At 71.2% G+C, this 55,240-nt stretch carries 59 protein-coding genes (1 of these 59 cut by a window edge); 39 read left to right on the top strand and 20 right to left on the bottom strand.

Features of this window, described 5'->3' with window-relative positions; translation table 11 throughout:
• The 5 genes in view from E4V99_RS17400 to E4V99_RS17380 are tightly spaced (at most 49 nt apart) and all read left to right on the top strand, a layout consistent with a single transcriptional unit that may run on beyond the window.
• A protein-coding gene (locus E4V99_RS17400) for a DUF4397 domain-containing protein (protein WP_135118039.1) crosses the window boundary here: on the top strand, positions 1-805 show its 3' portion. Its footprint begins 20 nt before the window's first position; only the last 805 of its 825 coding nucleotides appear in the window; its start codon lies off the left edge, out of view; the stop codon is at positions 803-805.
• Positions 805-1,449 carry a class F sortase gene (locus E4V99_RS17395; protein WP_135118038.1) on the top strand — a complete coding sequence of 215 codons (645 nt, stop codon included), beginning with the start codon at positions 805-807 and terminating at the stop codon, positions 1,447-1,449. The genes E4V99_RS17400 and E4V99_RS17395 overlap by 1 nt, the downstream gene beginning before the upstream one ends.
• Positions 1,450-1,455: 6 nt before the next feature.
• The gene (locus E4V99_RS17390) at positions 1,456-2,040 is read left to right on the top strand and encodes a sigma-70 family RNA polymerase sigma factor (RefSeq protein ID WP_135118037.1); all 585 of its coding nucleotides are present in this window, start codon (positions 1,456-1,458) and stop codon (positions 2,038-2,040) included.
• Complete coding sequence (locus E4V99_RS17385; RefSeq protein WP_135118036.1) at positions 2,027-2,800, top strand: anti-sigma factor; 774 nt, start codon at positions 2,027-2,029, stop codon at positions 2,798-2,800. The genes E4V99_RS17390 and E4V99_RS17385 overlap by 14 nt, the downstream gene beginning before the upstream one ends.
• Before the next feature lie 49 nt (positions 2,801-2,849).
• Complete coding sequence (locus E4V99_RS17380; RefSeq protein ID WP_245233237.1) at positions 2,850-3,818, top strand: DMT family transporter; 969 nt, start codon at positions 2,850-2,852, stop codon at positions 3,816-3,818.
• On the opposite strand, the gene E4V99_RS17375 is transcribed toward E4V99_RS17380, so the two are convergent.
• Together E4V99_RS17375 and msrB are read right to left on the bottom strand one after the other, a co-directional pair.
• Positions 3,815-4,477, bottom strand: coding sequence for a nitroreductase family protein (locus E4V99_RS17375; protein WP_135118035.1), 663 nt, complete (start codon positions 4,475-4,477; stop codon positions 3,815-3,817). The genes E4V99_RS17380 and E4V99_RS17375 overlap by 4 nt on opposite strands.
• Positions 4,474-4,881 (bottom strand): peptide-methionine (R)-S-oxide reductase MsrB, encoded by a 408-nt coding sequence (gene msrB, locus E4V99_RS17370; protein ID WP_135068126.1) that lies wholly within the window; start codon positions 4,879-4,881, stop codon positions 4,474-4,476. The genes E4V99_RS17375 and msrB overlap by 4 nt, the downstream gene beginning before the upstream one ends.
• Positions 4,882-4,954: 73 nt before the next feature.
• On the opposite strand from msrB, the gene E4V99_RS17365 reads away from it, so the two are divergent.
• The 5 genes from E4V99_RS17365 (at position 4,955) to groL (ending at position 9,000) form a co-directional block, all read left to right on the top strand.
• Complete coding sequence (locus E4V99_RS17365; protein WP_245233236.1) at positions 4,955-5,944, top strand: DUF2332 domain-containing protein; 990 nt, start codon at positions 4,955-4,957, stop codon at positions 5,942-5,944.
• A gap of 9 nt (positions 5,945-5,953) precedes the next feature.
• The gene (locus E4V99_RS17360) at positions 5,954-6,199 is read left to right on the top strand and encodes a DUF3263 domain-containing protein (protein ID WP_135068122.1); all 246 of its coding nucleotides are present in this window, start codon (positions 5,954-5,956) and stop codon (positions 6,197-6,199) included.
• Between the two features lie 31 nt (positions 6,200-6,230).
• Positions 6,231-6,809, top strand: a complete 579-nt coding sequence (locus tag E4V99_RS17355) for a LytR C-terminal domain-containing protein (RefSeq protein WP_135118033.1) — start codon at positions 6,231-6,233, stop codon at positions 6,807-6,809.
• Between the two features lie 133 nt (positions 6,810-6,942).
• Entirely contained in the window at positions 6,943-7,143 is a 201-nt protein-coding gene (locus E4V99_RS17350; RefSeq protein ID WP_135068118.1) for a cold-shock protein, read from the top strand.
• A gap of 237 nt (positions 7,144-7,380) precedes the next feature.
• Complete coding sequence (gene groL / locus E4V99_RS17345) at positions 7,381-9,000, top strand: chaperonin GroEL (protein WP_135068115.1); 1,620 nt, start codon at positions 7,381-7,383, stop codon at positions 8,998-9,000.
• Positions 9,001-9,093: 93 nt separating this feature from the next.
• Here groL and E4V99_RS17340 read toward each other — a convergent pair whose 3' ends face one another.
• The 4 genes from E4V99_RS17340 to E4V99_RS17325 form a co-directional block, all read right to left on the bottom strand.
• A complete protein-coding gene (locus tag E4V99_RS17340; protein ID WP_135068113.1) occupies positions 9,094-9,381 on the bottom strand; it encodes a WXG100 family type VII secretion target in 288 nt (95 codons plus the stop codon).
• Positions 9,382-9,494: 113 nt separating this feature from the next.
• Entirely contained in the window at positions 9,495-11,123 is a 1,629-nt protein-coding gene (locus E4V99_RS17335) for a HAMP domain-containing sensor histidine kinase (protein WP_245233247.1), read from the bottom strand.
• A 143-nt stretch (positions 11,124-11,266) separates the two neighbouring features.
• On the bottom strand, positions 11,267-11,959 hold the full coding sequence (locus tag E4V99_RS17330) for a response regulator transcription factor (RefSeq protein ID WP_135068109.1): 693 nt from the start codon (positions 11,957-11,959) through the stop codon (positions 11,267-11,269).
• A gap of 114 nt (positions 11,960-12,073) precedes the next feature.
• Positions 12,074-13,222 carry an ROK family transcriptional regulator gene (locus E4V99_RS17325; RefSeq protein ID WP_135118031.1) on the bottom strand — a complete coding sequence of 383 codons (1,149 nt, stop codon included), beginning with the start codon at positions 13,220-13,222 and terminating at the stop codon, positions 12,074-12,076.
• 117 nt (positions 13,223-13,339) lie between these two features.
• On the opposite strand from E4V99_RS17325, the gene E4V99_RS17320 reads away from it, so the two are divergent.
• Genes E4V99_RS17320 through E4V99_RS17290 form a run of 7 tightly spaced genes read left to right on the top strand, consistent with a single transcriptional unit; the run spans position 13,340 to position 21,835 of the window.
• Positions 13,340-14,737 (top strand): extracellular solute-binding protein, encoded by a 1,398-nt coding sequence (locus E4V99_RS17320; RefSeq protein WP_135118030.1) that lies wholly within the window; start codon positions 13,340-13,342, stop codon positions 14,735-14,737.
• The gene (locus E4V99_RS17315; RefSeq protein ID WP_240742695.1) at positions 14,734-15,753 is read left to right on the top strand and encodes a sugar ABC transporter permease; all 1,020 of its coding nucleotides are present in this window, start codon (positions 14,734-14,736) and stop codon (positions 15,751-15,753) included. Before E4V99_RS17320 ends, E4V99_RS17315 begins: the two co-directional genes overlap by 4 nt.
• Complete coding sequence (locus tag E4V99_RS17310) at positions 15,750-16,670, top strand: carbohydrate ABC transporter permease (RefSeq protein ID WP_135068103.1); 921 nt, start codon at positions 15,750-15,752, stop codon at positions 16,668-16,670. The genes E4V99_RS17315 and E4V99_RS17310 overlap by 4 nt, the downstream gene beginning before the upstream one ends.
• Positions 16,671-16,703: 33 nt before the next feature.
• A complete protein-coding gene (locus E4V99_RS17305; protein WP_135118029.1) occupies positions 16,704-17,762 on the top strand; it encodes a zinc-binding alcohol dehydrogenase in 1,059 nt (352 codons plus the stop codon).
• Positions 17,759-18,850, top strand: a complete 1,092-nt coding sequence (locus E4V99_RS17300) for a Gfo/Idh/MocA family oxidoreductase (RefSeq protein WP_167758148.1) — start codon at positions 17,759-17,761, stop codon at positions 18,848-18,850. The genes E4V99_RS17305 and E4V99_RS17300 overlap by 4 nt, the downstream gene beginning before the upstream one ends.
• Positions 18,847-20,145, top strand: a complete 1,299-nt coding sequence (locus E4V99_RS17295; RefSeq protein ID WP_135118027.1) for a glycoside hydrolase family 36 protein — start codon at positions 18,847-18,849, stop codon at positions 20,143-20,145. The genes E4V99_RS17300 and E4V99_RS17295 overlap by 4 nt, the downstream gene beginning before the upstream one ends.
• The gene (locus E4V99_RS17290) at positions 20,138-21,835 is read left to right on the top strand and encodes an alpha-amylase family glycosyl hydrolase (RefSeq protein ID WP_135118026.1); all 1,698 of its coding nucleotides are present in this window, start codon (positions 20,138-20,140) and stop codon (positions 21,833-21,835) included. Before E4V99_RS17295 ends, E4V99_RS17290 begins: the two co-directional genes overlap by 8 nt.
• Before the next feature lie 18 nt (positions 21,836-21,853).
• Here E4V99_RS17290 and E4V99_RS17285 read toward each other — a convergent pair whose 3' ends face one another.
• From E4V99_RS17285 to E4V99_RS17275, 3 genes are all read right to left on the bottom strand, one after another.
• Positions 21,854-23,503, bottom strand: coding sequence for a DNA repair helicase XPB (locus E4V99_RS17285; protein ID WP_135118025.1), 1,650 nt, complete (start codon positions 23,501-23,503; stop codon positions 21,854-21,856).
• Between the two features lie 135 nt (positions 23,504-23,638).
• Positions 23,639-25,366 carry a helicase-associated domain-containing protein gene (locus E4V99_RS17280; protein ID WP_245233235.1) on the bottom strand — a complete coding sequence of 576 codons (1,728 nt, stop codon included), beginning with the start codon at positions 25,364-25,366 and terminating at the stop codon, positions 23,639-23,641.
• A 2-nt stretch (positions 25,367-25,368) separates the two neighbouring features.
• Positions 25,369-25,635 (bottom strand): multidrug ABC transporter ATPase, encoded by a 267-nt coding sequence (locus tag E4V99_RS17275; protein ID WP_135118023.1) that lies wholly within the window; start codon positions 25,633-25,635, stop codon positions 25,369-25,371.
• 116 nt (positions 25,636-25,751) lie between these two features.
• Between E4V99_RS17275 and E4V99_RS17270 the strand changes: the two genes are divergently transcribed.
• The gene (locus E4V99_RS17270; protein WP_135068087.1) at positions 25,752-26,135 is read left to right on the top strand and encodes a cold shock domain-containing protein; all 384 of its coding nucleotides are present in this window, start codon (positions 25,752-25,754) and stop codon (positions 26,133-26,135) included.
• Positions 26,119-26,850 carry a DUF3027 domain-containing protein gene (locus E4V99_RS17265; protein ID WP_135118022.1) on the top strand — a complete coding sequence of 244 codons (732 nt, stop codon included), beginning with the start codon at positions 26,119-26,121 and terminating at the stop codon, positions 26,848-26,850. The genes E4V99_RS17270 and E4V99_RS17265 overlap by 17 nt, the downstream gene beginning before the upstream one ends.
• A 54-nt stretch (positions 26,851-26,904) precedes the next feature.
• Here the strand turns inward: E4V99_RS17265 and serC are convergent, their stop codons facing one another.
• Entirely contained in the window at positions 26,905-28,017 is a 1,113-nt protein-coding gene (gene serC / locus E4V99_RS17260; RefSeq protein WP_135118021.1) for a phosphoserine transaminase, read from the bottom strand.
• A gap of 104 nt (positions 28,018-28,121) precedes the next feature.
• Here serC and E4V99_RS17255 point away from each other — a divergent pair, with 104 nt between their 5' ends.
• From E4V99_RS17255 to E4V99_RS17205, 11 genes are all read left to right on the top strand, one after another.
• Entirely contained in the window at positions 28,122-28,823 is a 702-nt protein-coding gene (locus tag E4V99_RS17255; RefSeq protein WP_135068081.1) for a metal-dependent transcriptional regulator, read from the top strand.
• A gap of 286 nt (positions 28,824-29,109) precedes the next feature.
• Positions 29,110-29,943, top strand: a complete 834-nt coding sequence (locus tag E4V99_RS17250; RefSeq protein WP_135068079.1) for a M23 family metallopeptidase — start codon at positions 29,110-29,112, stop codon at positions 29,941-29,943.
• A 319-nt stretch (positions 29,944-30,262) separates the two neighbouring features.
• A complete protein-coding gene (locus tag E4V99_RS17245; protein ID WP_135068078.1) occupies positions 30,263-30,760 on the top strand; it encodes an HNH endonuclease in 498 nt (165 codons plus the stop codon).
• 98 nt (positions 30,761-30,858) lie between these two features.
• Complete coding sequence (locus tag E4V99_RS17240; RefSeq protein ID WP_240742894.1) at positions 30,859-31,569, top strand: hypothetical protein; 711 nt, start codon at positions 30,859-30,861, stop codon at positions 31,567-31,569.
• Positions 31,570-33,159, top strand: coding sequence for a DNA polymerase Y family protein (locus tag E4V99_RS17235; protein ID WP_135118020.1), 1,590 nt, complete (start codon positions 31,570-31,572; stop codon positions 33,157-33,159).
• 81 nt (positions 33,160-33,240) lie between these two features.
• Positions 33,241-36,693, top strand: coding sequence for an error-prone DNA polymerase (locus E4V99_RS17230; RefSeq protein WP_135068074.1), 3,453 nt, complete (start codon positions 33,241-33,243; stop codon positions 36,691-36,693).
• Between the two features lie 52 nt (positions 36,694-36,745).
• On the top strand, positions 36,746-37,564 hold the full coding sequence (locus E4V99_RS17225) for a DUF2510 domain-containing protein (RefSeq protein WP_135068072.1): 819 nt from the start codon (positions 36,746-36,748) through the stop codon (positions 37,562-37,564).
• A gap of 17 nt (positions 37,565-37,581) precedes the next feature.
• Complete coding sequence (locus E4V99_RS17220; RefSeq protein ID WP_135068070.1) at positions 37,582-37,944, top strand: UBP-type zinc finger domain-containing protein; 363 nt, start codon at positions 37,582-37,584, stop codon at positions 37,942-37,944.
• A gap of 129 nt (positions 37,945-38,073) precedes the next feature.
• Positions 38,074-38,526: an Hsp20/alpha crystallin family protein gene (locus E4V99_RS17215; RefSeq protein WP_135068068.1), complete on the top strand. Its 453-nt coding sequence runs from the start codon at positions 38,074-38,076 to the stop codon at positions 38,524-38,526.
• A gap of 129 nt (positions 38,527-38,655) precedes the next feature.
• Positions 38,656-39,372, top strand: coding sequence for a sulfite exporter TauE/SafE family protein (locus E4V99_RS17210; RefSeq protein WP_135071356.1), 717 nt, complete (start codon positions 38,656-38,658; stop codon positions 39,370-39,372).
• Between the two features lie 119 nt (positions 39,373-39,491).
• Complete coding sequence (locus E4V99_RS17205; RefSeq protein WP_135068066.1) at positions 39,492-39,803, top strand: hypothetical protein; 312 nt, start codon at positions 39,492-39,494, stop codon at positions 39,801-39,803.
• A 195-nt stretch (positions 39,804-39,998) separates the two neighbouring features.
• Here E4V99_RS17205 and E4V99_RS17200 read toward each other — a convergent pair whose 3' ends face one another.
• Positions 39,999-40,220, bottom strand: a complete 222-nt coding sequence (locus tag E4V99_RS17200; protein ID WP_135118019.1) for a hypothetical protein — start codon at positions 40,218-40,220, stop codon at positions 39,999-40,001.
• Positions 40,221-40,316: 96 nt separating this feature from the next.
• On the opposite strand from E4V99_RS17200, the gene E4V99_RS17195 reads away from it, so the two are divergent.
• The 3 genes from E4V99_RS17195 to E4V99_RS17185 all read left to right on the top strand — a co-directional run bounded on the left by E4V99_RS17195 (position 40,317) and on the right by E4V99_RS17185 (position 42,408).
• A complete protein-coding gene (locus E4V99_RS17195; protein ID WP_135068062.1) occupies positions 40,317-40,520 on the top strand; it encodes a cold-shock protein in 204 nt (67 codons plus the stop codon).
• A 229-nt stretch (positions 40,521-40,749) separates the two neighbouring features.
• Positions 40,750-41,832 carry an acyl-CoA desaturase gene (locus tag E4V99_RS17190; RefSeq protein WP_240742893.1) on the top strand — a complete coding sequence of 361 codons (1,083 nt, stop codon included), beginning with the start codon at positions 40,750-40,752 and terminating at the stop codon, positions 41,830-41,832.
• Between the two features lie 135 nt (positions 41,833-41,967).
• Positions 41,968-42,408: a hypothetical protein gene (locus E4V99_RS17185; RefSeq protein WP_135118018.1), complete on the top strand. Its 441-nt coding sequence runs from the start codon at positions 41,968-41,970 to the stop codon at positions 42,406-42,408.
• Between the two features lie 15 nt (positions 42,409-42,423).
• Here the strand turns inward: E4V99_RS17185 and E4V99_RS17180 are convergent, their stop codons facing one another.
• Complete coding sequence (locus E4V99_RS17180; RefSeq protein ID WP_135118017.1) at positions 42,424-43,113, bottom strand: hypothetical protein; 690 nt, start codon at positions 43,111-43,113, stop codon at positions 42,424-42,426.
• 213 nt (positions 43,114-43,326) lie between these two features.
• On the opposite strand from E4V99_RS17180, the gene E4V99_RS17175 reads away from it, so the two are divergent.
• On the top strand, positions 43,327-43,611 hold the full coding sequence (locus E4V99_RS17175) for a hypothetical protein (RefSeq protein WP_135118016.1): 285 nt from the start codon (positions 43,327-43,329) through the stop codon (positions 43,609-43,611).
• Between the two features lie 139 nt (positions 43,612-43,750).
• Here E4V99_RS17175 and E4V99_RS17170 read toward each other — a convergent pair whose 3' ends face one another.
• The 3 genes from E4V99_RS17170 to E4V99_RS17160 form a co-directional block, all read right to left on the bottom strand.
• Positions 43,751-44,221, bottom strand: a complete 471-nt coding sequence (locus E4V99_RS17170; protein ID WP_135118015.1) for a hypothetical protein — start codon at positions 44,219-44,221, stop codon at positions 43,751-43,753.
• A gap of 147 nt (positions 44,222-44,368) precedes the next feature.
• Entirely contained in the window at positions 44,369-44,941 is a 573-nt protein-coding gene (locus E4V99_RS17165) for a CGNR zinc finger domain-containing protein (protein ID WP_167747790.1), read from the bottom strand.
• Positions 44,942-44,997: 56 nt separating this feature from the next.
• Complete coding sequence (locus tag E4V99_RS17160) at positions 44,998-45,654, bottom strand: LysE family translocator (protein WP_135118013.1); 657 nt, start codon at positions 45,652-45,654, stop codon at positions 44,998-45,000.
• 89 nt (positions 45,655-45,743) lie between these two features.
• Here E4V99_RS17160 and E4V99_RS17155 point away from each other — a divergent pair, with 89 nt between their 5' ends.
• On the top strand, positions 45,744-46,136 hold the full coding sequence (locus tag E4V99_RS17155; protein WP_135118012.1) for an ester cyclase: 393 nt from the start codon (positions 45,744-45,746) through the stop codon (positions 46,134-46,136).
• A gap of 7 nt (positions 46,137-46,143) precedes the next feature.
• On the opposite strand, the gene E4V99_RS17150 is transcribed toward E4V99_RS17155, so the two are convergent.
• Together E4V99_RS17150 and E4V99_RS17145 are read right to left on the bottom strand one after the other, a co-directional pair.
• Positions 46,144-46,602 (bottom strand): MarR family transcriptional regulator, encoded by a 459-nt coding sequence (locus E4V99_RS17150; protein WP_135068044.1) that lies wholly within the window; start codon positions 46,600-46,602, stop codon positions 46,144-46,146.
• The gene (locus E4V99_RS17145) at positions 46,599-47,477 is read right to left on the bottom strand and encodes a VOC family protein (protein WP_135068042.1); all 879 of its coding nucleotides are present in this window, start codon (positions 47,475-47,477) and stop codon (positions 46,599-46,601) included. The genes E4V99_RS17150 and E4V99_RS17145 overlap by 4 nt, the downstream gene beginning before the upstream one ends.
• A 243-nt stretch (positions 47,478-47,720) precedes the next feature.
• On the opposite strand from E4V99_RS17145, the gene E4V99_RS17140 reads away from it, so the two are divergent.
• Positions 47,721-49,118, top strand: a complete 1,398-nt coding sequence (locus E4V99_RS17140) for an NAD(P)/FAD-dependent oxidoreductase (protein ID WP_280790890.1) — start codon at positions 47,721-47,723, stop codon at positions 49,116-49,118.
• Here the strand turns inward: E4V99_RS17140 and E4V99_RS17135 are convergent.
• Together E4V99_RS17135 and E4V99_RS17130 are read right to left on the bottom strand one after the other, a co-directional pair.
• Positions 49,046-49,963 carry an alpha/beta fold hydrolase gene (locus E4V99_RS17135; RefSeq protein ID WP_135118010.1) on the bottom strand — a complete coding sequence of 306 codons (918 nt, stop codon included), beginning with the start codon at positions 49,961-49,963 and terminating at the stop codon, positions 49,046-49,048. The two genes, E4V99_RS17140 and E4V99_RS17135, sit on opposite strands and share 73 nt — an antisense overlap.
• A 51-nt stretch (positions 49,964-50,014) precedes the next feature.
• Entirely contained in the window at positions 50,015-51,442 is a 1,428-nt protein-coding gene (locus tag E4V99_RS17130) for a PLP-dependent aminotransferase family protein (protein ID WP_135118009.1), read from the bottom strand.
• Positions 51,443-51,525: 83 nt separating this feature from the next.
• Here E4V99_RS17130 and E4V99_RS17125 point away from each other — a divergent pair, with 83 nt between their 5' ends.
• Both E4V99_RS17125 and E4V99_RS17120 read left to right on the top strand, forming a co-directional pair.
• Positions 51,526-52,362 (top strand): EamA family transporter, encoded by an 837-nt coding sequence (locus tag E4V99_RS17125; RefSeq protein WP_135118008.1) that lies wholly within the window; start codon positions 51,526-51,528, stop codon positions 52,360-52,362.
• Between the two features lie 81 nt (positions 52,363-52,443).
• A complete protein-coding gene (locus E4V99_RS17120; RefSeq protein WP_135118007.1) occupies positions 52,444-53,277 on the top strand; it encodes an MBL fold metallo-hydrolase in 834 nt (277 codons plus the stop codon).
• Positions 53,278-53,295: 18 nt separating this feature from the next.
• Here E4V99_RS17120 and E4V99_RS17115 read toward each other — a convergent pair whose 3' ends face one another.
• Entirely contained in the window at positions 53,296-53,757 is a 462-nt protein-coding gene (locus tag E4V99_RS17115) for a VOC family protein (RefSeq protein WP_135068032.1), read from the bottom strand.
• Between the two features lie 98 nt (positions 53,758-53,855).
• On the opposite strand from E4V99_RS17115, the gene E4V99_RS17110 reads away from it, so the two are divergent.
• A complete protein-coding gene (locus E4V99_RS17110) occupies positions 53,856-54,830 on the top strand; it encodes a WYL domain-containing protein (protein WP_135118006.1) in 975 nt (324 codons plus the stop codon).
• Positions 54,831-55,240: the final 410 nt, after the last annotated feature.

The following is a 55,240-nucleotide window of genomic DNA, read 5'->3' as shown; positions in this document are numbered from 1 at the left end:
CGGCGTCGTGGCCGGTGCGGTGCTCGCCCTGGGCTTCGTCGTCCCCGCCTCCGCTGCTACCGGCAACGCGCAGCTGTCGGTGCTGCACGGCATCCCCGACACCCCCGTCGACGTGTACGTCAACGGCGACCTCACGCTTGACGACTTCCAGCCCGGCGACCTGGCTGGGCCGCTCGAGCTTCCCGCCGGCGACTACGAGGTGGCGTTGACGGCTCCGGATGCTGCCGACGCGAGCTCTCCGGTGCTCGGACCGGCCACGGTGACCCTGGGTGCGGGCGGCAACTACACCGCCGTCGCGCACCTGAGCGCCACCGGAGACCCGACCCTCACGCCCTACCAGAACGACGTCGCACCCCTCGGCGCCGGTGAGGGACGCCTGACGGTCCGTCACGACGCCGCCGCCCCCGCGGTGGACGTGCTGGCCGGCGGCGCGCCGGTGATCGAAGACCTCACCAACCCGGGGGAGTCCACGCTGACCCTGCCGGCCGGTGTGGTCTCGGCCTCCGTGGCTGCCGCGGGCACCACCGACCCGGTGATCGGCCCGGCCGACGTGGACGTGCGCGAAGGCGCGCTCACGATCGTGTACGCGTGGGGCAGCCTGGAAGACGGCAACCTCGCGCTGGCCACCCAGACGATCGAGGGCCTGCACTCCAACCCCTCGGGCGTGCCCTCCGGTTCGGGTGGACAGCTGGCCGCGCGTGACGCCGGTGCCCAGTCGCTCCTCCTGGCCGGTGGCATCGCGCTGTCGGCAGTGGGCGCGGTCGCCGCGACCCGCGTCGTTCGGTCCTCCCGCTCGACCCGGTGATGCCACATCCCCTCCGGACGGTCGCGGCGGCGGGTGCCGCCGTCGCGATCGTTCTCGGACTGGCGGCGTGCGGTGCTTCGGCACCGCCCGCCGCCAGGCCGTCCCCCACGGCGTCACCGGCCCTCCCCTCGCCGACCCCCACGGCAGTGGTCGAGGTGCCGGTGACGCCGGCCACCCCCGCCCCGGCCCGGGCGACCGCCGTACCCGTGGCGGTATCGGTACCCGCGGTCGGGGTGGAGGTGCCGGTGGTCCCGGTGGGCGTCGACGGGAACGGCGCGATGGAGCTCCCGGTCGATCCGGCGGTGGCGGGCTGGTATGAATACGGTGCCGACCCCGCGAGCCCACAGGGGCGCACCGTCATCTCCGCGCACGTGGATGCGCCGGACTATCCGATCGGCCCGTTCAGTCGGCTGCGCGAGCTCGCTCCCGGCGCCACGGTGCAGGTGCGGGATGCCGCGGGTCAGGCGTTCGACTACGCCGTGACGGCTGTGACCTACTACCGCAAGACCGACCTTCCCGTCGCCGAGCTGTTCGCCCGCGACGGGGCACCCGCGCTCGTCCTGATCACGTGCGGCGGCGCATTCGACGCCTCAGTGGGCCGGTACGAAGATAACGTAGTCGTCATCGCTTCCCCCACGGGGTGAGTGGACATGCTCCAGGCGCAGACGACGAAAGAGGCAGGGGTGCCCGACGAGGACGAACTCGACGTGGCCGGTCGTTTCCAGGCGGGCGATGAGCGCGCCCTGGAAGCGATCTACCGCCGCTGGTCGCCTCTCGTGTTCACCCTCGCGCTGCGCGCGCTGGGCGACCGCGGCGACGCCGAGGACGCGACGCAGCGCACCTTCGTCTCGGCCTGGAACTCCCGTCAGTCCTTCGACCCGGCGCGCGCCGGCCTGTCGACGTGGCTGGTCGCCATCGCCAAGCGCCGTATCGCCGACGTCCGCGAGGCGCGCGCGCGCGTCGCGGCCGCCCAGGATGAGCTGCAGCGCCTCACCGACCCCGAGGCGCTCGTGGTCCCCGAGATCGACCTGGGCGACCGGCTCCTCCTCGCCGATGAGATCGAGCGTCTGGAACCGGATGCGCGCGCCGTCATCCGATTGGCGTTCTACGACGATCTGACCCACGATCAGATCGCACACCGCCTGCAGCTGCCGCTGGGCACCGTGAAGAGCCACATCCGCCGAAGTCTCACCCGCCTACGACGCCGATTGGAGGTCAGTCATGTCGCACCTTGACCCGGAGCGGATGGCGCTGCTCGCGATCGGCGAAGGTGCCGAAGACGGCGAACGGTCGCACCTCGACGACTGCCCGCAGTGCGCCGCGGAGCTGGACGAACTGGCGTTCGCCGTGTCGGTGGGGCGCGCCACCGTCGATGTCGGCGAGTGGGAGACGCCTCCCGAGCGCGTCTGGGAGGGGATCCTCGCCGACATCTCCGCCCCCCGCGCCGAACAGCCCACCGAATCTCCCGAGCCTGCCGCCGCAGCATCCGCACCCCCGGCGCCGCCCGCCGCGCCGTCGCCTCCGGCCGCCGGCGCAGGATCGCCGCCGGCCGCCCCGCGAGGGCGCACCCGGATGCTGTTCACCCTCGCCGCCAGCGTCGCCCTCCTGCTCGTGATCGTCGGGATCGGGGTGGCGGTGCGCCCGAGCCAGCCTGTCGAAGTGGCGGCGGCCTCGCTCGACGCGTTCCCGGCGCACCCCGGCGCTCGGGGGTCGGCGACGGTCATCGAGACGGACGACCGCGAACGGGTCGTGCGCGTCACGCTGGACGCCGACGCCGACACGGGGGACGGGTCACGGGAAGTGTGGCTCATCACCGCCGATGCCACCGCTCTGGTCAGCCTCGGCACCCTCGAGGGCAGCGAAGGCACCTTCCCGATCCCGCCCGACATCGACATCGACGAGTACGTGCTGGTGGACGTGTCGCTGGAGCCCGAAGACGGCGACCCCCAGCACTCCGGTGACTCGATCGTCCGCGGCGAGCTGCGTGCGGCCTGAGGACGCGCCCCGGTCGGGCGAGGGCGGCGGCAGACCGTAGCATCGTCCGGTGAGCGAGCACGCCCGAGCAGACCGACCGCGGTCGATCCCGCTGTGGCTCGCCGTGGCGGCGGCCGTGCTCGTGGGCGTGCTGACGGCGCTGCAGGCCCGCATCAACGGATCGCTGGGCGAGGCGATCGGCGACGGCTACACCGCCGCGGTGATCTCCTTCGGCTCCGGCCTGGCCGTCCTGCTCGCCGTCACGGCGGTGCTGCCTTCAGGGCGCGCCGGCTCCCTGCGCCTGGTCCGCGGCATCCGCAGCGGCGCCGTGCCGGTGTGGATGCTGCTGGGCGGGCTGGCGGGGGCCCTCACCGTCGCGACGCAGGGGCTCACGGTCGCCACGATCGGCGTGGCGCTGTTCACCGTCGGCGTCGTCGCCGGGCAGACCCTCAACGGACTCGTCCTCGACCGCATCGGGTACGGGCCGGGGGGAGTGGTGGCCGTCACCGTGCGCCGCCTCGTGGGCGGCGCGCTCGCGGTGACCGGCGTCATCGTGTGCGTCGCGGGGATCTCCACCGCTCCCCCGCTCTGGATGCTCGTGCTGCCGGTGCTCGCGGGGGCGGGAATCGCATGGCAGCAGGGCACCAATGGGCGCCTGGGGCAGCGGGTCGGCAATCCGCTCACCGCCACGCTGGTGAACTTCGCCGGGGGCACGGTCGTGCTCGGAATCGCGGCGGCGGTGCACATCTCCTCCGCCGGAGCACCGCGCACCCTGCCGGCGGACCCGTGGCTCTACCTCGGCGGGGTGATCGGCGTGATCTACATCTTCCTGTCCGCCGCGATCGTGCGCGTCACGGGCGTACTGCTGCTGGGCCTCGGCTCGGTGGTGGGGCTCCTGGCGATGTCTGTCGCCCTCGATGCGATCCGGCCCGCGCCCTCGGGGCCCCCGCTGCCGGTCGCGCTCGCCGCCGTCGTGATCGCCTTCGCCGGCGTCGCGATCGTCGTCGTCCGACGCCGCCGGCGTCCGGCAGCGGGTTAGAGCGCGGTCGATTCGTCCTTCGCGCCGCCGCCGGCGTTCTTCTTCGACCCTCGGCCGCGCTTTTCGGGCATGCGGCTCAGGTGCGCCGCCGCATCCACGCCCTTGCGCGGCCCGCCGCGCTCGGTGTCCGGCTTTCCGCCGACGTAGAGCCAGCCCAGCAGCGCTTCGTCCTTACCGAGCCCGTGCGCCTTGGCGACCGCCTTGCTGCGCGTGTAGTGCCCGGTGCGCCAGATGACTCCCCAGCCGGCCTCGTCCAGCAGGAGGCTCAGCGTGTGGGCGACGCCTGCGGCCACGGCCTCCTGCTCCCAGCGCGGCACCTTCTCGCTCTTGCGGTAGCTGACCACGATCGCCACGAGCAGCGGCGCGCGCAGCGGTTTGGTCGAGCTGCCCTCCTGGCCGAGCGCCTTGTGGATGGCGCGGCCCAGCCGCTCCCGATCCGCGCCGCGCAGCTCGATGAGCCGCCATGGCCGCAGCGACGAATGGTCGGCGACCCGCCCGGCCGCCGACACGAGGGCCTCCAGCTCGGATCGCGTGGGCGCCTCGTCGGTCACGCGCGACCACGACCGGCGCGCCCGGACGGCGTCGAGTGCGGAGCCCCCGCGCTCGGGGGTTCCGGCCGACGCCTCGGCGGCGTGCGGAGAGGGCTCGGGAAGGGTCACGCCTCGGACTCGGGCGAGAACTCCAGCGCGAGGGAGTTCATGCAGTACCGGTCGCCCGTCGGCGTGCCGAAACCGTCGGGGAAGACGTGGCCGAGGTGGGAGCCGCAGTTCGCGCAGCGCACCTCGGTGCGCACCATGCCGTGGCTGCGGTCTTCGATGAGCTCGACGGCCTCGGGGCGCACCGATTCGTAGAAGCTCGGCCAGCCGCAGTGCGAATCGAACTTCGTTCCGCTCTGGAACAGCTCCGCGCCGCAGGCCGCACACGCGTACAGGCCGGCGCGCTCTTCGTTGAGGAGCTCACCGCTCCACGCGGGCTCGGTGCCGGCCTGGCGCAGCACGGCGTACTGCTGGGGGTCCAGCTCGGCACGCCACTGCTCGTCGGTCTTGTCAACGGAATAGCTCATGGGGGTGTGTCCTCTCCTCCTCCATTCAACCCGAACCCGCGGCACCCCGGCCCCGCCAGCGGATAATGCCGGAGTGGGCACACCTGAGTTCGACGCCGTGATCGCCCGCTACGACCGCTTCGCGCGGGAGGAGGCGCCCGGCCGCTCCGCGCTGTACGCCGAGTGGGCGGCGGGAATCGTAGCGGACGCGGCGACGGCGAGGATCCTCGCCCGGATCCCCGCGACCCACCGGCAACCGCCGCTCGTCTTCGCCGTCACGCGGATGCTGGGTGCCCCCGAGGCCGGATTCCCTCGATGGGCGGCCTGGCTGGGAGCGCACGCCGACGAGGTCGTCGCCGAATGCGCGGCCCGCCGCATCCAGACCAACGAACCGTTGCGCTGCGCGGCGCTCCTGCCCGCCCTGAGTCTCATCGACGGTCCGATCGCGCTGCTGGAGGTGGGGGCCAGCGCGGGGCTGTGCCTGTACCCCGACCGCTACTCCTACCGATACGACACCGGGCACGGCGTGCGCCGGATCGACCCTCCCTCGGGGCCGTCGCCGGTGGTGCTTCGCAGTCGCCTGACGGGCGACCCTGCGCTGCGGATGCCGGAGGTGGTGTGGCGGGCCGGAATCGACCTCGAACCGCTCGACGCCCGCGACCCCCGGGATCGCGCCTGGCTGACCGGTCTCGTGTGGCCGGGCGAGGAGGGCCGGCGCGAGCGGGTGGAGGCCGCGCTGGCGGTGGCGGCCGCCGATCCGCCGCTGATGATCGCCGGCGACGCCGCCGACGCGCTCGCCGCCGCTGCCCCCCGCGCGCCGCGGGACGCCACGCTCGTGGTCACCACGCCGGGGGTGCTCGTGCACATCCCGCGCGCCCGCCGGAGCGCCGTCATCGAGGCGGCGCGGACGGCCGGCCGGTGGATCACGATCGACGAACCCGCGCTGCACGAGGGCTGGTCATCCGTCCCGGCACCATGGCCGGGCGGATTCGCGCTGGCGCTGGACGGCGACATCCTCGCGGCGGTGGATCCACTGGGCGCTGGTGTGGAGTGGCTCCCGGTCGCGGGGCACGACCGGCCTTAGCGTAGGGGTGTGCCCCTCTCCGACCGCGACCGCGCGCTCCTCGCCTTCGAAGCGGAGTGGCGCCGCCACGGCGGTGCGAAGGAGGAGGCGATCCGTGCCGAGTTCGCCATGCCCCCCGCACGGTACTACCAGCTGCTCGGCCGTCTGATCGACACCGCCGAAGCGCTCGAGCACGATCCGCTGCTCGTACGGCGGCTGCGGCGGCTCCGCGACGAGCGCGCCGCGACCCGCGCCGCCCGCGCCGGCGTTCGCTGATCGGGCGGGGACGGCCCGGTAGCATCGGGGGGTGGCTCGAACGACGTACCCGCGCGACCGTTTCGACGACCTCGCCCCCAGCACGGGCCGCGTCGGCGCCCATCGTGCGGAGAATCCGCGCATGCGCGGCGGGATGGTGTTCCTGTGGGCTGCCGTGGCCACCGTCGTCCTCGTCGTGGCCGGCATCTTCGGCTCCCTCGTGATGTCGGGGCGGATCTCGCTGGCACCTGAGCCGGTGCCCACCACCGAGCCGGCCCCCGTCGTCGAGCCCGTCGTCGACACCACCTACCCCGTCCTGGTGCTCAACGCGACGCCGCAAGAAGGGCTCGCAACCCAGATCCGCGATGTCGTCATCACCGCCGGCTGGTCGGCGGATGCGGTCACCGCAGGCGCCGCGGGAGCCACCGATTTCCCCACCACCACCGTCTACTACGCCCAGGAAGCGGACGAGGCGGCCGCGCTGGGGCTGGCCGAGACGATCGGCGGGGCCGAGATCGCGCTGAGCGCCCAGTACCTGCCACCGGACGACCCCGAGACCGAGGAGGACGAGGCCGGGCGTCAGCTCACCGTCGTCATCGGACTCGACCGGGTCGACACCCCCGCGCCCTGAGGCCGTCGCCCGCGTGTTTCCGGGCGGTAAACACTTCGATGCGGGCGTGTCAACAGTTGCCCGGCGAGGGGTCGCGCCCTTCTGCGCCGTGGATACGATGACCTGCGTCCGACAGCATCAGGAGAAGAAGAGCATGGCCCAGGGCACCGTCAAATGGTTCAACGCCGAGAAGGGTTTCGGCTTCATCACCTCCGGCGACGGAGAGGACGTCTTCGTTCACTACTCCAACATCGACATGACCGGGTTCCGGGTTCTCGAGGAGGGGCAGGCGGTCGAGTTCACCGTCGGCGCCGGCCAGAAGGGCCCTCAGGCCGAAGCAGTGCGCGTCCTCTGACGCCGTTCGCGCGCGTCTCGTTCGGAGGCGGCATCGCGCAGTGACTCCCGCGGGCGAGGGCGCCCGGAGTCGCCGCGGGATGCCGCCTCCTTCGCGTTCCCGTGCGCGCGTGCCGAGCGACGCGCGCACACGGTCGCAGCTTGCACTCGCATGGGGCGAGTGCCAGAATGGCTTAGCACTCGTCTTTGTGGAGTGCTAACAGACTGACAGCCCCCATCCGGGAGGGACATCACACATATGGCAAAGATCATCGCTTTCGACGAGGAGGCCCGCCGTGGCCTCGAGCGCGGTCTCAACATCCTGGCCGACGCCGTCAAGGTGACCCTGGGCCCCCGCGGTCGCAACGTCGTGCTCGAGAAGAAGTGGGGCGCCCCCACGATCACGAACGACGGTGTTTCGATCGCCAAGGAGATCGAGCTCGACGACCCCTACGAGAAGATCGGCGCCGAGCTGGTCAAGGAGGTCGCCAAGAAGACCGACGACGTGGCCGGTGACGGAACCACCACCGCGACCGTTCTCGCCCAGGCGCTCGTGCGCGAAGGTCTGCGCAACGTCGCAGCCGGCGCCGACCCCATTTCGCTGAAGAAGGGCATCGAGAAGGCCGTCAAGGCCATCACCGACCAGCTCCTCGCCGGCGCCAAGGAGGTCGAGTCGAAGGAGCAGATCGCCGCCACGGCATCGATCTCCGCCGCTGACCCCGCGATCGGCGAGCTCATCGCCGAGGCGATCGACAAGGTCGGCAAGGAAGGTGTGGTCACCGTCGAGGAGTCCAACACCTTCGGCACCGAGCTCGAGCTCACCGAGGGCATGCGCTTCGACAAGGGCTACATCAACCCTTACTTCGTGACCGACCCGGAGCGTCAGGAAGCGGTCTTCGAAGACCCCTACATCCTGATCGCGAACCAGAAGATCTCGAACATCAAGGACCTGCTGCCGATCGTCGACAAGGTGATCCAGGAGGGCAAGGAGCTCCTCATCATCGCTGAGGACGTCGAGGGTGAGGCTCTCGCGACGCTCGTGCTCAACAAGATCCGCGGCATCTTCAAGTCGGCTGCCGTCAAGGCTCCCGGCTTCGGCGACCGTCGCAAGGCTCAGCTCCAGGACATCGCGATCCTCACCGGCGGCCAGGTCATCACCGAAGAGGTCGGCCTCAAGCTCGAGAACGCCACGGTCGACCTGCTCGGTCGTGCGCGCAAGGTCATCATCACCAAGGACGAGACCACCATCGTCGAAGGTGCCGGTGACACGGCTCAGATCGAGGGTCGCGTGACCCAGATCCGCCGCGAGATCGAGAACACCGACAGCGACTACGACCGCGAGAAGCTCCAGGAGCGTCTGGCCAAGCTCGCCGGCGGCGTCGCCGTCATCAAGGCGGGCGCGGCCACCGAGGTCGAGCTGAAGGAGCGCAAGCACCGCATCGAGGACGCCGTTCGCAACGCGAAGGCGGCCGTCGAGGAGGGCATCGTCCCCGGTGGTGGCGTCGCGCTCATCCAGGCCGGCAAGATCGCGTTCGAGGGTCTGTCGCTCGAGGGTGACGAGGCCACCGGTGCGAACATCGTCCGCGTCGCGATCGAGGCTCCGCTGAAGCAGATCGCCCTCAACGCCGGCATGGAGCCCGGTGTCGTGGCGAACAAGGTCGCCGAGCTCGAGCCCGGCTGGGGCCTGAACGCCGCGACCGGCGAGTACGGTGACCTGTTCGCGCAGGGCATCATCGACCCGGCCAAGGTGACGCGCTCGGCGCTGCAGAACGCGGCGTCGATCGCCGGCCTGTTCCTCACCACCGAGGCCGTCGTCGCCGACAAGCCGGAGAAGGCTGCGGCCGCCCCGGCCGACCCGACCGGCGGCATGGACTTCTGAGTCCGCTCCGCGTCTGACGCACAGAAGGGCCCCCTCTGCGGAGGGGGCCCTTCTGCCGTTCCCGGACGTGTCGGGCCGGGCGATCCGGGAGGCTCAGCGGAAGAGGCTCGTGCTGGCCTGCTCCACCTCGGCGTACTGGCGCCCGGCGACGGTGAGCGCACCGTCGATCTCGGCCAGAGCGGCGGCGACCTCGCGCTGCGTCGCGCGCCACCGCTCCACGACGCCGGAGAACGCCGCCGAGGCCGCGCCCGTCCAGGAGCCCTGGAGCTGAGTGAGCTGCGACAGCAGCGCGGCGGATTCGCTTTCCAAGCGATCGACGGTCGCGCGGATCGCGCCCGACGCGGTGAAGACGGCATCGCTGTCGACGGAGAAGACGGCCATGGGAGGCTCCTTTCGAGTACGTCCCGCCACGTTAGGGCGCCGGCCCGCGGGCACGGGCGCGGTGCGGCGTGCTCGTGCACACCGCCCTCGGTCGGGCTCCCTGTGGAGGAGACTCAGCGCTGGCGCGGCAGCGGACGCGTGTCGGAGACCTCGTCGGCGGATGGCGGTGCCAGCGGCAGTGCGACGCGGAACGTCGCCCCGCCGCCGGGGGTGTCGCGCACCGACACGGTGCCATGCAGCGCCTGGACGATCGAGGCGACGATCGACAGGCCGAGCCCGGAGCCGCCGGTCTCCCGCGCCCGCGAGGTGTCGGCGCGCCAGAACCGCTGGAAGATCTGGTCGCGGATCTGCTCCGGGATGCCTTCGCCGTGGTCGATGACCTCGATCCACCCGGTCTCGTCGGCCGCGGAGACCCCCACGCGCAGTTCGATGGGGGAGTCCTCGCCGGTGAACCGGCGCGCGTTGCCCAGCAGATTGGCCACGACTTGGCGGATGCGGTTCTCATCTCCGAGCACGACGGGTTCGACGGGAACCGTGCGCACCGGCGCGGTCGCCGGAGCTGCCGGCGCGTCCGCCGCCTCGTCGGCGTCACCGGCGCCGCGGGGCCGGCGACGCAGACGCGACAGCGTCGCCCCCGCCAGCGCGATGGCGGAGGTCGCAGAAGTCGTGCGCCGGCGCGGCTCGCCGGAGGTGTCGTCTTCGGGCGTCTCGGCGGGCGGGTCGACCGTGATCGACATCGTCACACGCGGCCCTCCGTACGCGGAGGTGTCCTCGACGGTCACTTCGCGCTGCGGCGACGCCGCCCGCAGATCGAGCGCGGCGTCGCGGGCGATGGGGCGCAGATCCACCGGCTGGATGACCACGCCCCGCTGCTCGTCCAGGCGCGCCAGCGCGAGGAGGTCCTCCACGAGCACCCCCATGCGGATCGCCTCCTTCTCGATGCGCTCCATCGACTGCGCGACCTCCTCGTCGCCGCGGATGGCTCCCATGCGGTACAGCTCGGCGTACCCGCGCACCGTCACCAGGGGGGTGCGCAGCTCATGGCTGGCGTCGCCGATGAACCGGCGCATCTGCCCGACGGTCGCGTCGCGCTGGCGGATCGCCGCATCCACCCGGTCCAGCATCGTGTTGATGGCGGTCTTCAGTCGCCCGACCTCGGTGCCGGGGACCACGTCCGACATCCGCTGGCTGAAGTCCCCTCCCGCGATCGACATCGCGGTGGCCTCCACCTGACCGAGGCCGCGGAAGGTCAGGGTCACGAGCCACCGCGTCAGGAGGGCGCTGGCGATGAGGATGAGGAGGGCGAGGATGCTGTAGATGCCGACGTAGGCGGCCACGACCCGTTCGGTGGGTCCCAGGGACACGGCGACCATCTGCGTGTACAGCGCGCTGACGCCGTCGACGGCCAGCACGTCGACGGCCGCGTGAAACGGCGGTCCGCTGCCGGTGCTCGGCAGCGCGAAGGGAGTGAGGCCCTGCAACTGCGTCTTCTGAAGCGTGTAGGTCGAGGGGAATTCCGGCGGAGCGGTCGTGCCGTCACCGCCGGCCGCGATGAGGAACTGGCCTGTCGGATCGTAGATCGCCACGAAGATGTCGGTCGGGGCCGCTTCCTCGTCCTCGGTGAAGCGCAGGGTGCCGCCGGAGTTCTGCACGTCCAGGACCGACAGCGCGGCATCCGAGGACGCCAGTTGCCGCAGCGAGTCGTCCAGCGACGCCGTGAGGGTGGTGCGGAGGAAGGCCATCGTTCCGAATCCGGCCGAGACCAGCCCGATCGCGAGCAGGCCCACGGTCACGCCGGTCACCTTGGCGCGCAGGCTGAGCCCACGCCACCATCCGGTGACGGCGTCGTTGTGGTGAGCCAGGAGGTCTTCTTCCGTCGGGCCGCTCAGGCGGTCTTGCCGGCCTTGAGCATGTAGCCGAAGCCGCGCTTGGTCTGGATGAGCGGCTCGGAGGAGTGCGGATCGATCTTGCGGCGGAGGTAGGAGATGTAGCTCTCCACGATGCCTGCGTCGCCGTTGAAGTCGTACTCCCACACGTGATCGAGGATCTGCGCCTTGGACAGCACCCGGTTCGGGTTGAGCATGAGGTAGCGCAGCAGTTTGAACTCCGTGGGGCTCAGGTCGATCGAGACGTCCCCGACCGTGACGTCGTGGGTGTCCTGATCCATCGTGAGCTCGCCCGCGCGGATGATCGACTCCTCGTCGGTCTGCATCGTGCGGCGCAGGATCGCCTGGATGCGCGCGACGATCTCGTCCAGGCTGAAGGGCTTGGTGACATAGTCGTCGCCGCCGGCGTTGAGCCCGGTGATCTTGTCTTCGGTCTCGTCCTTGGCGGTGAGGAAGAGGATCGGTGCCGTGTAGCCGGCGCCCCGCAGGCGCTTGGTGACGCTGAACCCGTTCATATCGGGCAGCATCACATCCAGCACGATGAGATCGGGCTCCTCCTCGAGGACGGCGGAGATGGTCTGCGCGCCGTTGGAGACGGCGCGGACCTGGAATCCGGCGAATCGGAGGCTCGTGACGAGCAGATCCCGGATGTTCGGTTCGTCGTCCACGACGAGGATGCGCGGTGCGGTCATGCCCTCATTATCGTGACCAAACCCTTCGCGCGCCTGGATGCCCTGCGCGAAAGCGGGAAATGGGCCCGTACAGGGCCCGGAATCCGGGAAATCCGGCCTGATCGCGGGTCGCTCTCAGCTGCTGAGGGCGGCGTTGACGGCGACGGCGGAGTACTCCCGCTCCACCACGAGGGTGGCCAAGCCGACGATCCCGGCATGCTCTCCCAGCGTGGACTGGCTGACCGTGAGGTGGCGCGTCGCGCGCGGCAGGGAGCGGGGGTACAGCGTCTCGCGCACGCCGGCCAGGAGAGGGGCGGATGCGAGCATCCCGCCCAGCACGACCTCTCCCGGGTTCAGCACCGACACCAGGGTGGCCACGACCTCGCCGATCACGCGGCCCGCCGCCCGGGTGAGGGCAGCCGCATCCGGGTCGCCCGCCGCGAGGTACGCCCCGACTTCGGAGCCGGACTCGGCGTTCTTGCCGATCGCCGAGAGGGCCCGCGCCACGGCGCGTCCGGAGGCCACGGCCGCCAGGCAGCCGTGCGCCCCGCACTGGCACACCTCGTCGTCGTGCCCGGCGAGCTTGACGTGGCCGATGTCTCCGGCGCCGCCGTCGGTGCCCTGGTAGACCCGCCCCCCGATGACGATGCCCGCGCCGATGCCGGAGGAGACTTTGATGAAGCACAGCGCGCGTGAATCGGCATGTGCGGCGCGCTGCTCGCCGAGGGCGGCGGCATCGGCGTCGTTGGCGACGAGGACGGGGACGCCCAGGGCATCGCGCAGGTGATCGGGGATCGGATACGCGTCCCACCCCGGCATGATGGGCGGCTGGCTGGGGCGCCCGGTGTCGGGGTCGACGGGCCCGGGGATGCTGATGCCGATCGCCGCGACGCGCTCCAGCGGGGTCTCCGCTGCGATCAGGACCCGGCGCGCCGTGGCGGCGATCTCGTCGAGGGTCCGGTCCGGGCCGTCGGCGACGGCGACCTCGATGCGCTCCTCGGCGAGAAGACGTCCGGCCAGATCGGTCAGGGCGACCATGGTGTGGGTCGTGTCGACCGCGGCGGTGAGCACGGTGGCCCGCGCGGAGTTGAACTCCAGCAGCCGCGAGGGACGGCCCGAGGCGGGACGCTCGGTGCCGTTCTCCACGATGAGCCCGGCCTCCAGCAGGGCGTCGATGCGGGTGGACACCGTCATCCGCGACAGGCCCGTGATCTCCAGGACGTCGCCCCGCGTGAGCGCGCGCCCCGTGCGGATCAGTTCCAGCACATCGCCCGGACCGGACATCGTGACCCCCTCGTTCGACCTCTCGATCATATGCTTGACAGCTACGCCAATAATGTCTAGCTTCTAGGCATATGTCGGCAGGCCGGCATCCCGTTCGATGGCGCGAGGAGGCGCATCATGGCTCGACGTGCAACGGCAGTGGGCTTTGCGGTGATGGGGGCGGCGGCGCTCGTGCTCTCCGGCTGCACCAGTTCCGGCGACGATGGCGGCGGGGGAGGCGGCGGGGATGGATTGACGTTCTGGCTGCAGGAGGACCTGCCCGACCGGGTCGCTGCCACGCAGGCGATCGTCGATGCGTACACGGAGGAGTCCGGCGTCGAGGTGGAGCTCGTGTCGGTGGCCGAGGACCAGTTCAGCCAATTGATCACCTCCGCCGCGGCCGCAGGCGACCTGCCGGATGTCATCGGCGGCATCTCCCTTCCGCAGGTGCGCACGCTCTCCTCGAACGAACTGGTCGATCCGGACGCGGTGGGAGCCGTCATCGACGACCTGGACTCGGCCACCTTCTCCGAGCGTGCGCTGGAACTCGTCTCCGACGGCGATGACCTTCTGGCCGTTCCCAGCGAGTCGTGGACGCAGATGCTGTTCTACCGCACCGACCTGTTCGAGGCGGCGGGGCTGGATGCGCCGGACTCGTACGACGCGATCCTTGAGGCCGCGAGCACGCTGGACAGCCCCGACCTGGCGGGCTTCGTGGGGGCAACGGCCCCCGGCGACGCCTTCACTGAGCAGACGTTCGAGCAGATCGGGCTGGGCAACGGGTGCGAGCTGGTCTCGGAGGACGGCGAGGTCGAGCTGGACTCGGGCCCGTGCGTGGACGCGTTCGCCTTCTACGGCGAGCTGACCAGCGACTACTCCGTGCCCGGTGCGCAGGACGTGGACACCACCCGCGCCACCTACTTCGCCGGCGACGCCGCCATGTTCATCTGGTCGAGCTTCGTGCTCGACGAGCTGGCGGGCCTGCGGGAGGACGCCAAGCCCTCGTGCCCGGAGTGCGCGGCCGACCCGTCCTTCCTCGCCGCCAACACGGGGGTCGTGACCTCCATCGCCGGCCCGGATTCGGACACCCCCGCACAGTTCGGCGAAATCACCTCGTGGACCGTCACGGCCGGGGCCAACACCGAGGATGCTCAGTCGTTCATCGAGTACATGATGAGCGACGGATACGAGGACTGGATCGCCATCGCCCCCGAGGGCAAGGTGCCGGTGCGCACCGGCACCCCGGAAGAGCCCACCGTGTTCTCGGATGCGTGGGCGACCCTGCCGGCGGGTGTGGACACCAAGGCCCCGCTGTCGGACTTCTACACTGCGGACGTGCTCGAGGCCGTCGCCGCCGGCCCCGAGGACCTCGCCCGCTGGGGCATCACGCAGGGTCAGGGCGACCTCCTCGGTGCGCTGCAGGGGGAGCTCCCCGTCGCCACTGCCGTCAACGAGGTGTCCCAGGGCGCCGACCCGGCCACCGCCGCCGAGCAGGCCGCGGAGGCGGTGCGCTCCATCGCGGAGTCGCTCCAGTGACCCAGCTGGCCGGCGGGACGGGCCTGAGCGGCCCGGCCCCCGCCTCGGGCCCGGCCGCACCCCGCGGGACGGTGCGCGCGCGGCGCTCGCGTCAGGGGCGGGATGAGAACCGGGCAGGGCTCCTGCTCATCTCCCCGACTGTCATCATCGTCGGCGTCGCGGTCGTGCTGCCGATCCTGTGGGCTGTCGCCCTCGCGTTCCAGCGGGTGCGGCTCATCAACATCCGCGGTACCGGGTTCTTCGGTCAGTACACCCTCGACAACTTCGTCAACGTCCTCACGTCGCCCGGGTTCCTCGGGGCGCTGTGGACGACGCTGGTGTACGCCGTCGGCGGCACGGCCCTGGCGATCGGCGTCGGGCTCGTCGCCGCCCTCGCCCTGCGCAAGCCCTTCCGCGGCCGGGGGCTCATCCGCGCCGCGCTCCTGCTTCCCTACGTGGCGCCCGTGGTGGCCGCCACGTTCGTGTGGTCGACGCTGCTGAACCCCCAGTTCGGACTGGTCAACTGGTTCGGCCGCACGGTGCTGGGCTGGGAGGATCCGGTAGCGTTCCTGTCGCAGCGGTCCTTGCCGGTGCCCTTCTTCGGCCTGCAGATCGACCTGCCGATCGCGCTGATCACCGTCATCCTCTTCGAGGCGTGGCGGTCGTTCCCCTTCGCCTTCCTCTTCCTGACGGCACGACTGCAGGCCGTCCCGGGAGTGCTGGATGAGGCAGCACTCATCGACGGCGCCACGCCGACGCAGCGTTTCCGGCACATCCTGCTGCCGCAGCTGCTCCCCACCATCGCCGTGCTGACGGTGCTGCGGTTCATCTGGACGTTCAACAACTTCGACGACATCTACCTCCTCACCGGTGGCGGCGCCGGCACGCAGGTGGTGTCGGTGCGCGTCTTCGACTACCTCACCGCTCGCGGCGACATCGGCTCCGCCGCGGCCCAGGCGCTGATCCTCGCGCTCATCCTGGCGGTGCTGGTGACGGTGTACCTGCGGCTATTCGGCCGGCGGGAGGAGCAGGCATGACCACGTCTCTGCTGGAGTCGGCGCCGCGCACGGGAAACGCACGTCGCGGAGTGGGCCGCGACCGGATCGAGAACACAGTCCTGCGGATTGTGCGGCCGGTCGTGATCGTCCTGCTGCTGATCGTGGCGGTGTTCCCCTTCTACTACATGGTGCTGCTGAGCTTCCGCACCCTCGATTCCCTGCTGCAGGAGCCGGGCGCACTGTGGATCTCGCTCGACGAGCTCGACCTGTCCACGTACCTCGACATCCTCGCCCCGGTCTCGGACGGCGGTCAGGGGTTCATCGAGTTCATGCGCAATTCGCTCCTGGTCGCCCTCGGGACGGTGGTGCTGTCGCTGCTCGTGGCGATTCCCGGCTCCTACGCGGTCAGCCGGCTGCGCTTCTTCGGCCACCGGCAGGTGTCGGCGCTGTTCCTGGCGGTGTACTTCTTCCCCAGCATCCTGCTGGCCGTGCCGTTGTTCGTGGTGTTCACGCAGATCGGACTGCGTGGGTCTCTCGTGGGCCTGCTCATCGTGTACGTCTCGCAGGTCGTCGCCGTGTCGATCTACACGCTGCGCAACTACTTCGCCACGATCCCCGTCTCCCTCGAGGAGGCCGCGGCGATCGACGGGTGCACCCGGCTGCAGACGATGCGGAAGATCAGCATCCCGCTGGCGATGCCGGCCATCGTCTCCAACGGATTGTTCATCTTCATGATCGCGTGGAACGAGTTCCTCTTCGCGCTGCTGTTCCTCGTCGAACGGCGGGAGTCGTGGACGGTCTCCCTCGGTCTGTCGCAGCTGTCGGGGAGCATCGAGGTGCCCACGACCGTGCTGATGGCCGGGTCCGTCATCCTCACCCTGCCGATCATCATCCTGTTCTTCGCCTCGGAGCGCCTCCTCGTGGGCGGGCTCACGGCAGGGGCGGAAAAGGGCTGACGGCCCCACCGCCCGGAAGGAAGGCGCAGCTCCGTGCCCCAGATCGTCCAATTCGCCGGCCCCGGCAGGGTCGAACTCGTCGAGATCGCCCCCGCGCCACTTGTGCCCGGCGGAGTGCGGGTGGCGACGTGGTATTCCGGCATCTCCGCCGGCACCGAGCTGACCGCCTACCGCGGCACCAACCCGTACCTCACCTCGATGTGGGATCCGGCGCGGCGCATCTTCGTCCCGGGGGAGCCGGGCTTCGCCTACCCGGTGCAGGGCTGGGGCTACTCGGAAGTGGGTGAGGTGGTGGAGGTCGCCGACGGTGTGGACGGCGTGGTCGTCGGCGACGTGGTCCACGGCATCTGGGGGCACCGCAGCGATGCCGTCCTGCCCGCCCCCGCTGTCGCCGGACGGGTGCTGCCGCCCGGCGCCGACGCGATCCTCGGCACGTTCGCCCGCGTGGGCGCGATCGCATTGAACGCGGTGCTCGCCGCCGACGTGCGGCTGGGTGAGACCGTCGCGATCTTCGGCCAGGGGGTGATCGGGCTGCTCGCGACGCGACTGGCGACCCTGGCCGGAGGGTCCGTGCTCGCCGCCGACACGCAGCCCGCGCGTCTGGCGATGGCCGAGCGCTTCGGTGCCGCCGTGGTGGTCGACGCGCGCGACCCGCGCGGCGCCGGGGCGGTCGTCCGCGAGCGCATGGCGGGCGGCGCGGACAGCGCCATCGAGCTCTCCGGCTCGGACCGCGCCCTGCACGAGGCGGTGCGATCCGTCGTCGCCGACGGCCTCGTGGCGGCGGCGGGCTTCTACCAGGGCGGTGCGGAGCATCTGCGTCTGGGGGAGGAGTTCCACCACAACCGCGTCCGCCTCGTGGCCAGCCAGATCGCGGGCGTCCCCGTCGGGCTCGGCGGCCGCTGGGACCAGGCGCGTCTCGTCCGCACCGTCATGCACCTGATCCTGTCCGGACGCGTGGATGCCGCGGCCCTCGTGACCGACGTCGTGGCGGCGGCCGAGGTGGCGACGGTGTTCGAGCGCCTGGACCGGGGCGATCCCGGCATCCTGCAGGCGATCCTCCGATTCGAGGCCGCCCCGGAGCGGGCGACGTGATCCCCGACTCCCGCCCGCACGTGCCGCCTGATCCGCCCGGGGTCGGTCTGATCGGCGCGGGCGCCATCGCGCGCAGCGCCCACCTCCCCGCCTACGCGCGCTGGGGGATCCCGGTGGTCGCGATCGCGTCGCGCACGCCGTCGTCGGCGCGGGCCCTGGCCGGGCAGTTCGGCATCGCCACCGTGCGCGATCGGGTGGAAGACCTCCTGGCCGACCCCGCCGTCGCCGTCGTCGACATCGCCACCGGCCCGCACGGACGCGTGGACCTCATCGCCGCGGCCGTGGCGGCCGGCAAGCACGTCCTCGCCCAGAAGCCCCTCGTCCTCGAGCCCCACGAGGCCGACCGGCTCGCGGAGGTGCTCGCGCTCGCCGCGGCCCGCGGCATCCGCGTGGCCGCGAACATGAACGCCCGCTGGGCGCCGCCGTGGCGCGTGGCGACGCTGCTCGCGCGCGCCGGCGAGATCGGGGATGTCGTCGGCGTCACCCACCTGCACGACAAGCCACTGCCGCCGCTGGCGGGCACCCCGTTCGACGACGTGCCGCACATGCTCGTGAACGACTACCTCGCGCACTGGATCGACATCTCGCGCTGCTGGCTGGAGGGCTCCCGCGTCGTGTCGGTCGCCGCCCACGACTCGCGCGTGCCGGGGCAGCCGGCGGATGCTGCGAACCCGTGGCAGGCCAGCATCCACATCGCCGTCTCCTCCGGGGCGACGGCAGCCATCCGCGTCGTCGGCGATGTGCGGACGGATTCGGGCGGGTGTCCGTTCTGGATCCACGGCACCGCGGGCACGATCCGCGGCAGCGTGCTGCGCGGCAGCGACTCCGTCGAGATCGAGCGCGACGGCGAGCGCGTGTCGATCGATGCGGAGGGTGAGTGGTTTCCCGACGGGTTCGCCGGGGCCATGGGCGAGCTGCTCACCGCCGTGGCCGAAGACCGGGAGCCGGAGAACTCCGCCGCCCACGTGCTCGTGTCGGCGCGGCTGGGGATGGCCGCTGCAGCATCGGCGGCGAACGGGGGCACGCCGGAGCGACCGGCCGGCCTCGAACTGACCCGTTCGGCCGTGCGAGGCGGGAGGGGCCGGTGATCGACGTCGACGAGGTCGCCGTCGGACCTGATGCGCGCGTCTATGGGGAGGGATGGCAGAGCTGGAGCCCGACCACGTGGTACCGCGCGGGCGAGGAGATCCATCGCCCGCAGGAGCGGTGGCAGCACCTCATGCGCTTCCGGCCGGGTGTCGCGCTCGCCGACGACGCGGTGCAGGGCGAGGGACTGCTCGTGGTGGATCCCGGCGACGGCTCGCCTGTGCGCACGTACGGCGTCACCGATGCCTCGACGGAGGTCCCCTCCATCCGCGCGCGGTGGCGGGACGGGCGGGTGACGGTGTCGGCCAGCGGCGCGGTCACATCCTGGACGACCTCGGCGGCACCCGGCGCCGATCCCGGAGATGAGGCGCTCCGCGCCTTCGGTGACCGGATGGGCCGAGCTGCCGGCGCGCGCGCGGGCGGGGAGCCCCCGCGCGTGTGGTGCAGCTGGTACCGGTACTTCGAGGACGTCACCGCCGCCGACGTGCAGGAGAACCTCCACGACCTGCGTGCGCGCGACCTTCCCGTCGACGTCGTGCAGATCGACGACGGCTGGAGCCGCGGCACGGGGGAGTGGACCGCGGAGAACGAGCGCTTCGGCTCGGTGGCGGATGCGGTCGCCCGGATCCGCGACGCTGGACGGCGGCCGGGCCTGTGGCTGGCCCCGTTCGTCGTCGGCGCGGCCTCGGCGGTCGCGCGGCAGCATCCGGAGTGGCTCGTCGGCGAAGCAGGGTACAACTGGGGCGACGATCTCGTCGGGCTCGACCTCACCCACCCCGGTGTGCGCGGGTACCTCACCGAGGTGTTCACGCGCGTGCGCGAGTGGGGAGTCGGCTACGTCAAGCTCGATTTCCTCTACGCCGGCGCGGTTCCCGGCGCGCGGTACGACCCCGACGCGACGCCTCTCGCGGCATACCGGGCGGGGCTGCAGCTGGTGCGGGAGGTGCTCGGCGAGGACGCGTACCTGCTGGGGTGCGGAGCGCCGCTGCTGCCGAGCGTCGGGCTCCTCGACGCGATGCGCATCGCGTCGGACACGTTCCACGAGGGCGGCGAGGACGGATCACAGGGCCTCCGCGGCCGCATGTCGCTCGAGGCGCGGACGTGGCAGGACGGGCGCCTGTGGACGACCGACCCGGACTGCCTCGTGGCCCGCCCCGGCTTCGCGCTGCGCGAGGAATGGGCCGCCGTCGTCCAGGCCGCCCCGGGGATCCGGGGGTTCTCCGACCGCATCGCGGAACTGGACGGACGCGGACTGCAGCTGGTGCGGGATCTGCTGGAAGGACCCGCGGATGCCTGAGCTGGATCGCCTGCGCGAGCGCATCGCGCCGCTGGTGGCGATGCTGTACCCCGGGCATGCCACCGCCGTGCTCGACGATCTCGTCCGCCTCGCGGCGCGGTGGGCGGAGCCCCTCGCGACGACAGGCCCCGCCCGGTGGGACGAGGGCACCGCCTACCTCATCACGTACGGCGGCTCGTTCCACCGCGAGGGCGAGGTGCCGTTGCAGACGCTCGCCGGTATCCTGCGCGCGCACGTGGGCGATGTCGTGACCGATGTGCACCTGCTGCCCATCTACCCCTGGACCTCCGACGACGGGTTCGGCGTCACCGATCACCGCCAGGTCGATCCGTCCCTGGGGACGTGGGACGACATCGCGCAGCTGCGTCAGGACTACGCGCTCGCCCTGGACTTCGTCGCCAACCACGTGTCCAGTTCGAGCACGTGGTTCCGCCGGTGGCTTGACCGTGACCCGCGTTACGCCGGCTACTTCCTCGAGCCGGGGCCGGACTTCGACGTGTCGCACGTGGTGCGCCCGCGCACGACACCGCTGCTGCACACCTACGAGCGCCCCGACGGCACACAGGTGCGCGCGTGGACGACGTTCGGCGACGACCAGGTCGACGTCGATCCGCGCACCCCGGCCGTGCTGCTGGATCTCACCGATGTCCTGCTGGGATACGTGTCGCGGGGCGCCACCACGGTGCGCCTGGACGCCATCGGCTACCTGTGGAAGGAGTCGGGCACCTCGTGCATCCACCTGCCGCAGACGCATGCCGTCATCCGCATATGGCGGGCGATCGTGGATGCGGTGGCCCCGGGCACGCGCCTGCTTACCGAGACCAACGTGCCGCACGCCGACAACATCACGTACTTCGGCGACGGCTCGGACGAGGCGCACATGGTGTACCAGTTCGCCCTCCCGCCGCTCGTCCTGCACGCCTTCGTCACCGGCCGGGCAGGCGCCTTGACCCGGTGGGCGAGCGGCATCGGCCCGGTGGGCCCGGCGGCGACGTGGTTCAACTTCCTCGCCAGCCATGACGGGATCGGGCTGCGCCCCACCGTGGGCCTCCTCTCCGACGCCGACCGCGACCTGCTCGTCGAGCGCACGCGTGCCCGCGGCGGCCGCGTGTCGATGGCGCGACGCCCCGACGGCACCGAGGGCGTGTACGAGCTCAACACGAACTTCCTCGACGCGCTCGTGGATCCCGCCGACCCCGACCCCGACGCCTCCGCGGTCGTGCGGGGGCTGGCCGCCCACGCCATCCTGCTGTCGGTGGTGGGCGTGCCCGCGGTGTACTACCACTCCCTCTTCGGCTCCGGTCAGGACGAGCAGGGCATGCAGCACAGCGGGATCGCCCGCCGGATCAACCGGCAGGTCCTCGACGCCGACCTGCTCGCGGCCGAACTGGCCGAGATCCCGCGCCGTGCGCGCATGCTCGCCGGCCTCCGGCACCTGCTGTCGGTGCGGCGCACGCAGCCGGGCTTCTCGCCGTTCGCGGATCAGACCGTCGAGGCGCTCGACGAGCGCGCCTTCGTCGTGCGCCGCGCCGCCGGGACGGTGCACGAGATCGTCGCGGCGATCAACGTGAGCGACGAGGTCGTGGAGCTGCCCTCCCTCGCCGGCACCGACGTGCTCACGGGCGAGACGGTCACCGCGCTGCGCCTGCCCCCGCACGGCTACGCGTGGCTCACGCCCCCGCCGGCCTAGCGCGGGCCCCGGCGCCGGTCAGGCGGCAGCGGTCAGCAGGTCGTCGGCATCCAGGATCGTGTAGGCGTAGCCCTGCTCGGCGAGGAAGCGCTGCCGGTTCTGCGCGAAGTCCTGGTCGACGGTGTCGCGGGAGATGAGCGTGTAGAAGCTCGCGGTGTTGCCCGACTGCTTCGGACGCAGGAGCCGCCCCAGCCGCTGGGCCTCCTCCTGCCGCGAGCCGAACGACCCCGAGACCTGGATGGCGACGGAGGCCTCCGGCAGGTCGACGGAGAAGTTGGCGACCTTCGACACCACCAGCAGCGAGATCGCGCCCTCGCGGAACGCCTGGAACAGCTCTTCGCGCTCGGGGATCGGGGTGGCCCCGGTGATCTGCGGAGCATCCAGCGACTGCGCCAGCACCTCGATCTGGTCGAGGTACTGCCCGATGACGAGGATCCGCTCGCCGGCGTGCCGGCGCACGAGTCCGCGCACCACCTCGATCTTCGCCGGGGCGGTCGCCGCCAGCCGGTAGCGCTCCTCGTCCGCGGCGGCGGCGTACTCGAGCCGGTCGCCGGCGGGCAGGTCCACGCGCACCTCGTAGCAGACGGCGGGGGAGATGAAGCCCTGGGCCTCGATCTCCTTCCACGGCGCGTCGAACCGCTTCGGGCCGATGAGGCTGAACACGTCGCCCTCGCGGCCGTCCTCGCGCACGAGCGTCGCCGTGAGCCCCAGGCGGCGGCGGGCCTGCAGATCGGCGGTGAGCTTGAACACGGGAGCGGGGAGGAGGTGCACCTCGTCGTAGACGATGAGGCCCCAGTCCAGCGCATCCAGCAGCGCCAGGTGCGCGTACTGCCCGCCGCGCTTGGCGGTGAGGATCTGGTAGGTCGCGATCGTGACCGGCTTGACCTCCTTGACCTGCCCGGAGTACTCCCCGATCTCCTCGGGGGTCAGCGACGTGCGGCGCAGCAGCTCGTCGCGCCACTGCCGCGCGCTGACGGTGTTGGTCACGAGGATGAGCGTCGTGGTCTTGGTGTCGGCCATCGCCCCGGCGCCCACGAGCGTCTTACCGGCGCCGCAGGGGAGCACGACCACGCCGGAACCGCCCTCGGAGAACGCGTCGACGGCCTGGCGCTGGTACGGACGCAGGTGCCAGCTGGACTCGTCCAGATCGATCGGATGCGGCGTTCCCGGCGTGTAGCCGGCGAGGTCTTCGGCGGGCCAGCCGATCTTCAGCAGCTCCTGCTTGATGTGGCCGCGGGCCCATGCGTCGATGACGTAGACGTCGGGGGCGGGGTGGCCGATCAGCAGCGGCGAGATGCGCTTGTTCCGGGCGACCTCGGTGAGCACGGCCGGGTCGGTGGAGCGAAGGACGAGGGCGCCCTCCTCATCGCGCTCGATGACGAGGCGGCCGTACCGGCCGACGGTCTCGCGGATGTCCAGCGACACCGACGCGGGCACGGGGAACCGCGACCAGCGGTCGAGGGTGACGAGCATGTCCTCGGCGTCGTGCCCGGCCGCGCGGGCGTTCCACAGCCCCAGGCGGGTGATGCGGTACGTGTGGATGTGCTCGGGGGCGCGCTCCAGCTCCGCGAACACCGCGAGCTCGTGGCGCGCGCTCTCCGCATCGGGATGCGCCACTTCCAGGAGCACCGTGCGGTCGCTCTGCACGATCAGGGGGCCGTCAACCATAACCGTCCATCTTACCGTCGCAACGCGCCCCGGCGGTCGCGCCCGCCGTCGCCGAGAGTGCATCGACTCGCCGAATCCGCACCGGATCCGGTGCACTTTCGCTGAGGCGATGCACTGTCGGGGGTGCGGGGTGGGTCATGTGACGGGGTGGACGCTCGCGATGCTGGACAGCGGCAGCGTGCGCTCCACGTCGGCGCCGCGGTCGCGTCCGCGCAGGCGCCCGCCACCCAGTCCCGTCGCCTCCAGGCGGAACGTGCGGCTGGAGCCGTCAGGGAGACGCACGACGACGTCGACGACGGAGCGGGCGCGGACGGCGGAGTCCAGTTCGCGCTCCAGCCACGCCGCATCCGCGTCTTCGGATTCGCTGCCGGCACGCACGCGAGCCAGGAGATCGGCGTACCGCTGCACGGCGGCGGGAGCCGTGGGCTCGGGCGCCAGCCGCGCGCGATCCAGGCGCCGCGGCATCCCGGCCTCGTCGACGGCCACGACGGGGTAGCGTGCGTCGGCGAGCGCCCAGAAGACGGTGTCCTCGCTCACACGGGACACGAGGGCGCCGCCGTGCCGGATGAGCCCGAGGGCGCGCAGCGCCTGATCGACGGCCACCGTCTCCAGCGCGGCGGGATCGTCGCTGGTCACGCGTGTGCGCCCCGCGATCGGGTCGCGCCCCACCCGCAGCAGGCCGTGGCGGTCGGCGGTGCGGGACAGGACGTACTCCAGCGGCTGAGGCACGCCGGTCAGCGACAGTTCGCTGAGGAAGGATCTGAGCGAATCGGCCGTCTCGCCGGCGGTGATCGCCGCGGCGATCGTGTCGGCGCTGAACCGGTAGCTCGAGGCCTGGGCATGCGATTCGCGCACCGCCATGCTGCGCAGCCGCACGTCCAGGTGCGGGGCCAGCGGACCGGGTGCGATCGCGGTGAGGTCGTTCTGCAGGTACACGCGGTCCACCTCGGGCGGCAGGAAGGCGCCCAGCGCCGCACCGTCGGCGGCGGCTCCGGCCGCCAGCGGCGCCGCCCAGGGCGGCTCGCCCCCGGCCGGGCTCAGCAGCCCCCACGCCACCGCGCGCGCACGCCACACGCCGGCGTGGCTGGGCCACGCGGTGTCGAACGGATAGGCGTCCGCCCACAGGGCGGCGGGGATCCATCCCCCCTCGGGGGTGCGCAGCCCGGACGGGAGGGCGTCTCGGAGCCGTTCGGCGGCGATCATCCACCGTTCCAGCGTCGGACTGCCCACCCACGAACGGCCGGCCGGGGTGACCAGCCAGGCCTTCTCCTCGGGATGCAGCAGGCCCGTGGCGGCGGCGAACCCCACGAGGAGATCGGCGGTGTCGCCGTCGGGGACGGCACCGGATTCGACGAGCTCGCGGCGGTCGCCCGCCCCGAGGGCGCCGTTGCCGATGCGCGTGAGCGGTGCGGTCAGTGCGCGCAGGAGGAGGTCGGCGAGGGATGCGGCGGAGGTGAACGCGCGCTCGGCGGCAGCGGCGTCCTCTTCCGCCGTCGTGGAGCGATCCGCCCGTCCCGCGCGTTCGACAGGTGCCTCGCGGTCGCGCACGGACACCGCCACCGCTGCGTACGGGTGCCCCTCGGCGTCGACGAGTGCCGAGGCCACCAGCTCGGCCCGGTCGCCGGCGAGCACCATTGTCCCCTCCGTGATCGCGCGCGTCAGCGCCCGCGCGGGGAAGAACGACAGGGCCGTGAGGCCTCGTGCGATCGAGGTGGGTTCGAGCAGCGCGGCGGCCACGTCGTACAGATCACGCCACGGCGCGGTCGGCGGTGCGTGCCGCACGGCCAGCAGTTCCGAGAGGGCCGCATCGTCCATCGCGGCCAGAGCAGTGGCCAGTGCGCGTTGGTCGGATGTCGGCGGCACGATCAATGATCCCGGTTGGCTCGGGCCCTTCGCACGAAACTCATGACCAGGACCGTCATCAGCATCACGAACGCGAGGATCGGGGCGATGTAGACCGTCACGCCGACCGTCGGCCATATCCCCGAGCCGAAATCGGCGCCGGAGGCGGACCCGATCATGATCGCCACGAAGCACGCGATCGACAGCACCAGCAGTCCCAGCGACATGAACGCCAGGACGCGGTCGATGCGACGGACGGGAAGGTCGTCGCTGTGCGGGCGCGTGCTCATCCGCACCAGCCTAGCGGTTCGCGCCGGTGCCGTAGTCTGGGAGGCGGCGACGCACCGGTCGCGATCCACCCCACGTCCGCGCGCCCGCGCGGACCCCCGTCTCAGCGAGGTTCTCGATGCCCACCGGCAAGGTCAGGTTCTACGACGAAGAGAAGGGTTTCGGCTTCATCACGGGCGATGACGGCCAGGACGTCTTCCTGCACGCGACTGCCCTCCCCGCCGGCGCCCCCGCACCCAAGGCCGGAACACGGCTGGAGTTCGGGGTCGCTGAAGGCAAACGAGGCCTGCAGGCGCTGTCGGTCCGCGTCCTCCAGGCGCCCCCCAGCGTGGCCAAGCGCGCCCGGAAGCCCGCCGACGACATGGCGGTGATCGTGGAGGATCTCGTCAAGCTCCTCGACGACATCGGCTCCGATCTCCGTCGCGGACGCTACCCCAGCGGTTCGCACGGCAAGAAGGTCGCCGCCGTGCTGCGCAAGGTCGCCGATGACCTCGATGCCTGAGCCGGTCGACGAGCGCCTCCTCGGCGCATCCGACCTCGCCCGCGCCGCCCTGCTGGAGGTGACCTCCGAGGCGTCGATCGGCGAGCCGGTGGGCTATCTCGATGAGGGCGACGGCGTCATCTCGCTGCGCTTCGCCAACCGCCTCGCCGGCTACCCGGGATGGTTCTGGACCGTGAGTGTCGCCCGTGTCGAGGACGCGGAGCCGACGGTGCTCGAGGTGGAGCTGCTCCCCGGTGACGACGCGCTCGTCGCGCCGGAATGGGTGCCGTGGGCGGTGCGCCTTGCCGAGTATCAGGCCACTGCGCGCGCCTCGGCCGAGTCGGGCGAGTCCGACCTCGACGAGCGGGACGACTCCGACGAGCTCGACGACGACGAGATCGACGAGGTTCTCGGTGACGATCTCGACGACGACGAGCTGGATGACGACGGGTCGCCGATCCTGCACGCGGGCGACCTGGACGGCGTCGACATCGACGAGCTGGACCCCGCCGCATCCGACGAGGACGACGACTCCGACGACGACGACTCGGACGACGACGACTCGGACGAGGACGACGACTCGGACGACGACGACGACGACGACTCGGACGAGGACGACGACTCGGACGAGGACGACGACTCGGACGACGACGACGACGACGACTCGGACGAGGACGACGACTCGGACGAGGACGACGACTCGGACGACGACGACGACTCGGACGACGAGGACTGAGCGCCGCCTGAGCGGCGCCTCAGTCCGCCCGCCCGCGCCAGGGGCGGGTGCGTGTCAGAGCCGTTCGATCGTGTAGTCGATGCAGCGGATCAGCTGGCGGATGTCGTCGGGGTCGATCGAGACGAACGTCGCGATGCGCAGCTGATTGCGGCCGAGCTTGCGGTACGGCTCGGTGTCGACGATTCCGTTGGATCGCAGGCTCGCGGCCACGGCCGCCGCATCCACCCGCTCATCGAAGTCCACCGTCACCACGACCGGCGAGCGGTCGGCGGGATCGGCGACGAAGGGGGTCGCCGCGGCGGATGCCTCGGCCCAGTCGTACAGCAGCTGCGACGACTCGCGCGTGCGGGCGCCGGCCCATGCCAGTCCGCCGTTGTCGAGGATCCATCCGAGCTGGTCGTCCAGGAGCAGGAGCGTCGCGAGCGCGGGGGTGTTGAGCGTCTGCTGCAGGCGGGAGTTGTCCAGCGCGTTCTTCAGGCTCAGGAACTCGGGGATGTACCGGCCGGATGCGGCGATCCGCTCGATGCGCTCGATGGCGGCGGGGGAGACGACGGCGAACCACAGGCCGCCGTCGGAGCCGAGGTTCTTCTGCGGGGCGAAGTAGTAGACGTCGGCCTCGCCGATCTCCAGGTCGATGCCGCCGGCGGCGCTCGTCCCGTCGATCACCGTGAGCGCACCGGCGTCGCCGGCGACCCGCACGACGGGGGCCGCCACGCCGGTGGAGGTCTCGTTGTGCGGCCACGCGTAGACGTCCACGCCTTCGACCGGCTCGGCGACCGTGCGCGTGCCCGGCTCCGCCCTGCGTACGTCGGGGGCCTGCAGCCACGGCGCCTTCGCGGCCGCGGCGAACTTGCCGCCGAACTCCCCGAAGACGAGGTTCTGAGCGCGCTGCTCGACCAGTCCGAAGGCCGCGGCATCCCAGAACGCGGTGGACCCGCCGTTTCCGACGATGACCTCGTAGCCGTCGGCAAGGCGGAACAGCTCGGCCAGGCGGGCGCGCACGCTGCCGACCAGGCCCTTCACGGCCGCCTGGCGGTGAGAGGTTCCCAGCAGGGTGGCGCCGCGGGTGACCAGCGCCTCCAACTGCGCTCCGCGGATCTTGGACGGCCCACATCCGAAGCGTCCGTCGGCGGGCAGCAGGTCGCGAGGCAGGTCCACGTGCGGCATGGCTCGATTGTAGGGCGGTCGCCGATGCCGCCTCGTCCGCCCGGGGCCGCCGTCCGCCGCGTTGGATAGGCTGGATGCTCCACCCGAGCGCCGAGGACACCCCCATGACCGATCTCATCGACACGACGGAGATGTACCTGCGCACGATCCTCGAACTCGAGGAGGAGAACATCGTCCCGCTGCGGGCACGGATCTCCGAACGCCTGGGTCACTCCGGCCCCACGGTGTCGCAGACGGTGGGACGCATGGAGCGCGACGGACTCGTCGTCGTCTCGGATGACCGCCGCCTCGAGCTCACCGCCGCCGGGCGCCAGAAGGCGGTCGACGTCATGCGCAAGCACCGCCTGGCAGAGCGTCTCCTCAGTGACGTGATCGGCCTCGACTGGGCATACGTACATGAAGAGGCATGCCGGTGGGAGCATGTCATGAGCGAGCAGGTGGAACGACGTCTGGTCGAGCTGCTCGGCCACCCCACCGAGTCGCCGTACGGCAACCCCATCCCGGGGCTCGATCAGCTCGGCGACGTCCCCGCGAACACGTTCGAGCAGGGGGTCGTGGGGCTGGTGCGCCGACTCACCGAGGCGGGGGAGCCCATCGAGGGCACCGTGCGCCGGCTCGCCGAGCCCGCCCAGGTCGATCCGGAGCTGCTCCAGCAGCTCAAGGCGGCCGGTGTCATGCCCGGCGCGCGCGGGGACTACCGCTTCAGCGAGGGGTACGTCCTGGTGCAGATGGAGGGCAGCGAGGAGGCACTCGAGCTGCCCGTCGAAGTGGCATCCCACATCTTCCTCGTCGACGACCGGCGCTGAGTTCCCACATCCGGATCTGCCGAGAGGTTTTCCACAGGGTTCCCCTGAACGTGACTTATTCGTTACCTTCCGGTAGCCTCGACCCCGTCCACAGGTGAGAAGCCCACCGTCGGACCCCGCGCAGGCTGCCTCATCGGTTCGTCGTCTGCGGAGGGCTGAACCCGCATATCGTGCCCAGACATCGAGTGCCGACGAACCAGTGCCTGACGGCGCGGAGGCGCCGGAGGAACTATTGGCTGAAGAGACCGAGCCGGTGGAATCTGCACCCGAGCAGAACATCACCGACATGACGCGCCGAACCCGAGCGCGCACATCACCCCGTGAGAAGACGCGCCCCGTCGCGCGCGCACCGCGCGCCGTCGAGCGACCTTCCGCGCCGGCGCGGGTGCGATCGGGCAAGACCACCCCGCTGCGCAGCGCCGCCATCCTGACCATGGTTGCCGGCCTGATCGCCACCGTCGCGCTCCCCGCCTACGCGGCGTGGCAGCCGGAGGAGGAGCCTCAGACCCTCCAGCAGATGTCCGCCGATGACGCCCAGACGCTCGTGGTCGCATCCGACGTGTCGGGAATGCAGCTCGAGCGCAGCTCGTACGCGGCGACCACGGCCGAGGAGATCGAGAAGAAGAAGGCCGCCGAAGCCGCCGCAGAGCGTGCCCGCGCCCGCGCCGCCGCGACTCCGGTGACGACGCTCTCGTCGGTCGACCTGTCCATGACCGCGCCCGGTTCGGGCGAAGTGCGCTGGCCGCTGTCGGGTTACCGGCTCGGCCGCGGGCTGGGCGACTCCGGCTACCACCAGGGCGTCGACCTGCTGGCCGGATGCGGCACGCCGCTGTTCGCCGCCGCCGGCGGTGTCGTGCGCGTGTCCCAGGAGAGCTTCGGCGGTTACGGCGTGGCGGTCACGATCGACCACGTCATCAACGGCCAGCGCGTGAGCACCCTGTACGGCCACATGACCTACGGCAGCCGTGTCGTGCAGTCGGGCCAGACGGTCGCCCCCGGTCAGCTCATCGGAGTGGTCGGCTCGACCGGCAGCTCCACCGCGTGCCACCTGCACTTCGAGGTGCACGTCAACGGCTCCGTCGTCGATCCGTACGGCTGGCTGCAGGTCAACGCGAGCTGACGCTCCTGGGTGGATCACCGCCGCCCGACACGCCGCAGCGCGTTTGCCCGCAGCCGATCCCGCCTTCCGCCCCGTGGGTTACCCTGTCAGCGACGCTGAGAGAAAGCGGAGGTCGCCGATGGGCAGCACACCTCGCATCCGCACCACGGATGCGCTCGGCCTGCTCGTCCTTCGGCATCATGGAATCGGATGCCGCGGCCCCGCCGTGACATCGTGGCGCTGTCTGTGAAGACAGCGCCTTTTTCATGCCCTCGCACCCCTTGATCCGTCGCACGTCGAATATCCGAGAATCCGTCCCGGCCATTCGAGAGGAAGCGGAATGCGCACACTGGTGCTCAATGCGGGCTACGAGCCGCTCGCGGTCGTGTCGTTCAAGCGGGCGCTGGTGCTCGTCATGAACGACAAGGCCACCGTCATCGAACGGGTCGAGGGTGATCCGGTCTGGGGGGCGATGAACAGCTACGACCGTCCCGCCGTCATCCTGCTCACCCGGTACGTGCGCGTGCCGGGCGCGCGACGGGTGCCGGTGACGCGCCGGGGCGTCCTGCGTCGCGACGCGCACCGGTGCGGCTACTGCGGCAAGGCGGCGTCCACGATCGACCACATCCTGCCCCGCTCGCGCGGCGGCGCGGACTCGTGGGAGAACCTCGTGGCCTGCTGCCTGCGCTGCAACAACCTCAAGGGCGACCGCACGCCGCAGGAGATGTCGTGGGAGCTGCGCATGATCCCCGGCCCGCCGCGGGGGATGCAGTGGACGGTGCGCGGCACCGATCGCGCCGATCCGCGCTGGGAGCCCTACCTGGCCCTGGCCGCCTGAACCTCGACGCCTCCGGATGTCGGGGGCCGTTCGTATCTTCGAACCACGGGATTGAGACCCTAGAACAGATGTTCTAGCCTGTGGGAGTGAGGGCGATCGTGCGGACCGAGGCGGAGGCGCTGCGTGACGTGAGCGAGCTGCGTGCGCAGCTCGAGCGGATGCAGGGCCGTCGCCTCGACGCCCCCGTTCTGCCGACGCACCCCGCCTTCGCCGGCCTTCTCCCCGGCGGCGGGCTGCGCCCCGGATCCGCCTACGCCCTCGCGTCCTCGACCGCCCTGCTGCTGGCGCTGATGGCCCGGCCCTCGCAGGACGGCGCCTGGTGTGCGGCGGTGGGCATGCCCGACCTGGGCGCCGAGGCCGCCGAGCGGTACGGGCTCGACCTCGACCGGCTCGTGTTCGTGCCCGAGCCCGGTCCGCGGTGGCTGGCGATCACCGCGACGATCGCCGAAGTGATGCCCGTGGTCGCCGTGCGTCCGCCGGCGCGCGTGACCGAAAGCGCGGTGTCTCGTCTGGCGGCCCGCCTGCGCGACCGCGGGACGGTGCTGCTCGTGCAGGGGCCGTGGCCGCAGGCGGAGGCGGCGATCGACGTCGCCGATCCGCGCTGGGCGGGGCTGGGCGCCGGGCACGGGTATCTCGCCGGACGCGAACTGACCGTGTCGGTGACGAGCCGCCGGTCGCCGACGGCGCGCAGGGCGCGGATGCTGCTGCCCGCCGCCGACGGCACCGTGTCGCTTCTCGGGCCGGCCGCCGCCGCGCGGCCCCGCCTGGAGGCGGTGCCGGAGCTGTCCGAGGTGAGGGCGGTGGGCTGAGTGCTGTCACCCGTGCGCAGTCTCGTGCTGTGGTTCCCCGACTGGCCGGTGACCGCACTCCTTCTGGACGGCGCCGCGCTCGACCCCGGCGCTCCCGTCGCGGTGTTCGAGAACAACGTCGTGGTGGCGTGCTCGGATGCGGCGAGGGCCGCGGGCGTACGACGTGGCCAGCGCCGGCGAGACGCACAAGCGGCCTGTCCGGGGCTGAGCGTCGTCCCGGCCGATCCTGTGCGTGATGCGCGTGCCTTCGCGCCTCTGGTCGCCCGGATCGAAGAACTCGCCCCGGGCGTGCAGATCGTGCGTCCCGGGCTGTGCGCCCTGCGGGCGCGCGGGCCCGCCCGCTACTACGGGGGAGAGGCGGAGGCGGCGCGCACCCTCGTGACCGCGCTTCGAGGAGGCGGTGTGGCGGCCGTGTGCGCGGGGATCGCCGACGGGCTGTTCACCGCCCAGCTGGCCGCCCGAGCCGCCCGCCCCGACGATCCCGTACTGGTCGTGCCGGCGGGGGAGGCGGCGGAATTCCTCGCGCCGCTGTCGGTGGCCGTGCTCGATGCCTCCACCGGGTTCCCGGCGGGGTCGCCGGGACGCTCGGGTTCCCGCGAGGCCGGTCTCCCCGAGCTGCTCGCGCGGCTGGGCGTGCATACTCTCGGTGCCTTCGCGGCGATGGGCGTCGACCGCGTGCGCGAACGGTTCGGCGAGCAGGGGGTGCGGCTGCACGCGCTCGCGGGCGGACGCGACTCCCGCCCGATCGAGCCGCGCACCCCGCCACCTGAGCTGCACCGTGAGGTGGTCTTCGAGCCGCCTCTGGAGCTGGCCGACCAGATCGCCTTCGGCATGCGCATCGCCGCCGACGAGTTCGTCTCGGCGCTGGGCGAGCGACGGCTGGTGTGCACGGAGTTGCGCGTCGAGCTCACCGGAGACCGCGGGGAGCGCAGCGAACGGGTGTGGCTGCATCCGGGATCCTTCGATGCGGCAGCCGTCGTCGACCGGGTGCGATGGCAGCTCGCCGAAGACGCCCAGAGCATCCTGGGCAGCGGCGTCGCACGCGTGCGGATCTCGCCCGAGGCCGTGGACGAGGCCTCCCATCACGTGATCGGACTGTTCGGCTCGGGCCCCGAGGAACGGGTGCACCATGCCCTCTCGCGCGTGCAGGCGATGCTCGGTCACCGGGGCGTGCTCACCCCGGCGATCGGCGGCGGTCGCTGGCTGGTCGAGCGGCAGGTGCTCGTGCCGTGGGGTGACCGGGCGATCGTGGCGAAGGAACGTGCGCGCCCGTGGCCGGGAAGCCTGCCCGATCCGCTGCCGACCACCGTCTACCCCGAGCCGCGAACGGTGGAGGTCACCGACGTCGCGGGGGCGACGGTGGTGGTGGGGGAGCGGGAGGTTCTGAGCGCCCCGCCGGCCTTCCTCGCCGCGGGGGCGCGGCGCAGCCGCATCCGCTCATGGGCGGGGCCGTGGCCGATCCGCGAGCGGGGGTGGGATGCGGCGCGCCGTCGTCGCGCGCACCGTTTCCAGGTGGTCGACGACGACGGAACGGCGTGGCTGCTGGTGGAGGAGGACGGCGCGTGGACCGCGGAGGGGCGCTATGACTGACCCTCGCTCCGCCCGCCGCCCCTCCGCGTCGCCGGCACCCCCGGGGCCGGCGCCGGCGAGGCCGCACGGAGAGGGGAGCTGATGGGCTTCCATAACCCGCCCGTGCCGTGGTCGGAGATCGAGCGCACCCTCAGCGACCGGCGCCGACCGCGCCCCGTTCCCGCCGGCGCCGACGGCGGCGACAGCCCCGCGTGGTCGCACAAGCGCGGGCCCTATGTCCCCCCGGCCATCGACCGTCCCGCCGATACGGTGCCGTACGCGGAGCTGCACGCGCACTCGTCGTACTCGTTCCTCGACGGCGCCTCCTCGCCCGAGGAACTGGCCGAGGAGGCCGAGCGGCTGGGGCTGCACGCCCTCGCGGTCACCGACCACGACGGCTTCTACGGCATCGTCCGCTTCGCCGAGGCGGCCGAGGCGCTGCAGCTGGGCACGGTGTTCGGCGCCGAGCTGTCGCTGGAGCTCCCAGGGCCGCAGAACGGCGAACCCGATCCGGTCGGATCGCACCTGCTCGTCCTGGCCCGCGGGGAGGAGGGGTACCACCGTCTGGCGGCGGCGATCACGGCCGCCCAGCTGCGGGGCGCGGAGAAGGGCCGGCCGGTGTACGACCTCGACGAGCTCGCCGAGCGTTCCGGCGGTCCGCGCGATCCGCACTGGGCGGTGCTCACCGGATGCCGCAAGGGCACCGTCCGCCGCGCGCTCGCCGAGGGCGGGGCGGATGCAGCGGCCGCGGAGCTCGACCGGCTCGTCGGGCTCTTCGGCCAGGAGGCGGTGCATGTGGAGCTGATGGATCACGGCAACCCGCTCGATTCCCGCCAGAACGACGTGCTCGCCGCCCTCGCCGCCGAGCGGAGGCTTCCGGTGCTGGCCACCAACAACGTGCACTACGCCGCGCCCGAACGGGAGCTCCTCGCCGCGGCGGTCGCCGCCGTCCGCGCCAACCGCGGCCTGGACGAGATCGACGGATGGCTGCCCGCCCACGCCGGCGCGCACCTGCGCTCGGGCGCGGAGATGGCCCGCCGCTTCGCGCGCTACCCCGGCGCGGTGTCGCGCACCGTGACGCTCGCCGACGAGCTGGCCTTCCCCCTGCGGCGGGCCAAGCCCGCGCTGCCGAAGCAGCAGGTTCCCGAGGGGCACACGCCCATGACGTGGCTGCGGCACCTGGTGTGGGAGGCGGTGCCGCGCAAGTACCCCGATCTGACGCCGAAGGACCGCGACCGCATCGAGCGCGAGCTCGCGGTGATCGAGATGAAGGACTTCCCCGGCTACTTCCTCATCGTGCACGGCATCGTGCAGGAGGCTCGGCGCCGCGGCATCCTGTGCCAGGGCCGTGGGTCGGCGGCCAACAGTGCGGTGTGCTTCCTGCTCGATATCACCGCGGTCGACTCGATCGCCTACGACCTGCCCTTCGAGCGGTTCCTCTCCAGCCTTCGCGACGAGGAGCCCGACATCGACGTGGACTTCGACTCCGACCGCCGGGAGGAGATCATCCAGTGGGTGTACCGCGAATACGGCCGCGACCGCGCCGCGCAGGTGGCCAACGTCATCCAATACCGCCCGAAGAACGCCGTGCGCGACATGGCCAAGGCCCTCGGGCATTCGCCGGGGCAGCAGGACGCGTGGTCCAAGCAGGTCGAGCGCTGGGGGGCGGCGCTGGACACCGGCGCCGACCACGACATCCCCGATCAGGTGCTCGCGTACGCCACCGAGCTGCTCAAGGCGCCGCGGCACCTGGGGATCCACTCCGGCGGGATGGTGCTCACCGACCGTCCCGTGGGGGAGGTCGTGCCCATCGAGCATGCGCGCATGGAGGACCGCACGGTCATCCAGTGGGACAAGGACGACGCCGCCTGGATGGGGCTGGTGAAGTTCGACCTTCTGGGCCTGGGGATGCTGGCCGCGCTGCAGTACTGCTTCGACCTCATCCGCGACGCCACGGGGGAGGAGTGGGAACTCGCGACGATCCCCAAGGAGGAGAAGGCCGTCTACGACATGCTGTGCCGCGCCGATTCGATCGGGGTCTTCCAGGTCGAGTCCCGCGCGCAGATGGGACTGCTCCCGCGCCTGCAGCCGCGGCGGTTCTACGACCTCGTCGTGCAGATCGCGCTCGTGCGGCCCGGGCCGATCCAGGGCGGTGCGGTGCATCCGTTCGTCCGGCGCAAGCTCGGGCAGGAGAAGGTGACCTACGCCCACGAGAAGCTCCGCCCGGTGCTCGAGCGGACCATGGGCGTGCCGGTGTTCCAGGAGCAGCTCATGCAGATGGCCGTGGCGGTGGGGGACTGCACGGCCGAGGACGCCGATCTCCTGCGCCGGGCGATGGGGTCCAAGCGCGGCGTGGAGCGGATCGAGAAGCTCCGCGAGAAGCTGTACGCCGGCATGGCCCGAAACGGCCTGACCGGCGAGGTGGCCGACAGCATCTACGACAAGATCCAGGCGTTCGCGAACTTCGGCTTCGCCGAATCCCACTCCCTCTCCTTCGCGCTGCTGGTGTACGCCAGCTCGTGGATCAAGCTGCACTACCCCGCGGCGTTCCTGGCGGGACTGCTGCGCGCCCAGCCGATGGGGTTCTACTCACCGGCGACCCTCAGCGCCGACGCCCGCCGGCACGGCGTCGAGGTGCGCCGCCCCGATCTGCTGCGCTCGGGAGTCGAAGCCCTCCTCGAACCGCACGCGGATTCCGAGGGGATCCCGGGAACCGAGGATGCTGCGGATCGATCCCCTCGTTTTCCGCCGACGGGGCGGCAGGCGTGCGCCGAGCGAGTGCAGCCGCCGGTGGGCGATTTCGACCCCACCGAGCCGGACGAGTCGGAGGCGCACCGCCGGGACGGGCGGTTCGCCGTGCGCCTCGGGCTGGCCGCCGTCACCGGGATCGGCACGAAGGCGGCCGAGCGCATCGTGGCCGAGCGGGAGGCGTCGGGTCCGTACCGCGATCTGCGCGACCTGGTGCGCCGCACCGGACTCACCGCCGCGCAGCTGGAGGCCCTCGCCACCGCGGGTGCCTTCGAGTGCCTCGGCATCACGCGCCGGGAGGCGATCTGGAGCGCCGGTTCGGCCGCACAGGATCGCGCCGAGTACCTGCCCGAGTCGATGGTGTCGGTGCAGCCGCCCCTGTTCCCCGACCCCACCAGCTACGAGGTGCTCGCCGCCGACCTGTGGGCGACCGGCATCTCGCCGGGCGATCATCCGCTTGCGCATTACCGCTCCCAGCTCGACGCGCGCGGAGTGCTCACCTCGCGCGAGCTGCGCACGCACGAGAACGGCCGCCGGGTCGAGGTCGCCGGGCTCGTGACCCACCGGCAGCGACCGGCGACGGCATCGGGCATCACGTTCCTCAACCTCGAGGACGAGCACGGGCTGGTCAACGTGATCTGCTCGGTCGGCGTGTGGGACCGTCACCGACGCATCGTGCGGGAGTCGCCGGCCCTCATCGTCCGCGGGATCCTGGAGCGCTCGGTGGAGGGGGTGACGAACCTCGTCGCCGATCGATTCGATGACCTGAGGGTGGGCGTGGCGCACTCATCCCGTGATTTCCGCTGAGTTCGGCGACCCCTAGACTCGACCCGAACACGGGCACTTCGGAAGGATCGACATGACCGACGCACAGCAGTTCCCCCCGGGCTGGTACGCCGACCCCGACAACCCCTCCGTTCACCGCTGGTGGAACGGCACGGCGTGGACCGAAGCGCGCCAGCCCGCGAACCCGGCGCCTGCCGCCGCCCCGGCCCAGCCTGCCGCCCCGGCCCAGCCCGCCAATCCGGCGCCCGCGGCTCCGACCAACAGTGCCCAGGCCAACGCCGCGTACCCGCCGTACCAGCAGCAGGCGCCTGCCGCCTACTCCTCGGCGCCCGCCGCTTACCCGTCCTACCCGTCGGCGGCGCCCGCCGCCCCCGCGCCGGTGCGACGCGACATCCCGACCGACACGCCGTGGATCTGGCTGATCGTGTTCCTGCCGCTGGTGGGCGTCGTGCCGGTGTTCTTCTTGGACTGGAACGGTCTCCTGCGAGCCGCTGCGCTCGACCCCAGCGGTTCCGCGTCGGCGGAGTGGGTGGCATCGTTCGCCGGCGCGAGCCTGCTGCTGACACTCCTGGGTTACGCCGTCATCGCCGCGCAGATCGTCTTCGCCTACCTCGACTGGCGCGCGCTGCGTGCGCGCGGGATCGACAAGCCGTTCCACTGGGCGTGGATCTTCTTCGCCCTGGTGATCAGCAACGGCGTGTACGTCATCGGCCGCGGCGTCGTGCTGCGCCGTCAGACCGGTAAGGGCCTGGGCCCGGTGTGGGCCTGGATCGCCGTGTCGGTGGGAGGCCTGATCCTCGGTGTGGTCTTCGCCGCTTACCTCCTCAACGAGCTGTTCGCCCTCGCCGCCGTCTACGACAGCAGCATCGGCGGCAGCCCGCTCGCCCCGTAACACCCCCGGGAGCAGGGATGACTCCGGCTCAGATCGACCCCACCGCCCCGCCCTCGTCGGCGGGATGCATCGACTGCGACGCCCACGGGGGGTGGTGGGTGCATCTGCGCCGCTGTGCGGCGTGCGGGCATGTCGGATGCTGCGACGACTCCCTGTCGCGGCATGCCACCGCCCACTGGCACAGCACGGGTCACCGGTACATCCAGAGCTTCGAGCCCGGCGAGGACTGGTGGTGGGACTACCAGGAGGAGGCGATGGTCGACGGACCGGATCTGGCGGCCCCGACCAGCAGGCCCGAGTCCCAGCCCTCGCCCGGCCCGGAGGGCCGGGTTCCGCCCGACTGGCGCCGCCAGCTCGCCGCCCGTGCGGCTGGTCGCTGACCCCGGAACCCTCTCGGAGACGTCTTGGCACTCGACCCTGCCGAGTGCTAATCTGATCGCACTTGAGCCGACCAGGCTCAACTTGGACACACCGCCGGCCTGACCGGCACGCGCAGAGAAGGAGGAACCATGGCGAGCACCGACCCTTTCCGTGACTTCGACCGACTCGCGTCGGCCCTGTTCGACACCCGTCGCGGTCCGCGGCGGATGCCGATGGACCTGTACCGAGATGGCGATCACTACGTTCTGACCGCCGACCTGCCCGGTGTGGATCCGGGCTCCGTCGACATCGATGTGGACGGCCAGCTGCTCACGATCCGCGCCGAGCGCACGCTCGCCTCGGGCGAGGGCGTCAAGTGGATCACCCGTGAGCGGGAGGCGGCCACCTTCGTGCGTCAGCTGAACCTCGGTCAGGGCATCGACACCGATCGCATCAGCGCGTCGTACAGCAACGGCGTGCTGTCGGTGATGATCCCCGTGAGCGAGCGCGCCAAGCCGCGCCGCATCGAGGTGTCCACCGAGGCCGGTGACGCCACGATCCGCGCACACGAGTCGGACGCACCGCAGCCGATCGAGCAGTAAGGCGATCATGCGCGGGGGCGGGCCGTCGGGCTCGCCCCCTTCCGCGTGTCCGAGCCGCGGCGTCACGGGGCATAGCCTGGGACGGTGACCGGTGCCGTCGCCCTCGACGATCTCACGATCGTCTCGTGGATGCTACTGGCGCTGGGCGCCGTCGTGGTCGGGCTGTCGAAGACCGCGCTCCCAGGCGCCGGCACGCTCGCCGTCGCCCTGTTCGCCGCCGTCCTCCCCGCCCGCGAATCGACGGCCACCCTCCTGCTGCTGCTCATCGTGGGGGACATGTTCGCCCTGTGGACGTACCGTCGGCACGCGGAATGGCGCATGCTGGTGCGGCTCATTCCCGCCGTGCTCGCGGGCATCCTCCTCGGCGTGGTCTTCCTCGCCGTCGCCGATGACGTCGGGGTGCGGCGCGTCATCGGCGTCCTGCTCCTGCTCGTGGTGGCGGTGACCCTGTGGCGACGGTACGCGGCAGCGCGCGGCGGACGGGAGCCCAGCGGCGGGTGGCCCGCGGCGGCCGTCTACGGCACCCTCGGCGGGTTCACCACCATGGTCGCCAACGCCGCCGGCCCGGTCATGTCGATGTACTTCCTGGCGGCCCGCTTCCCCGTCAAGGCGTTCCTGGGCACCGCCGCATGGTTCTTCGCGGTCGTCAATATCGGCAAGGTGCCCTTCGCCGCCGCGCTCGGGCTGTTCTCGGTCGACAGCCTGTGGATCGACCTGTGGCTGCTTCCCGCCGTGATCGTGGGAGCGCTGGCCGGCCGGGTGCTGGCCCGGCGTCTGCGGCAGGAGGTCTTCGAGCGGCTCGTGATCGTGCTCACCGTGGTGGGAGCGCTCTACCTCTTGTGGTGAGCTTTGTCTAGCGCGGGCCCGCCGCGGGGTCAAGGGCTAGGTCTGTGCGAGCATCTTGATGAACATGGATCGATCGTGAACGCGCAACCCGAGCGCGCTCGACATGCGAGGGAGAGCAGATGTTCGACATCTTCGTCACGGGCGCCCGCCTGGCCACCAGTGACGACGTCGCCGAGGCGTTGTTGGAGTATGTCCGGGTGCTCGCCGACCAGGGGCGCACCGAACTCGTTTCGTTCCCGGCGTTGCTGGACGGTCAACCCGCGCAGGCGTGGCTGACCCTGGGCGCCGGCATGCCGCTGGCCGCGGTGCGATCCGAACCTCAGCTGCCCCTGTCGCTGGAGGGTGAGGAGCTCGCGGCGTGGAGCATCCGCCGCCGTGCTGCCGTGCTCGCCGGGACCACCGCCGGATTCGACTGGGACGAGCACAACTGACGTCATCCGTCCGAGAACGCGACTTTTCGGCCGCACTGCTGTAGTGTTCAAGAACGGCGCGCATACGAGCACGCCGGCTGTCCGGTTGGAATGTCCAAAGACGGGCAACGCCCGACCGGGCAAACCCCCGCACTCCGTGACGATCATTGCCGAACCGGACTGCACGAACTGAATCGACTTCTTCACATCTCTTCTTCACTTCTCTCCACCGCCGTACCCCCCGCTCTGCTGACGTGGCTCAAGGCCGATCTCGACGTGTATGTCGCGCACTCGCGCGACGAGTACGCCGGGCACGTCACGGTCGATGCCGCCGGATTCTCCGCGCACGACGCCGTAGGGGTACGCCTGGGAATGTTCGCGGACCTCTCCGCAGCGCAGCACGCGCTCGAGACCGCCTCCGGCTACGACTGTGGCCACCCCCATCTCGGGCGACGTCGCCCCATATCTCCGCGATGTGTTCGTCGCGGTCATCGGGGTCGCCGTCGCGGCCCCTCTTCAAGAAAGAGAGATCCGATGGCATTCGGAACTGTTAAGTGGTTCAACTCTGAAAAGGGCTACGGCTTCATCGCACCCGAGGACGGCTCGCCCGACGTGTTCGCGCACTACAGCGCGATCGAGGGTGGCGGCTTCCGCTCGCTCGAAGAGGCACAGCGCGTCGAGTTCGACGTCGAGCGTGGCCCGAAGGGCCCCCAGGCCTCGAGCATCCGCCTCGTGTGACCCGAAGGATGTGGCGGGCGAAAGCCCGCCGCATCCTTTTTCTATACCCTGCCCCGCCTGTGGACTCTCTGTGGATCCGCAAGTTGACACACGGGGCACTGCCGTCCCAAGTATGGTCGGCAACAGCGGGTCGTTCATTTCGCTTCCCGCACCGTCTCAGCTGGGACTCCCGGGTCTTGCTGTACAACCAAGGAGTCTCTTGACCACTCTGTCCCCCGTCGCGGCCACCATGGGTCCGGTCCGGCAGACGTACGCCACCCGTGAGTCATTCCCGCCCGTTGCGAAGGCCTACACCCAGGTCTCGCAGGTGGTGAAAGAGATGGGGCTGCTCCGACGTGCCCAGTGGTTCTACGCCCTGGTCGCCGGTGCACTCCTCGTCGCTCTGGCCGGTCTCATCACCGGCTTCATCCTGCTGGGCGACAGCTGGTTCCAGCTCCTGATCGCCGCCGGACTCGGCATCGTCTTCACGCAGATCGCGTTCCTCGCTCACGAGGCCGCGCACCGCGTCATCCTCTCCTCCGGTCCGGCCAACGACCGCCTCTCCCGCTTCATCGGCCCTGCCCTCGTGGGTATGAGCTACTCCTGGTGGGACTCCAAGCACAGCCGTCACCACGCCAACCCCAACCGGGTGGGCAAAGACCCCGACATCGAGATCGACACCATCTCCTTCGTCGAGGACGACGCCCGCAAGGCGCGCGGCGTGGTCCGCTTCATCACCCAGCGTCAGGGATGGCTGTTCTTCCCGCTGCTGACCATGGAGGGCTGGAACCTCCACTTCCTCGGCATCAAGTACCTCGTCACCACGCGTGAGCCCATCAAGGGCCGCTGGCTCGAGCTGTCCCTGATCCTCCTGCGCCTGGCCGCGGTCATCGTGCCCGTCTTCCTCTTCCTGCCGCTGGGCATGGCCTTCGCCTTCATCTTCGTGCAGATGGCCGTCTTCGGTGTCTACATGGGTGCGTCCTTCGCCCCGAACCACAAGGGCATGCCGGTCATCGCACCGGACGCCCGCCTCGACTTCTTCACCAAGCAGGTGCGCACCTCCCGCAACGTGCGCGGCGGCTGGTGGGCGACCGCCCTCATGGGCGGCCTGAACTACCAGGTCGAGCACCACCTGTTCCCGAGCATGGCCCGGCCCTACCTCTCGCGGGCCCGCGTGGTCGTGCGCGAGGCGTGCGAGAACCTGAACGTGCCGTACACCGAGACGAGCCTCATCGAGTCGTACGCCATCGTCATCCGTTACCTCAACGAGGTGGGACTGGCCGCGCGCGACCCGTTCGACTGCCCCACCCGTCAGCAGATACGCGGCATGTGACACACCGCCTTCCGATGCCCCCGTCCGCCTTGCGCGGACGGGGGCATCGTCGTTTCGGTCACGATCGGAGAAGCACCCGGCGCCGGCGGCCCCTACCGTGAGAGCCAGAACCACGACCGGAAAGGATGGCCCGCCATGGCCAAGACCGACACCTCCGACGGATTGAGCGCACAGGAGCGCGAAGCGGTGAAGCAGCGTGCGAAGGAGCTGCGCGCACAGGAGAAGGCCGGCAAGAACCGCGCTGCCGGGGAGAAGGCCGTCCTCGAGGCGATCGCCGCACTCGAACCCGAGGACAAGGCGCTGGCGGAGGGACTGCATGCCGTGGTGAGCGAGGTCGCCCCCGAGCTGGTCCCCAAGACCTACTACGGCATGCCGGGATACGCCAACGACGAGGGCAAGATCGTCGTCTTCATCCAGCCGGCGCGCAAATTCGGCACGCGCTACGCCACGATCGGGTTCGAGGATCGCGCGCACCTGGATGACGGCGACCTGTGGCCCGTCGGCTTCGCCGTGCGCGCATGGACTCCGGCGGTGCAGGCGAAGGTCACGGAACTGGTGGGCGCGGCGGTGCACTGACCCGATGCGCGTCGGTCACTGCGCGCCCTGGACCCGAAGGTATGACGGCTGGCGCACGCGCTCCACCCACCGGTAGGTGCCCGCGCCGGGGAGCGGATGGCGCACGGAGTCGAACCGGAGCTCGCGGTCCTCCTGGTCGGCGGAGGGCCGCAGTGCCGCCTCGGCGAAGGGATGCCACCGGCCGCGCGGCGTTGCGAAGTACAGGCGCACGCGCCACGGCTCCTCGCGCAGGGCGGCGGCCAGATCGGACGTCGACGCGGGTAGGGGACGCCTCCGGGCACTGCGCGCGCACACGAGGATCGGCCCGCGCGACGACCGGTAGGGCAGGAGGCTGCCGAACGTCGCGCCGGTCGGGGTGTGCCGGGGGACGAGGAGGAACCGCGAGGGGAATCCGATCCCGGTCGAGGCCAGCTCCAGGTCGACCGTGCGCCCGCCCGCGCTGGCGCGCAGTGCCAGTCCGATGACATCCGGCAGCCGAGCCGGTAGCCCCACCGCCCTCGACAGGCGGGCGACGACGCCCACAGGATCCGGCGGTGCGTCGTCGATCCACGAGATGCCGGATGCCGCGGCAGCCCCGAGCCACGTCAGCTCGCCTTCCAGGACGAGACCGCGGGTGTGGATGGGCCGGGGGCGCCGGAAGCGGAGGATGAGCGTGAACAGTCCGCGGAGGGCGGTGCCGACGACGTCGGCCGAACGAGCGAGCATCCCGCCATTGTCGGCAACGGGGCCGGTCCGCCCCGCCCCATCGCCGGGGCGGGGCCGGACCACTACGATGCCCCACCGGTACCCGACCGCGGAGATTTCTCCTGACGCTTCCCTCCGAAAGCAAGGGCGGAGGCGACATCCATGCGTACTGATTAGCTCAACGGGGCCGCCAAACGCGCGCCAGCACCCGAAAACCCCAAAAGGACACCATTCATGAGCAATACCTCTCTCGCCGCCCGCACCCCCCGCATCTCGACCGAGACCAAAGCCGCGTTCAAGACCACGGAGTTCATCGCGTACGTGGTGATCCTCGCGGGGATGTTCATCGCGTCCCTCGTCGTGGACAACGGTGACGACGGCCAGGGGTTCGGAGCCGAGCAGGTCTGGCTGTACGCCACGCTGCTCACCATCGGCTACATGATCAGCCGCGGACTGGCCAAGTCCGGCAGCCGTGAGTACTACGACCGCGAAGGCCGTGAGGCCGGCAACGGCCGCTGAGCCCAGCCCGGGGCGGAGATCTCGCCCCCACGGATTGAACGAAGGTCCCCTGCACTCGCAGGGGACCTTCGTCGTCCTTCAGGCGCGACATCACCTCCGGCGCGGCGCCGGGAGGCGGACCACATGTCGGGCAGGCGGATCAGCGTTCGGGTCCGTCGTTGTGGCCCGGAGCGCCGCGATCCGAACGGGTGTTTTCGCCCGAAGCTCCGCGATCGCGGCCCTCCCCGTCGACGAAGGGGTCGACCTTGTCGGCCTTGCGCAGCGTTTCGGCCTGCTCGTCACGGCGTTTGGCGGCGTCGGCGGCGTGCTGGTCGATGTCGGCGGCGCGGCGCTGCGCGTCGACGTCGGCCTGGGCCGCCTGGGCCTTGGCCCGCTCGGACTCCGCTTGCGCCGACGCGGTGTCGGCGCGGGCCTGCGCGAGTTCTGCCTCGTGCCGACGCGCGCCCAGGTCTGCCTCTCTCGCCTGGGCGCGCAGTTTCTCCGCCTTCTCGTGCTGCGCGTGCTGGCGCCGTTCCCGCCGTCCCTTCGCGGTGGCGACCAGGACGACCGCGATGATCGCGATCACGACGACGACGGCGACGATGATCCAGATGAGGGCTGTCGTGTCCACAACTCCTCCTTCTCGGTATGGCGCCGCAGGAAGGGGTCGGCGCGTCGACCACCAGGGAACCCGATGCACCGCGGTCTCCAGAACCGCCTTGCCGTCAGGCGCGCGGTGCGCTATCCGCAGCGGGTGGCCTCTCCCGGGAGGGCGGGCTCACTGCGCAGAACGCGATGCGGCGGCGCGCCTGGCGCGGTACGCGCGCGTGCGGGCGCGGTTCTGGCACGTCAGCGAGCAGTACTGCCGCCGGCGTCCGGGGGAGGAATCGACGAAGACGTCGACGCACGCATCGCCCAGGCACGTGCCCAGGCGGCTGACGTCGGGATCGCTGCGCAGGTGATGGAGGAGCGCGAGCGTGGCGGCCGCCAGCAGCGTGCGCCCAGGGCGGCAGGTGCGCCACTGCTCGCGCACGTCCCATTCCCGCGCCGTCATTGCCGGGGTCAGTCCCGCCTCGGCGATCACCGTGTTGAGTCGATCGGCGCACTCGCCGCCGGATGCTGCGGCGAAGACCGGGTGGAGGAGATTGGCCGTCTCCACCAAGACCTTCTCCTGCGGCGCTGCGCGGTGCGCCCAGAAGGCGGTGTCCTCCTGGCCGAGCGCGTCGGCAGGAGGGTAGGGAGACGCGGATTCGCCCGCTGCCGAGCGCGGCGCGTCGCCGTACTCGTTCACGATCCGTATCAGCAGGGGGAGGGGGAGCGCCTCCACCACCGCGGAGGTCTGGTCGGTCATCGGTTCCCCCTCTGTCACGGCTGATCGGAGGCTAACACGTGACGATGGCGCAGGCGTCACCGCCCGACGGCGCCGGAGACGACATCGACCACGACCGTCCCGAGCACCAGGGCGGCCAGGGCCAGGTAGACGCATCCGCTGATCACGGACAGCACCCGCGCCTTCGTGCCCCGCCCGGACAGGAAACGCCCGAGCAGGCCGCCCAGCGATGCGTACACGACGTCGACCACGAACCCGATGACGACGAACGACAGGCCGAACGCCAGCAGCTGCAGCGTGGGGTTGCCGGCGTCGGCGTCGACGAACTGGGGGAGGAAGGCGAGGAAGAAGATGACGATCTTGGGGTTGGTGAGGTTGACCACCATCGCGCGCCAGAAGTTCCGGCCGGTGGATGCGGGAGCCGGGGCGGCGGCGGCGTCGGCAGCGCGCAGCGCGCCGATCCCGAGGTGGATGAGGTAGGCCGCACCGAGCAGGCGGATGATCACGAGGGCCGCGGGGGCGGCCGTGAGGAGCGCGCCCAAGCCCGTCACGGCGACGAGGGTGTGCACGGTCATCGACACCGCCATCCCGGATGCCGCCACCGTCCCCGCCCGTCGTCCGTCGCGGAGGGCCACGGCGCCCAGGTACACATGGTCGGGACCGGGGACCACCGCGATGAGCAGCGTCGCGGCGAGGAAGGCGAGGTACACCGCCACCGGGATGTCCAGGATCATGGCGTCAGTATGTCACGCATGGATGACATTCAATGCGTGACGGTTCGCCTTGCAAGCCGGGCCGGCCTGGCCCGTGCCGATAATGAGGGGTGGAGTCGTGGCAGATGCGGGAGTGGTACGCCGACTACCTCGACGCCGCCAACCGGCACGACCTGGAGGCGATCCGCTCGTTCGTGCAGCCCGCTGTCCGTCGCGCGCACCTCCCCGGCGGAGCGGATGCGTGGGTGGAGGAGATGGTCGACCTCTTCCATGCGTTTCCGGACTGGCGGTGGCGGCGCATCCAGCTCCTCGTCGAGGACGATCGCCTCGCGGTCCACCTGCGGGGGAGCGGCACGCACGGCGGAGTGTTCCAGGGCGTCGCCCCCACCCGCCGGCACGTCAACGTGGCGGAGTTCGTCATCTATCGCGTGGCGGATGGGCGCATCGCCGAGGCGTCCGGATCGGATGTGAGGGCCGAGATCCTCGCGCAGCTCGCCGCGTAGCGCGCCGTCAGCGGTCGGCCACGTCCGGATTCTCGCGGTCGAGCAGGGCGATGATGCGGGCGCTGAGGTCGCCGAGGGCCGCTGTGCCCTCACCGCCCAGGCCGTCCAGGAGGGGGTCGCGGATCTCCCGCCGCTGCCCGCGCAGGACGGTGCCCACGAGCAGCCGTCCCTTCCGCGTCAGGGTCGCCTCGAAGGCGCGCCGCCCGCCCGTGACGGGGCGGCGCGCGACGAGCCCCTGACCCTCGAGCGCGGTGATCGCATGGCTGATACGGCTGGGGGAGAAGCGGAGCGACTCCGCGAGGCTCTTCAGGCCGAGCGTCTGATCGTGCGCGGCGCTCAGGAGGACGAGCATCTTGAAGTGACCGTGCGAGATGCCGCCGTCGCGCTGGGCCTGCCGTTCGAGTGCGGTGTCGAGGAGGTGCGTCGCGAGCATGAGGTCGCGCCATGCCTCGGAGGCGCCGGTCACGAGGTGGCCGAGGGGGCCACGGTGAGGCTGACGTCGTTGGCCCAGGGGTCCTCGAAGTGCACGCTCCCGCCGTCGTCGCGCACGGGGACCCGGTAGTGCCGGAGCCGTTCGGCCAGCGCGCCGGCGTCATCGGAGGTCGGCAGTTCGAGGTCCACGCGGCCGAGCCCCAGGGTGCGCTGCCGGCGACCCGCGCCGCGGCTGTTCCACACGTTCATCGCCATGTGATGGTGGTATCCACCGGCGCTGACGAACACGGCCTGGTCGCCCAGCGCGAGCGTGACGTCGAACCCGAGGGTGGTCGCGTAGAAGTCGCGCGCCGTCGCGACGTCGCCGACCGACAGATGGATGTGCCCGACGCGGGCGTCTCCGACCGCCTCCCCGGCGAGTCCGCGCTCGTCCAGGTGCTCCCGCAGATAGGCGTTCGGATCCAGGAACAGCGTGGACATCTCGACCTGGCCGTGGATCCAGCTCCACGTCGTGCGGTCGCGGTCCCAGTACAGCTCGACGCCGTTGCCCTCGGGGTCGTCGAAGTAGAAGGCCTTGCTGACCAGGTGGTCGCTGGACCCGGTGAAGGAAGCCGGGCGCAGCCGGGCGACGGAGTAGACCGCGGCGGCCAGCGCCGCCTCGGTGTCGAAGACGATCGCCGTGTGGAACAGGCCGGCCTCGCGCGGCCCCGCGTGCCGCAGTTCGGGGGTGTGCACGAGCACGACGACCGGCCGTCCCGAGCGCCCGAGGGTGACACGCGGTCCCGTCTGCTCCATCACCGCCAGCCCGACGCCGTCCCGGTAGTACGACGTCATCGCGTCGAGGTCCGCCACGTTCAGGGTGACCGCCCCCATCGCCGTATCGGCGGCGAGGGGTGTGCTGGTGCTCATGGCATCCTCAACTGATTTGAACGCTCAACTATTCCGACCGCCCGCGGGCGCACGAGAGGCGACCTGGTAAAATCGTGAAAGTCGCTGCTTTTACCATGCAGTGATCGATTCCGCAAGAGTCCCATCGCCGACCCGCCGATGGTGCGCGGAACGGATTGCCCACCACGTCGGTGCGCCCTGCGGCATCCGCCGCGGATCTTGCCGCCGTCGTCGCTCAATGGCCCCGGCCAGGATAGGAACGGTTTGACTTCTCGCGTCGCAATCATCGGAGCCGGACCCAGCGGAATGGCACAGCTTCGGGCTTTCGAGTCCGCTCGACACACCGGCCGGGAGATGCCCGAGATCGTGTGCTTCGAGAAGCAAGCCGATTGGGGCGGGCAGTGGAACTTCACGTGGCGCACCGGCATGGATGCGCACGGTGAGCCGGTGCACTCGAGCATGTACCGCAACCTGTGGTCCAACGGGCCGAAGGAGGCGCTGGAGTTCGCCGAGTACACCTTCGACGAGCACTTCGGGCGTCCGATCTCGTCGTACCCACCGCGCGCCGTGCTGTGGGATTACATCAACGGCCGCGTCGAGAAGAGTGACGTCAAGCAGTACGTGCGCTTCAACACCGTCGTGCGCTGGGTCCAGTACAACGAGGACACGAACACCTTCAGCGTGACGGTCCACGACATGGCCGCCAATCGGACCGAGACCAGCGAGTTCGACTACGTCGTGGTCGGCAGCGGACACTTCAGCTACCCGAACGTGCCCGAGTTCGCCGGCATCGAGACCTTCCCCGGGAGCCTCCGCCACGCGCACGACTTCCGCGGGGCGGAGGCCCTCGCCGACAAGGATGTCCTGCTGATCGGCGCGAGCTACTCCGCCGAAGACATCGGCGTGCAGGCGTACAAGATGGGCGCGCGCTCGGTCACCTTCAGCTACCGCACCCAGCCGATGGGATTCGACTGGCCCAAGGGCATGCGGGAGGTGCCGCTCGTCGAGCGCTTCGAAGGATCCACCGTGCACTTCAGCGACGGGACCAGCGGCGAGTTCGACGCCGTCGTGCTGTGCACCGGTTATCTGCACCACTACCCGTTCCTGCCCTCGGACCTCGCGCTGGATTCGCCCAACTGCCTCTACCCCGACGGCCTGTACCGCGGCGTGGTCTCCGAGGCCAACGACCGGCTGTTCTACCTGGGCGCGCAGGACCAGTGGTTCACCTTCAACATGTTCGACGCGCAGGCGTGGTTCGTCCGCGACGTCATCCTGGGTGATTTCGAGCTCCCCGGCCCGCAGGCGCGTCGGCAGGACATGGATGCGTGGCGCCGGCGGTTCAGCGAACTCAACGGACCGGCCGACGAGATCAGGTTCCAGGCCGACTACATCCGCGACCTGATCGAACTGACCGACTATCCGATGTTCGACCTCGACGAGGTCGTGCGGATCTTCCTGGCCTGGAAGCACGACAAGCAGGTGAACATCCTCGGGTACCGCGATGCCGTCTATCCGTCCGTGATGACGGGAACGATGGCCGCTGTGCACCACACCCCGTGGCTGGCCGAACTGGACGACAGCCTCGAGCGCTACCTGTCCGAACCGGAGCCGGACGACGTCGACGGCCTCGTCGACTCGCCCGGTTCGGTCGACGCGGCGTAGTGCGGTGTCGCGGGAAGGGTGGCGCGGATCTCCTGCGACACCCTCTCCGCGGCGAGCTCGGGAAGCCAGTGCCCCTCGTCCACCTCGACGAAGCGGTACGGCGCGTGCACCCAGTGCCGTGTGAGCTCGGCGGCGCGTCGCCCGAGCGCCTGGTCGCCGTTGCCCCACACGTACGTGGTCGGCACGTGCACACGCGAGCTGCCCCGGCGCGGCCGGCGCCGGTCGGGCAGCGACATGCCGCGATACCAGTGCAGGGCCGCGCGGAGGGCTTTCGGTTGCGACAGAAAGCGCTGATACTCCTGGGCGATGGGGGCCGGAAGCCCCGACGACTGCAGCAGGCGCGCGAGGCGGGGCCGCAGCACGGCCTCGGGCAGCCACGGCAGCTGGAAGAAGGCGATGTAGAGCGACCGCAGGCCCTGCGTCGAGGAGAGCAGCGAACGCAGCATCGCGCTCGGATGCGGCGTGGAGAGCACGGTGATGCCGTTCAGTCGCTGCGGAGCGGCGGTCGCCAGCCGCCACGCGACGAATCCGCCCCAGTCATGACCGACGACGTGCACGCGGTGGCTCCCGAGCGCGTCGAGCAGGGCGAGCACGTCGCCGGTGACGTCGGCGGCGCGGTAGTCGCGTCGGCGGTACGGTCGCGCGCGGGGGGAGTAGCCGCGCTGATCGAACGCGATCACCCGGGCGCCGCCGGCCTCCAGCAGCGGTGCGACGGCGTCCCACGTACGACGGGATCCCGGGAATCCGTGCAGCAGAACGATCACCGGTCCGTCGATGGGCCCGGTGTCGGATACGTCGAAGATCAGGCCGGCGTGACGGAAAGCGTGGACGCGGGAAGTGCGCATGGCCCATCCTGACCGGCGGCGCCGCGGACGCTGGAGGGGGTTGCGTTCCGGTCAGGGCTGCACGCCTGCGGCGGCGGCGAGGATGCGGACACCGTCGCGGATGCGGGCTTCGTCGACGTTGCCGAAGCCGATCACGAGTGCCGGCGCGAGGGGCTCCGCCGGTCGACCCTCTGCCGAGAACCGGTATCGGCCGAGCGTGTTGACCACAACGCCCAGAGTTGCGGCGGTCGCGGACACGGCCCGCTCGTCCGCCCCGGCGGGAAGCTGCAGGACGGCGTGGCATCCGGCGGCCAGTCCGGTGAGCCGGCCCGGCTCGAAGGCGCGATCGACCTCCGCGGCCAAGACGTCGCGGCGGGCCCGATACACCTCCCGTGCGCGCCGCAGATGGCGATCGAACCGTCCCGTCTCCATCAGGAGCGCGAGCGCTTCCTGGTCCAGGCTCGGGGCTCCGCGACTGGTGAGCTGCTTCTCCTCGATGATCCCGTCGCGCCACTGCGGCGGCGCGAGCACCCATCCCAGTCGGAGCGCCGGCGCGAGGGTCTTGCTGACCGAGCCGAACGCGATGACCCGGCGAGGGTTCAGTCCCTGCAACGACCCGACGGGTTGCCGGTCGTATCGGAACTCCGCGTCGTAATCGTCCTCCAGGATCACCCCGTCGACCTCTTCCGCCCACGCCATGAGGTCGCGCCGTCGCGACGGCCCGAGGGCGACGCCGGTCGGGCATTGGTGCGCCGGCGTCAGCAGCACGGCGCGTGCACCGGTCTCGCGCAGGCGGCCCACATCCAGCCCCTCCTCGTCGACGGGAACCGGCACCGCCTGCAGGCCCGCCCGCTGTGCGATGACGTCGTGGTCGCGCGGTCCGGGATCCTCCAACGCGATCGCGTGTGTGCCACGCCGGGCCAGCGTCGCGAGCGCGAAGGTCAAGCCCTGCCGGAAGCCCGCGACGATGACGGTGTCGTCGGTGGTGGCGCTTCCGGCCCGGACGCGGCGATGGTAGGCGGAGACGACGTCGCGGAGATGCCGCCATCCGGCCGGGTCGTCGTCGCCGAGCGCAGCCGTCGGCAGCGTCGAGGTCGCCTTCGACACCGCCCAGCTCCAATCCGACAGGGGCACCGTGCGCAGGTCGGGGATGCCGTACTCGAAGTCGATCGGTCGAGGTGACACGGCCGACACCGGGTCGGCAACGTGCCCGCTCACCTCCTCGGACGACGGTGTCGCCGCCACCCGGGTGCCGGAACCGACCGTCGAGAGGACGTAACCTTCGGCGAGGAGCTGCTCGTAGGCCTCGACGACGGTGCCGCGGGCGACTCCGAGCAGGGCGGCCAGGCGCCGAGTCGACGGGAGTCGTTCGCCGGAGACGAGTCGCCGCTCACGGATGGCGGCCCGAAGGTGAGCCTGGATCTGGCTGCCGAGGCCGCCCGCGTCGCGGTCGAGGAACACCAGAAGATCCGGACCGCCGCGCGCCCACTCCACTGTCATCGGCCCATTACAGCCGAATGGTCCAGTCCACGGACAGAGAAGCGGACCTTCACCCCGGACCGCCCGGACGGCAGAGTCGATGCATGAGCCTCGGCATCCTCCTCGGCCTCGCCTCCGCCGTGGCGTACGGTGCCTCGGATTTCGTCGGCGGGCTCGGGTCACGCCGGTACACCACCTGGCAGGTCGTCCTGGTGGGGCAGACCGCCGGCGCGGTGGTGATGGCCGCGGCCGGGGCGCTGCTGCCCGGCAGCCCGGTGCCGACGGACTTCGCGTGGGCGGTCGTCGCCGGGGTGGGCTCGGCGGCGGGCAGCATCTTCCTGTACCGCGGGCTCGCGCGCGGCCGGATGGGGCTGGTGGCTCCCATCTCGGCGCTGGGCGCGGCGATCCTGCCCGTGCTGGCGGGCGCCGTCCTCGGGGAGCGGCCGGGATGGCTGGCCTGGGCGGGGATGATCGTGGCGTTGCCGGGAATCTGGCTGGTCGCCCGCGATGCCTCCGCGCAGCCCTCGGCGATGCGGGGTGCCCTGGTCGACGGCACGCTGGCGGGCGTCGGCTTCGGAGTCCTCTTCGTCGCGCTGGCGCAGATCTCCGATGACGCCGGCCTGGCGCCCCTCGCCCTCAATCAGCTGACCGGCGCGGTCCTCACCGTCGTGACGGCGGCCACCCTGAGACAGGTGTGGCGCCCTGCGGTCGGAGTGCTGGGGTGGGGGAGCGCTGCCGGTGTGCTCGGCGCCTCCGGCACCCTCGCCTTCTTCATCGCCAGCGGCACGACCGGACTGGGCATCGCGGGAGTGCTCGCCTCCCTGTACCCCGCGGTCACCGTCCTGCTGGCCGCCGGATTCCTGAGGGAACGAGTCGCGCGCAGTCAGCGAGTCGGCATCGTGGTCTGCATCCTCGCCGTCGCCGCCATGGCGTTCGGCTGATTCCCCGTCCGCCCTCGAACAGGAGACGAAGATGACACACCCCGAACCCCGGCCGGCACGGTCGCACACGGAGGGCCGCTCATGCTGACGCAGATCGCCGACGGCGTCTTCGTCTCCGAGAGCGAGTTCCTCCAGAGCAACTCCGTGGTCGTTCGGGGCCGGGACGGTGTGCTCGTGGTCGATCCCGGGCTGACGGACGACGAGATGACGCAGCTCGCCGACGACATCCGCGGGATGGGACAGCGGATCGTCGCCGGGTTCGCCACGCACCCCGACTGGGATCACGTCCTGTGGCACCCCGCGCTGGGCGACGCACCCCGCTACGGCACGGCGCTGTGTGCCGCCACGATGGCGGAGCTGCTCGCACAGCCGGACTGGCCGGCGCAGGTGGCTGCCGGCCTGCCGCCGGAGTACGCGGATCAGATCCCGCTCGAGCTGTTCGGAGCGATCACCGCGCTGCCCCGGGGTGCCGAACGCATTCCGTGGGAGGGCCCCGCGATCCGGATCATCGAGCACCGGGCGCACGCCAGAGGTCACGCGGCGCTGCTGGTGGAGGAGGGCGGTGTTCTGATCGCGGGCGACATGCTCTCCGACATCCTGATGCCGTTCGTCGACGTGGATGCCGATCAGCCGCTGGAGGACTACCTCGCGGCGCTCGGGCTGTTCGAGGAGGTGGCCGAAAAGGTGGGAGCCGTCGTTCCCGGCCACGGATCGGTGGCCTCCGGGGACCGGCTGCGCGGCCGGATCGCACAGGATCGTGCCTATGTGGAGGCGCTGCGCGCCGGCGATCTCCCGGTCGATGCGCGGGTGGGAGAGGCGGCGCCAGTTCCCTGGCTCGCGGACATGCCTCGCTGGCAACTGCAGCGCCTCGCCGAGCGCGCCGATCGGCCGCCGCAGGATCACGCCGGATCCTGACGGCGGCCGGAGGGACGCCTACTCCGCGCGGTCCGCCGCAGCGACGTCGAGGATCCACGTCACGCCGAAGGTGTCGGTGAGCATGCCGAAGCCGGGGCTCCACGCCGAGGCCGCGAGCGGTTCGACGATCGAGGCGCCGGCGGACAGCGCGTCCCAGTAGCCCTTCACCTCGTCCAGGGTGTCGCCGCGCACGGAGACGAAAAACGGCTGGTCGGTGACGGTGACGCCGTTCTCCCGGCGGGTGGCGCCCCCGGTGGCTCGCGTGGCCGGCCCCGGGATGTCATACGCCATGATCCGGAAGCCATCTTCGCTCTGCAGGCTGCCGAACACGACGTTCTCGGCGCCGGGCGCATCGGCGGGCATACCGACGTCGCGGTAGGTGGCGATCGTGAGGTGACCGCCGAAGACGGACTGGTAGAACTCCAGGGCCGCGCGGGCCTCGCCGTGGAGATTGAGGTGGGTGGTGGTCTCGATGGGCATGGGTGCTCCTCCTCGGTACGCCGGACCTGTGCCGGCTGTCTCCACCGTGACAGGAGTAGAGGTCAGTTCCGGTCCTACACACGAACTACTCTCGAGACGTGCCCACCACCACTGCCCGACTGCTCGACCTGCTATCGCTCCTGCAGGCGCGACGGGACTGGCCGGGCGCTGTGCTGGCCGATCGGCTGGGGGTGAGTCACCGCACCGTCCGCCGCGACGTGGAGCGGCTGCGGGAGATGGGGTACCGCGTTCAGGCGGCGATGGGTCCGGACGGCGGGTACCGCCTGGAGGCGGGGAGCGAACTTCCGCCCCTGCTGTTCGACGACGAGCAGGTCATCGCTCTCACGATCGCCCTGCAGGCAGCGACGGTCACGGGCGCGGGCATCGAGGAAGGCGCGCTGAAAGCGCTCGCCGCTGTCCGCCAGGTCCTGCCCTCGCGCCTCCGCCACCGACTGCAGGCGGTCGAGTTCACCACCGCCGCACGCACGGGGGATGCTCCCGCTCCCGCGGTGGCTTCGGAGGTGCTCGTCGCCGTGTCCGATGCCGTCCGCGCCCGTGAGGTGCTGCGGTTCGATCAGGCCGACGCGGGCACCCCCGTGACGGGCCCGGCGCCACCGCGGCGAGTGGAGCCGCACCACCTCGTCGCTGCCTCGGGCCGCTGGTACCTGGTCGCGTGGGATCTCGACGGCGACGAGTGGCGCATCTTCCGCGCCGACCGGATCACTCCGCGCACCCCCACCGGTCCCCGCTTCTCGCCGCGGGAGGTCCCCGGTGGTGACGCATCGGAGTACGTGTCGGCGCGCTTCAAGGGCTCGTCCGCGGCGAACGCGTGGCCCTGCACCGGCAGTGTCGTCCTGCACCTGCCGGCGGGGGACGTCGTGCCCTTCGCCGGGGATGGTGCCGTCGAAGCGCTCGGTCCCGACCGGTGCCGGTACACCGCCGGGTCGTGGTCCTGGGTCGCGCTGGCCGCCGCGCTGGGCCGTTTCGACGCGGAGATGGACGAGGTCGACCCGCCGGAACTTGCCCGCGCATTCACGCGGCTCTCGGCCCGCTACGAGCGGGCCGCACACTGAGGGCAGGGCCGCGACACGCCCGGGGTGCGCCCGAGTTGCCGGGCTCGACAGGCGCGTCGTAAGCTATTGATCGTTCGCCCCACAGGGAAGCGGAGAGGCCGAGAGCCTCACCCCCCTCAAGCGGAGAACAGCCTCCCTTCTGATGAACTCTCATTGAGAGCTCGTGCCCTCGGGCGTAGAATGGAGGTACCCGCTCCGGAAGCCCGTCATGGAGCGCCGTTCGGTGACGTCTGATCGTCACGGAGGCGCTAATTTGACAGTCTGATCGAGTGGGTCTAAGATAGAGAAGTTGCCCTGCGGGCGAGGCTGGAAGGCTGAGTAGCAGGAGCATCCGATCCTTGAGAACTCAACAGCGTGCACTTGTCAAATGCCAAAAAACCTCGCGGTCAGCTTTGCTGGCCGGTGAGATT

Source organism: Microbacterium sp. dk485 (assembly GCF_004570445.1).
In the GTDB taxonomy this organism is placed as follows: Bacteria; Actinomycetota; Actinomycetes; order Actinomycetales; family Microbacteriaceae; genus Microbacterium; species Microbacterium wangchenii.
This window is presented reverse-complemented; position numbering and strand designations above follow the sequence as displayed.

Excerpts from the sequence above, each read along its gene's own strand:
- E4V99_RS17225 (WP_135068072.1), top strand. The coding sequence starts at position 36,746 with ATGACCGACGCACAGCAGTTCCCCCCGGGCTGGTACGCCGACCCCGAC.
- E4V99_RS17335 (WP_245233247.1), bottom strand. The coding sequence starts at position 11,123 with ATGGCCTTCCTCCGCACCACCCTCACGGCGTCGCTGGACGACTCGCTG.
- E4V99_RS17390 (WP_135118037.1), top strand. The coding sequence starts at position 1,456 with ATGCTCCAGGCGCAGACGACGAAAGAGGCAGGGGTGCCCGACGAGGAC.
- serC (WP_135118021.1), bottom strand. The coding sequence starts at position 28,017 with ATGCCGCACGTGGACCTGCCTCGCGACCTGCTGCCCGCCGACGGACGC.
- msrB (WP_135068126.1), bottom strand. The coding sequence starts at position 4,881 with ATGAGCTATTCCGTTGACAAGACCGACGAGCAGTGGCGTGCCGAGCTG.
- E4V99_RS17350 (WP_135068118.1), top strand. The coding sequence starts at position 6,943 with ATGGCCCAGGGCACCGTCAAATGGTTCAACGCCGAGAAGGGTTTCGGC.
- E4V99_RS17255 (WP_135068081.1), top strand. The coding sequence starts at position 28,122 with ATGACCGATCTCATCGACACGACGGAGATGTACCTGCGCACGATCCTC.
- E4V99_RS17145 (WP_135068042.1), bottom strand. The coding sequence starts at position 47,477 with ATGAGCACCAGCACACCCCTCGCCGCCGATACGGCGATGGGGGCGGTC.
- E4V99_RS17210 (WP_135071356.1), top strand. The coding sequence starts at position 38,656 with ATGCTACTGGCGCTGGGCGCCGTCGTGGTCGGGCTGTCGAAGACCGCG.
- E4V99_RS17245 (WP_135068078.1), top strand. The coding sequence starts at position 30,263 with ATGCGCACACTGGTGCTCAATGCGGGCTACGAGCCGCTCGCGGTCGTG.
- E4V99_RS17265 (WP_135118022.1), top strand. The coding sequence starts at position 26,119 with ATGACCTCGATGCCTGAGCCGGTCGACGAGCGCCTCCTCGGCGCATCC.
- E4V99_RS17185 (WP_135118018.1), top strand. The coding sequence starts at position 41,968 with ATGGCCAAGACCGACACCTCCGACGGATTGAGCGCACAGGAGCGCGAA.
- groL (WP_135068115.1), top strand. The coding sequence starts at position 7,381 with ATGGCAAAGATCATCGCTTTCGACGAGGAGGCCCGCCGTGGCCTCGAG.
- E4V99_RS17190 (WP_240742893.1), top strand. The coding sequence starts at position 40,750 with ATGGGTCCGGTCCGGCAGACGTACGCCACCCGTGAGTCATTCCCGCCC.
- E4V99_RS17325 (WP_135118031.1), bottom strand. The coding sequence starts at position 13,222 with ATGTCCGGTCCGGGCGATGTGCTGGAACTGATCCGCACGGGGCGCGCG.
- E4V99_RS17195 (WP_135068062.1), top strand. The coding sequence starts at position 40,317 with ATGGCATTCGGAACTGTTAAGTGGTTCAACTCTGAAAAGGGCTACGGC.
- E4V99_RS17215 (WP_135068068.1), top strand. The coding sequence starts at position 38,074 with ATGGCGAGCACCGACCCTTTCCGTGACTTCGACCGACTCGCGTCGGCC.
- E4V99_RS17135 (WP_135118010.1), bottom strand. The coding sequence starts at position 49,963 with ATGCGCACTTCCCGCGTCCACGCTTTCCGTCACGCCGGCCTGATCTTC.
- E4V99_RS17385 (WP_135118036.1), top strand. The coding sequence starts at position 2,027 with ATGTCGCACCTTGACCCGGAGCGGATGGCGCTGCTCGCGATCGGCGAA.
- E4V99_RS17160 (WP_135118013.1), bottom strand. The coding sequence starts at position 45,654 with ATGATCCTGGACATCCCGGTGGCGGTGTACCTCGCCTTCCTCGCCGCG.
- E4V99_RS17165 (WP_167747790.1), bottom strand. The coding sequence starts at position 44,941 with ATGACCGACCAGACCTCCGCGGTGGTGGAGGCGCTCCCCCTCCCCCTG.
- E4V99_RS17320 (WP_135118030.1), top strand. The coding sequence starts at position 13,340 with ATGGCTCGACGTGCAACGGCAGTGGGCTTTGCGGTGATGGGGGCGGCG.
- E4V99_RS17115 (WP_135068032.1), bottom strand. The coding sequence starts at position 53,757 with ATGCCCATCGAGACCACCACCCACCTCAATCTCCACGGCGAGGCCCGC.
- E4V99_RS17340 (WP_135068113.1), bottom strand. The coding sequence starts at position 9,381 with ATGGCCGTCTTCTCCGTCGACAGCGATGCCGTCTTCACCGCGTCGGGC.
- E4V99_RS17290 (WP_135118026.1), top strand. The coding sequence starts at position 20,138 with ATGCCTGAGCTGGATCGCCTGCGCGAGCGCATCGCGCCGCTGGTGGCG.
- E4V99_RS17250 (WP_135068079.1), top strand. The coding sequence starts at position 29,110 with ATGACGCGCCGAACCCGAGCGCGCACATCACCCCGTGAGAAGACGCGC.
- E4V99_RS17285 (WP_135118025.1), bottom strand. The coding sequence starts at position 23,503 with ATGGTTGACGGCCCCCTGATCGTGCAGAGCGACCGCACGGTGCTCCTG.
- E4V99_RS17270 (WP_135068087.1), top strand. The coding sequence starts at position 25,752 with ATGCCCACCGGCAAGGTCAGGTTCTACGACGAAGAGAAGGGTTTCGGC.
- E4V99_RS17130 (WP_135118009.1), bottom strand. The coding sequence starts at position 51,442 with ATGACAGTGGAGTGGGCGCGCGGCGGTCCGGATCTTCTGGTGTTCCTC.
- E4V99_RS17220 (WP_135068070.1), top strand. The coding sequence starts at position 37,582 with ATGACTCCGGCTCAGATCGACCCCACCGCCCCGCCCTCGTCGGCGGGA.
- E4V99_RS17205 (WP_135068066.1), top strand. The coding sequence starts at position 39,492 with ATGTTCGACATCTTCGTCACGGGCGCCCGCCTGGCCACCAGTGACGAC.
- E4V99_RS17120 (WP_135118007.1), top strand. The coding sequence starts at position 52,444 with ATGCTGACGCAGATCGCCGACGGCGTCTTCGTCTCCGAGAGCGAGTTC.
- E4V99_RS17125 (WP_135118008.1), top strand. The coding sequence starts at position 51,526 with ATGAGCCTCGGCATCCTCCTCGGCCTCGCCTCCGCCGTGGCGTACGGT.
- E4V99_RS17310 (WP_135068103.1), top strand. The coding sequence starts at position 15,750 with ATGACCACGTCTCTGCTGGAGTCGGCGCCGCGCACGGGAAACGCACGT.
- E4V99_RS17275 (WP_135118023.1), bottom strand. The coding sequence starts at position 25,635 with ATGAGCACGCGCCCGCACAGCGACGACCTTCCCGTCCGTCGCATCGAC.
- E4V99_RS17230 (WP_135068074.1), top strand. The coding sequence starts at position 33,241 with ATGGGCTTCCATAACCCGCCCGTGCCGTGGTCGGAGATCGAGCGCACC.
- E4V99_RS17395 (WP_135118038.1), top strand. The coding sequence starts at position 805 with ATGCCACATCCCCTCCGGACGGTCGCGGCGGCGGGTGCCGCCGTCGCG.
- E4V99_RS17175 (WP_135118016.1), top strand. The coding sequence starts at position 43,327 with ATGAGCAATACCTCTCTCGCCGCCCGCACCCCCCGCATCTCGACCGAG.
- E4V99_RS17180 (WP_135118017.1), bottom strand. The coding sequence starts at position 43,113 with ATGCTCGCTCGTTCGGCCGACGTCGTCGGCACCGCCCTCCGCGGACTG.
- E4V99_RS17330 (WP_135068109.1), bottom strand. The coding sequence starts at position 11,959 with ATGACCGCACCGCGCATCCTCGTCGTGGACGACGAACCGAACATCCGG.